Genomic DNA, 57,671 nt, shown 5'->3' with positions numbered 1-57,671 from the left:
GTCGGGCGGTGCCTATGTGGGTGGCCTGGCGGCTGTCACTTACACCATTAGCGGCGCCACACCCGCTTCCCTGATCAGCAACAGTTATTCCACCGGAACAGTCACCGCGCTGGGCCTGGCCGCCAGCAGTTCCAGCACCACGGCCACCGGTGGCCTGGTCGGCATGCACAAGGGGCAGCTCAGCGACAGTTACGTGACCGGCGCAGTCAATGGCGCCAGCGGGTCTACGGTCGGCACCCCCAGCGGCACAGGCGGCGTGGTTGGCACGATCGGTGTCGGGGGTAGTGTCACCAGGGTGTATTCGTCGGGCACGGTTGGCCTGATCAACGGCGCCACCGGCACGGTGGGCGGCGTGGTTGGCATCATCAGCGCCGCCACGGGTTCGATCGCTAACGGTTATTACAATACAACCTTGAATCCGGCCCCGATTGTGGCGGTTGGCAACAATTCCGGCGGTGGAACGGTCACGACGGTCGCGGGCTTGACCGCGACGGAAATGCAAACCGGATCGAATTTCGGCGGCTTCAATTTCACCAACACGCCTGGTGCCACCGGCAACAACTGGGTCATCGTCGATATCGATGGCTCGCTCAACAACGCCGGCACCGTGCTGGGCGCCACCGGGCCGATGCTGTCGGCCGAGTACAGCACCAATATCTACTCGTCGCACCAGTTGCAGCTGATGGCCATGAACCTGGCCGGCAACTACACGCTGAAGCAGGATATCAACGCCGCCAGCACCGGCACCGGCGGCGATGTCTGGAATGGCGCCACCTTCGTGCCGGTCGGTACCAGCACCGGCGCCAGGTTCACCGGTACCTTCGACGGCGCCGGCCATGTCATTTCCGGCCTGGTCGTCAACCGTCCCGGCACGGATTACGCTGGTCTGTTCGGCGCGACGTCTGGCACCGCGATCGTGCGCAATGTCGGCCTGGAAGGCGGCAGCATCACCGGCAGGGATAACACCGGCGCGCTGGTCGGCAACAATGCCGGCATTGTCAGCGGCAATTACAGCACCGCGAGCGTGACCGGCTCGACCGACGTCGGCGGCCTGGTCGGCAGCAATAGCGGCACGGTCAGCAACAGCTATGCCTCCGGCACGGTGAGCGGCGTGACCAATGTAGGCGGCCTGGTCGGCCTGAACTCCGGCACCTTGACCAATAACTACGCCACCGGCGCCGTCTCCGGCACCGCCAGCGTGGGCGGCCTGGTCGGCGCAAATAGTGGCGGCACCGCCACCGGCAATTTCTGGGATACCACCACCACGGGCCAGTTCACCAGCGCCACCGGCACCGGCTTGACCACCGCGCAAATGAAAGCGCTGTCCACCTACAGCGGCGCAGCGTGGGACCTGGCCAGCACGTGGATCGTCTACGACACGAATACCTACCCATTGCTGCGCGCCTTCATGACGCCGCTGCAGGTGACGTTTGCCTCGAACGCCAGCAAGACCTATGACGGCACCAGCAGCTGGACGGCGCCAAGCTTCACGTATTCGAATCCGAACGCCTCGTTGTCCGGTTCGATGAACTATGGCGCGGCGGGCAGTGCCGTCAACGCCGGCACCTACGCCATCACGGCCGGCGGCCTGTATTCCGGCCAGCGTGGTTACGCCATCACTTCCAACACGGCGACCTTCACCATCGACAAAAAGGCCGTGACCCTGACCGGTGCCACGGTGACCGCCCGCGACTATGACGGCACCACCGCCGCCACGGTTTCCGGCGGTGCGCTGAGCGGCGTGCTGTCGCAGGACATCTTCAATATCAACGTCAATACGGGCACCTTCGATACCAAGGACGCGGGCACCGGCAAGGCCGTGACCGCGCTCACCACCGGCAGCGCCGGTGGCAACTATATCGTCACTGCCACCGGTATGACCGGCACCATCACGCCGAAAGCGCTGACCTTGTCCGGCCTGGCCGCGACCACCAAGCAATACGACAAGCTGGCGTCGGCAACCGTGACCGGCGGCACCTTGAATGGCCTGGTGACTGGTGAAACCCTGAGCCTCGGCGCCTCGAGTGGCACTTATCAGAACGCCAACGCAGGCACCGACAAGACGCTGACGGTGACGCTGGGCACGCTATCCGATGGCACCGGCCTGGCCAGCAACTACACGCTCGATGCGCCGACCAGCGTTACCGGCACCATCACGGCCAAGACGCTGACCTGGACCAACCTGGCGGTGGAGAACAAAGAGTACGACGGCAATGAGACGGCCGCCATCAACAAGGGCAGCATCACCGGCTATGTGAGCGGCGAAGGACTGGTATCAGGCTCTACTGCCGCGTTTGCTGACCAGAACGCCGGCAATAACAAGGTAGTCACCGTCCACACCACCCTGGGCAATGGCAGCGGCGGCGGCCTGGCGTCCAACTACACGCTGGCCGATACCACCGTGCTGGCCAGCATCACGCCCAAAACCCTGACGTTGACCGGCGTGACGGCAGGCAACAAGACTTACGACGGCACCAAGGCGGCCGCGATTACGGGCGGCACCCTGGGCGGCATGATCAACGGCGAAACGGTCGGCCTGGGCACGCTGTCGGGCAGCTTTGCCGACCAGAACGCCGGCAATGGCAAGGCGGTGACGGTCACCGGTGGCAGCTTGAGCGACGGCAGCAACGGTGGCCTGGCCAGCAACTACACGCTCGCCAGCGTGACGGGCCTGAAGGCTGATATCGCGCAACAAGGATTGACGGTCAGCGGCGTGACCGTTGCCAGCAAGGATTACGACGGCACGAAAGCGGCGACAGTCACCGGCGGGACCCTGAATGGCCTGGTTAACGGCGAAACCCTGAGCCTGTCTGGCCAGAGCGGTGAATTCAACGACCAGAACGCGGGCAACGGCAAGGCCGTGACGGTGACCGGCGCCACCCTGGGCAATGGCTCTGGCCTTGCCAGCAACTATACGGTGACCAATGCCACTGACGCGACCGGTAATATCACGCCGAAGGCGCTGACGGTCACCGGTGCCAGCGCCGTAACCCGCGTCTATGATGGCACCAAGGCCGCGACCCTGGCGGGCGGTGTGCTCGATGGTCTGGTCAGCGGCGAAACATTGACGCTGTCCGGCTTGAGCGGCGCCTATGCCACCAAGAATGCCGGCAGCGGCAAGGCTGTCACCGTCACCGGCGCCACGCTGGCCGACAATACCGGCGGCCTGGCCAGCAATTACACGGTCAGCAATCCGACCAGTGTGACCGGCAACGTCACCAAGGCAAGCATTTCCAGCGTCAGCGGCTTGAGCGCCAGCGACAAGACCTACGATGGCAGCACTGCCGCCGTGATTGGCGGCAAGGCCGTCATCACCGGTATGGTGGTTGGCGACGATCTGGCCTTTTCCAGCGCCAGCGGTGCCTTCAGCGACCAGAATGCGGGCACCGGCAAGACTGTCAATATCTCCGACGTCACGCTGACGGGCAACGACCTGGCCAACTATAACTTCACCAATACCAGCGCCATGGCCACCGCCAGCATCGCCCGGAAGGCATTGACGGTGATCGGTGCAACAGCCGTTAACCGGGTCTACGATGGCAGCACGGCGGCAACCATCAGCGGCGGCAGCCTGGACGGTCTGGTCGGCAAGGAAACCCTGACGCTGACCAGCATGACGGGCCTGTTTGCCGACAAGAATGTCGGCACCGCGAAAGCGGTGACCGTCAGCGGCGCGGTATTGACGGGCGGCGCCAATGGTGGCCTGGCGTCCAACTACACGGTCACCGATTCGACCGGTTTGACGGCCAATATCACCAAGGCCACCATCAGCACCGTCAGCAATATCGTCGCCGACAGCAAGGTCTACGACGCCAATACCAAGGCCACCGTCAGCGCCACCGGCGCCACCTTCAACGGCATGGTGGGCGGTGACAGCCTGTCGATCAGCGCCACCAGCGCCACGTTCGCCGACAAGAACGCCGGCAACGGCAAGACGGTGGCCGTCAGCGGCATCGCCCTGGGCGGCCTTGACGCGGGCAACTACAACCTGACCAGCACCATCGGCAGCGGCACCGGCGCCATCACGCCGAAGGCGCTGACGATTACCGGCATGTCGGCCGTCAGCAAGGCCTACGACGGCAACACCAAGGCCAGCGTGACGGGCGGCTCAATCAGCGGCCTGGTCGGCGATGAAACCCTGGGCGTGACGGGTTTGACGGTTACTTTTGATGACAAGAACGCCGGCACAGGCAAGGCGGTGACGGCGACCGGCACGACCCTGGTCAACGGCGGCAACGGCGGCCTGGCCAGCAACTACACGATGGCCAACCCGACCGGTTTCACGGCCAATATCACGCCGAAAGCGCTGACGGTGTCGGGCATGACGGCCGGTACGCGCGTGTATGACGGCACCACGAGCGCGACCCTGGCCGGCGGCAGCCTGAGTGGCGTAATCAGCGGCGAAACGCTGGTCTTGTCGGGCGGCACGGGTGTGTTCGTTGACAAGAACGCCGGCAACGGCAAGACAGTGACGGTATCTGGCATCAGCCTGCTTGACGGCACGGGCCTGGCCAGCAATTACAGCGTGACCAACCCAACCAATGTGACCGGTTCCATCACACAAAAAGTGTTGGGCGTCACCGGCGCGCTGGCGGCTGACAAAACCTATGATGGCGCGCTCGATGCGAGCATCACGGGCGGCAGCCTGAGCGGCTTTGTCGGTTCGGAAACGGTCGGACTGGCAAGCCTGGCCGGTGCGTTTGCGGACAAGAACGCCGGCAGCGGCAAGGCCGTCAGCATCACCGGCGGCACCTTGTCCAACGGCAGCAATGGCGGCCTGGCCAGCAATTACTCGGTCGGCCCGGCCAGCGGCCTGATCGCCAGCATCACCCAAAAAGCCTTGAGCGTCACCGGCGTGGCGGCCGCCAACAAGGTCTATGACAGCACCACCAAGGCAAGCGTGACCGGCGGCACCCTGAGCGGCCTGGTCGGCTCGGAAACCCTGGGCCTGTCCGGCCTGTCGGGTGTCTTTGTCGACAAGAACGCCGGCACCGGCAAGACCGTGACGGTCAGCGGCGCGACGCTGGCCGATGGCACCGGGCTGGCCAGCAACTATACGCTCAGCAATCCGACCGGCGTGACGGCCAATATCAGTCAGGCAACCATCAGCTCGGTGACCAATGTGGTGGCCGACAGCAAGGTCTATGACGGCGGCACCTCGGTCACGTTCGGTTCGGCCACGGCCACCTTCAATGGCATGGTGAGCGGCGACAGCCTGGCCATCGGCGCCACCAAGGCCGCGTTCAGCGACAAGAACGCCGGCGCCGGCAAGGGCGTGACGATCTCTTCCCTGACCCTGGGTGGCACGGACGCGGCCAACTACACGCTGGCGAGCAGCGCCGCGACCGGCACCGGCAGCATCACGCCGAAGGCGCTGACGATTACCGGCATGTCGGCGGTCAACAAGGTGTATGACGGCAGCACCAAGGCGACCTTGTCGGGCGGCTCGATCAGCGGCCTGGTCGGCACGGAAACCGTGGGTGTGACGGGCTTGAGCGCCACCTTCGATACCAGGGACGCCGGCACAGGCAAGACGGTGACGGCGACCGGTTCGACCCTGGTCAACGGTGGCAATGGCGGCCTGGCGGCCAACTACACGATCAGCAACCCGACCGGCCTGATCGCCAGTATCACGCCGAAAGCGCTGACGGTATCGGGCATGACGGCCGGCACGCGCGCCTATGACGGCACCACGGCCGCGACCCTGGCCGGCGGCAGTTTGACGGGCCTGGTAACGGGCGAGACGCTGGTGGTCTCGGGCGGCACGGGTGTGTTCGCCGACAAGAATGCCGGCAACGGCAAGGCCGTGACGGTATCGGGCATCAGTCTGCTTGACGGCACGGGCCGGGCCAGCAATTACACGGTCAGCAATCCGAGCAATGTGACGGGTTCGATCACGCAAAAAGTGCTGAGCGTCACCGGCGCACTGGCGGCCGACAAAACCTATGACGGCGCGCTCGATGCGACCATCACGGGCGGCACCCTGAGCGGCCTGGTGGGCTCGGAAACGGTCGGCATGGCGGCCATGGTCGGTGCGTTTGCGGACAAGAATGCCGGCAGCGGCAAGGCTGTCAGCGTCACCGGCGGCGCCTTGTCCAACGGCAGCAATGGCGGCCTGGCCAGCAACTATACGGTCAGCAACCCGAGCGGCTTGACGGCCAGCATTACGGCCAAGGCCCTGACGGTGGCGGGCCAGTTGGCTGGCAACAAGGTCTACGACGGCAATACGGCGGCGCAATTGTCCGGCGGCGTGCTGGCAGGCCTGGTAGCGGGCGAAAGCCTGGGCATTGCGGGTCAAACTGCCGTGTTCAGCGACAAGAACGCGGCCAATGGCAAAGCCGTGACGGTGACGGGAACAACCCTGGTTGACACCATCACCGGCCTGGCCAGCAACTACACGGTCAGCAACCCGAGCGGCTTGACGGCCAGCATCACGGCCAAGGCCTTGACGGTAGACGGTCAACTGGCTGGCAACAAGGTCTACGACGGCAATGCAGAAGCCAGCCTGTCCGGTGGCGCCTTGAGCGGCCTGGTGGCGGGCGAAAGCCTGGGCATTGCGGGTCAAACAGCCTTGTTCAGCGACAAGAACGCGGCCAATGGCAAAGCCGTGACGGTGACGGGAACAACCCTGGTTGACACCATCACCGGCCTGGCCAGCAACTACACGGTCAGCAACCCGACCGGCTTGACGGCCAGCATCACGGCCAAGGCCTTGACGGTAAGCGGTCAACTGGCTGGCAACAAGGTCTACGACGGCAATACAGTCGCCAGCCTGTCCGGTGGCGCCTTGAGCGGCCTGGTGGCGGGTGAAAGCCTGGGCATTGCGGGTCAGACAGCCTTGTTCAGCGACAAGAACGCGGCCAATGGCAAAGCCGTGACGGTCAGCGGCACGACCCTGGTCGATACCGCCAGCGGCCTGGCCAGCAACTATACGGTCAGCGACCCGAGCGGCTTGACGGCCAGCATCACGGCCAAGGCCTTGACGGTGACAGGTCAACTGGCTGGCAACAAGGTCTACGATGGCAATGCAGAAGCCAGCCTGTCCGGCGGCGCCTTGAGCGGCCTGGTGGCGGGTGAAAGCCTGGGCATTGCGGGTCAAACTGCCGTGTTCAGCGACAAGAATGCGGCCAATGGCAAAGCCGTGACGGTGACGGGCACGATCCTGGTCGACACCATCACCGGCCTGGCCAGCAACTACACGGTCAGCAATCCGACCGGCTTGACGGCCAGCATTACGGCCAAGGCCTTGACGGTAAACGGCCAACTGGCTGGCAACAAGGTCTACGACGGCAATGCACAAGCGAGCCTGTCCGGCGGCGCCTTGAGCGGCCTGGTGGCGGGTGAAAGCCTGGGCATTGCGGGTCAGACTGCCGTGTTCAGCGACAAGAATGCGGCCAATGGCAAAGCCGTGACGGTCAGCGGCACGACCCTGGTCGATACCGCCAGCGGCCTGGCCAGCAACTACACGGTCAGCAACCCGAGCGGCTTGACGGCCAGTATCACACCGAAAGCCTTGACGGTGGCGGGCCAGTTGGCTGGCAACAAGGTCTACGACGGCAATACGGCGGCGCAATTGTCCGGCGGCGTGCTGGCAGGCCTGGTAGCGGGCGAAAGCCTGGGCATTGGTGGGCAGAGCGCCGTGTTCAGCGACAAGAACGCGGCCAATGGCAAAGCCGTGACGGTGACGGGAACAACCCTGGTTGACACCATCACCGGCCTGGCCAGCAACTACACGGTCAGCGACCCGAGCGGCTTGACGGCCAGCATCACGCCGAAAGCCTTGACGGTGGCGGGCCAGTTGGCTGGCAACAAGGTCTACGACGGCAATACAGTCGCCAGCCTGTCCGGTGGGGTGTTGAGCGGCCTGGTGGCGGGTGAGGCATTGGACCTTGTGGGTCAAACTGCCGTGTTCAGCGACAAGAACGCGGCCAATGGCAAAGCCGTGACGGTCAGCGGCACGACCCTGGTCGATACCGCCAGCGGCCTGGCCAGCAACTACACGGTCAGCAACCCGACCGGCTTGACGGCCAGTATCACACCGAAAGCATTGACGGTGGCGGGTCAACTGGCTGGCAACAAGGTCTACGATGGCAATGCAGAGGCCAGCCTGTCCGGCGGCGCCTTGAGCGGCCTGGTGGCGGGTGAAAGCCTGGGCATTGCGGGTCAAACTGCCGTGTTCAGCGACAAGAACGCGGCCAATGGCAAAGCCGTGACGGTGACGGGAACAACCCTGGTTGACACCATCACCGGCCTGGCCAGCAACTACACGGTCAGCAACCCGAGCGGCTTGACGGCCAGTATCACACCGAAAGCATTGACGGTGGCGGGTCAACTGGCTGGCAACAAGGTCTACGATGGCAATGCAGAGGCCAGCCTGTCCGGCGGCGCCTTGAGCGGTCTGGTGGCGGGCGAAAGCCTGGGCATTGCGGGTCAGACTGCCGTGTTCAGCGACAAGAACGCGGCCAATGGCAAAGCCGTGACGGTGACGGGAACAACCCTGGTTGACACCATCACCGGCCTGGCCAGCAACTACACGGTCAGCAACCCGAGCGGCTTGACGGCCAGTATCACACCGAAAGCATTGACGGTGGCGGGTCAACTGGCTGGCAACAAGGTCTACGATGGCAATGCAGAGGCCAGCCTGTCCGGCGGCGCCTTGAGCGGTCTGGTGGCGGGCGAAAGCCTGGGCATTGCGGGTCAGACTGCCGTGTTCAGCGACAAGAACGCGGCCAATGGCAAAGCCGTGACGGTGACGGGCACGAGCCTGGTCGACACCATCACCGGTCTGGCCAGCAACTACACGGTCAGCGACCCGACCGGCTTGACGGCCAGCATCACGCCGGCCAGCCTGCTGGTGCGCGCCACGGGCGCCGCACCGCGCGTGTATGACACCACCACCAACGCCAGCGTGACTTTGGATGACAACCGTATCGCCGGCGACGTGCTGACCATCAGTAATAGCGGCGCCAGCTTTGCCGACAAGAACGCCGGCGCCAACAAAACGGTGACGGTGAACGGCATTGCCCTCGGCGGTACGGATGCCGGCAATTACACGGTCAACGCCACGGCGACGACCACGGCCAGCATCACGCAGGCGGAACTGGGGGTGAAGGTGGGCAATGCCGAGAAAGACCAGGGCAATGTCAATCCGGCCTTTACGGCCAGCTACACGGGCTTGCTGGGCAACGACACGCTGGCGAACGAGGTCAGCGGCAATCTGGCGTTCAGCACGCCGGCCACCATCGCTACGCCATCGGGCAGCTATCTGGTGTCGGCGGCCGGCCAGACGTCGACCAACTATGCGTTGACGTACACGCCGGGCGTGCTGACCGTCAAGCCGACCGAAGCGCGGCAAAGCGCGGTGGCCAGCGTGATCGCGGCGGTCAATGTGGCGCCATCGCAGGGCAACATGGTGCAGGCCGAAGTGGTGGCGAAAGGCGAAACCGTGACCAGCAAGGAAGACGTGGTGCAGGTGGTGGCGGAGCGCGGCCAGCCGCAGCAGGGCGGCACGCCGGTGGTGCTGACGACGGCATCGGTGAACAGCAATGTCTTGCCGGGCTTGCGCCTGAGTGTGGTCGATACGGGCCTGCGACTGCCTGTGGCTGCTGGCAACACCAGCATCGACAGCCAGTAAGCATGCGCTAACCGGGCTTACCAGTGGAAGTGCCGCTTCGTGATGTAGGCGAAGCGGCATTTTTTTGGTTCATCGCATTTTGCCGGGGAGGGCACTGAAAGCCGCTTGCTGCGCATTATCAAATCCTCTACACTGCGCGCTTCCCTAGCCGCAGTGTAGAAAAGGCATCATGCGCAGCGCCAGCCAGTATTTCCCGTTTTTATCTCCGCTTTTTTTCCTGCTTTTGCCCGATTCCGCCTGCGCCGCGGATGCGCCGCTGCAGCAAGTTGCCATTTCGGCCGCCAGCGGCGTGCAGCAGCGGCGCGACGACACGGCCGCGAAGATCATCGTCAGCCGCGGCGAGCTGGCCCAATATGGCGACAGCAGCCTGGCGGCGGTCCTGAAACGCCAACCCGGCGTCTCCGTCGTCGGCGGCGAGGTGCGCATGCGCGGCCTGGGCGCCGGCTACACGCAAATGCTGATCAACGGCGACCCCGCGCCACCGGGATTTTCCATCGAATCGATCGCGCCCGAGATGATCGAGCGTATCGAGATTTTACGCGGTGCGACGGCCGAATACAGCATGCAAGCCGTCGCCGGCAGCATCAACGTCGTCTTGCGCAAGGGCGCCAGCGGCGCCGAGCGCGAATGGAAACTGGGCGCGGGCCGGGGCGATGGCCGCTGGCAGCCTGTCGCGTCCTTGCGCGTGGCGGACAAGCTGCCCGGTTTCGCCTATGCGCTGACGGGCGCGCTGGAGCGCACGGCCGATGACGTGGCGGGAAGGACGACTGAGACAATCTCCGATCCGGCCGGCACGCTGCTGGCGCGGCGCGAAACACGCACGCGCAACGCCTCGTCCGTCAACAAGGCCAGCCTGACGCCGCGCCTGCAATGGACCCTGGACAATGGCGATACCATCATCTGGCAAAGCCTGCTGGACTGGTATCGCACGGGTTTTGACGGCGTGGCCAGCGAGATGGCCTTGCTGGGCATGCCCACGGCGTATCCGCACAATGGCGCCACGTCGCAGGCCAGCGTGTTTTCGGCGCGCAACGACGTGAATTGGACGCACGCGCTGGGGGCGGCGGGCAAGCTGACGGCCAGACTGGGCGTCAACCACAACCGGCGCGATACGGATTACGCGTTTCAGGGCGCGGCGGCCAGTGGCGCGCTTTTGCTGCGGCGCGGCGTGGTGTCCGACGCCATCGACGACAGTGTCAGCAGCAGCGGCAAATACCTGGGCCGGCTGGGTGGCGGGCATGCGCTGAGCGTGGGCTGGGATGGCAGCCTGATACGCCGCAGCGAATCGCGCCGCCAGCGCGACACGTATCTTGCCGGTGGCGCGCCGTATGCGCTCGATGAAGACTACACGGCCGACGTGCGGCGCCTGGCCCTGTATGCGCAGGATGAATGGGACGTGACGCCGCGCCTGCAAATGTATGCGGGCGTGCGCTGGGAAGGCTTGCAGACGGCCACCGAGGGCCGCACCTTGAGCGAAGTGCGCACGCGGGCCAGCGTCTGGAGTCCCGTGGCACAACTGCTGTGGAAACCGCCGCAGCAGGAACGCGACCAGCTGCGGCTGGCGCTGGCGCGCACCTACAAGGCGCCCAGCACGCGCAACCTGGTGCCGCGCCGCTACACCATCAACAATGGCAACAGCGCCAACAATCCCGATTTTCAGGGCAATCCCGAGCTGCTCCCGGAACTGGCCTGGGGGCTCGATGCGGCCTGGGAGAGCTATTTTGGCAAGAGCGGCGTGGCCAGCGTGTCGGCATACACGCGGCGCATCAGCGACGTCACCGTGCAGCGCCTGTTTCAGCGCGATGGCATCTGGACGGCCAGCCCGTTCAATAACGGTACGGCCACGCTGCGCGGCGTCGAACTGGATGTGAAATTGTCCGTGCGGACCTGGTGGGTGCAGGCGCCCGATATCGACGTGCGTGCCAATGCGGGGCGCAACTGGTCCAGCGTCGCCGCCGTGCCGGGTCCCGGCAACCGCCTGGCCAGCCAGGTGCCGGCCACGTTCAACCTGGGACTCGATTACCGGCTCTCGCCGAGGATGAGCATGGGCGGCAATCTGCACGTGCAGACGGGCGGCCTGGCGCGGCTCGATGCGCACGCCAGCAGCCAGGCGGGCGTGCGGCGCACCCTGGACGCGTATGCGCTGTGGCAGCCGGACGTCAAAACGCGGGTGCGCCTGTCGGCGGCCAATTTGCTGCGCCAGCGACAGCTGCAAGGGCAATCGTATGTCGAGGATGCGGGCCGCAGCGACAGCGTGACGCGCCTGGACGGCAGCGCTGCGCTGCGCCTGCTGTTCGAGCGCAGTCTTTAGTGTTGCGTCGGCTTTTCCTGCTGCACTAAGATGAACGGGCTGACGACGACGGCCCACAGGGCCGCATCGGCCGCTTGCCAGTCCAGCGCCTGCTGGTCCGACACCTTGGCCACTTTGCCATCGACCATCCATTGCGTGATGGTGGACTTGTCGTCGTGCGAGATGCGCACGGCCACTTCGACCAGGTCCAGCTCATTGGCGACCCAGACGACGTTGCCCTGGGCGAAGTGCTTTTCCAGTTCGCTCCAGGCCAGGCGGGCCGTTTCGCTGTTCACTTTGAGGCGCAGTTCGGTGTCTTTTTCAGGATTGGTTTGCATGCGAAATATCAATGTTCGGTGAGTCGGGTGCCGTTGCGCGCGCTTGGCTGGCCTGCAGGGCTTCCACGCGCGGCGTCGGCGTACCCTGCCATGTTAACCGATAGGCGCCACCTTTGCGAACATTGCCTACCAGGGCAGGGCGGAAGCAGGCCAGGTTGGTGCCGCTGGCGTGCCGCACGCTGGGGAAGATCACGCCCATGGAACCGGCTTCGAGCAGGATGGCGGCCAGGTCTTGCGAGGCGATGTAGCTGGCCGGATCGAGGCAATCCTGGTAGCGCTGCTGGCCGCGCAAGTCGTGGAAGCTGGCGGAAAAATCGGCCAGCAGCGACTGGTAGCTGACGCTGTCGTCGAAATAGTCGATTTCCTGGTATTCCACGGTTTTATGGAAAATGATCTCGGCCAGCGCCGTTTCCATGTCGAAGGCGCAATACCAGGCGCCCCGCTCGCCATCGTTGAAACGCGCCCCTTCCGGGCGGGCGTAGGTGTAGGCGGCGTTGATGATGCGAAAGTTTGGTACGCCAAAAACCAGCTCGTCCACGCCAATTCCTGGCGCGCCGCCATACTCGGCCACCAGGCGCGCGTTGGTCGCGTTATCGAGTTCGAACAATTCGCGCAGGTGATCGTCGTCCTCGGCCAGGGGCGCCAGCACCGAGTCTTCCATGTCGGCGAAGCGCGACGGAATCAGGCGGCAAGTGTCGATCTGGCGCAAGGCGGCCAGCGGCGGCAGGTGGTCATGGGCGGTGGCGGGCAAGATTACAGTCCTCCGCGGCGCGCGTCGAGCAGCTTGCGCACCGTCTGCATGGCCAGCAAGCCGCCGGCCAGCATCTGTGACAGCGGTGTGCGGCCACCGAAGATGGGATTCTTGTTGGGCAAACTCACCCATTCGTCGGCCAGCTTGTCGCCGTACAGGATGTGCAAGGCCTTGTAGATGCCCAGCAAATAGGAAATGCGCGTGATGCGGTCCACTTCCAGCACGCGGTCCGGGTGCTTTTTCCACTCGTACCAGGCGCTGCTGGACAGACCGCCCAGCAGTTCGCGCGCATCGTCGTCGCGCAGTTTCCAGGCGGCGGCCAGCTTGAAAAACCCTTTCAATGCGGCTTGCGACAATCGCTCGCGCTCGGCTTTGGCATTCAGGTCGACGAGCACGGCCGGCTCGAAGCGGCTCTTGGGGTAGGCGTAGGCGAGATTCATGGCACTCCTTCAACAAAGCTCTGTTTATGGACTATTTATACTCCTTTTCAGGATTCGTTGCAAGGCCCACGCACATGAAAAAGGGCGCAGCATGACAGGTGTCCCGCTGCGCCCCGTCGGCAAGCCGTGCTGGCTTATTTTGCCGTGACGTTGACCGGCACGTTCAGTTGCGCCGTCAAGCCGTTATTGTCCAGCGCCACCACCTTCAGCGTATAGCTGCCGGCCACCGGTTGCGGCCAGGTGGCCGTGATGGTCAGGCCGCTCATGGAAAACTGCATGCCCAGCGGCGCGCCGTCGATCGAGATCCGCAGCGAGGTCGCCCCTGGCGCCGTCAGCACGATGCTGCCGCTCATGGCCTTGCCGGCCACGCCCTTCATGGCGGCGGCCGTGATGGTGGGGCCGGCGGCGGCGATTTTCACCGTCGTCACGGCCTGGCCCGACAGGCCGGTCTTGCTGTCTTTGGCGATGATGGTCACGCTATACGTGCCCAGCACGGGTTTGGCCCAGCTGACGACGCCGGCCGCACTGATGGCCATGCCGGCTGGCGCGCCCGACAGCGTGTACGTGACGGGGTTGGGCGCCACCACCGTGCTGGCGAACGACAGCGCCACGCCGGGCTTGCCAGTCACGCTGGCCGCCGTGACCACGGGCGGCAGCGGGGCGGCGATGGCCACCGTGTAGATGCCTTTGCCGCTCAAGCCGGTCTTGCTGTCCTTGGCCGTGACGGTGACGGCATACTTGCCCGCCAGCGGCGCCGCCCAGCTCACCAGGCCCGCGCTGCTGATGCTCATGCCGGCTGGCGCGCCGGCGAGCGTATAGCTGACGGGGTTCGGCGCGGTGACGCTGACAGTGAAGGCCAGTGCCGTGCCGACCTTGCCCGTGACGGCGCCGGCGGCGACGACAGGCGCCGGTTGCGGCGCGATGACGATCTTGTACCCGGCTTGGCCGGTCAGGCCGCTGACGGTATTGCGCGCCACCATGGTCACGGCATAGCTGCCGGCCACGGGCGCGGTCCAGTTGACGACGCCCGTGGCGGCGATGCTCATGCCGGCCGGCGCGCCCAGCATGGTGTAGCTGAGGGGATTGGCGGCGCTGGCCGATACCGTAAACGAGAGCGGCGTGCCGACCATGCCGCTGATGCTGACCCCCGTCACCACGGGCGCGACCGGGGCGGCGGGCATGCCCGACAGGCTGGCCAGCAGGCTTTTCACGTTGGGCGTGCCCAGGCCGGCCAGCGGGTCATAGCCGACCCTGGCGGTGCAGACGCTGCAGGTGCCGTTGCTGCCGCGCGTGATGTCGGCAAAGCTGCTGGCAAAGGTGCCGGGCACGGTGGCGATCTGGCCGTACAGCGTAGTATGCGCCAAGCCCAGCGCCGTCTTCGCTTGCAGCGCGCGGCTGGCGTTGGCGATGGCGATCAGGCCGGCCCACTGTGGCGTGGACAGGCTGGTGCCGCCGATGCTGAGCCAGCTGGCGGTGCTGCTGCCCTGTGCCATCACGGCCGTGTACTGGCCAGTGGCGGGATCGGCATTGAAGGCCACGTCGGCTACATTGCGGCGCAGCAAGCCCGTCATGCCCGGTACGTTGCTGGCGCTCTGGTAGGAGGGCAGTGCCGTATAGGCGCTGATGCCGCCGCCAGTGCCCGACCAGGCCGCTTCGCTGCGCGTGCCCGTGCCACTGTAGCTGAGCGTGGTGCCGCCTACGGCCAGCACGTTCGGTGACACGGACGGCCAGGACACGCTGCTGCCCGAGTCGCCCGTGGCGGCCAGATACGTCATGTTCTTGCCCGTGAAGGCGCTGTCGACGGACGCCGTCCAGTTGCCTTCGACGGCGCCAAAGCTCATCGATACGACGCCAGGCCCCATCAGGTTGGCCAGGCGCACGGCGCCCAGCAGGCTGTTGACCGAGGCGTCGGGCGCCTCGATCAGCACGATGCGCGCCAGCGGCGCCGTGGCATGCGCCCACTGCACGTCGAGCGCGATTTCCATGGCCCAGCCCGAGTTATAGGCGGGCGCGGTGGCCGTCATGGTGCTCGATGGCGTGTTGTAGACAACAGAAAATTCACAGCCGCTGGTCGAGGCGGGCGGCAAGGGCAGGGTGGCATTCGTGGCGATGGCCTTGGTGGTGCAGGCGGGCAAGCCGAATTTCTGGTTGAAGATGGCCAGTTCGGCGGCCGCGTTCGGGTTGTGCATGGCGTCGACGATATAGATCGTTTGCCCCGCGCCCAGCTGGGCCGCCTGGGCCGGCGTCAGCGCCGTGCCCGCTGCCGGCAGCGCGGGCAGGTCGTAGGCGGCGCGGATTTGCGCGGGCGAGTAGGTCGCCATCACGCTGCTGCCGGCCATCGGCGCGGCGATGTCCGCCGCGCCGCCGTCCAGCAGCGGTGCGATGTTTTGCGCCGTTTGTTCCGCGGCGGCGATCTTTTGTGCCGTCAGGCGGCGCGTGGACATCTCCGCCATGGTGCCGGGTACCCGCTGCATGTGCGGGCGCCAGTGGGCCGAGCCGCTGCTGTTGCCGCTGTCGCGCCCGTCAGGTGCATCGAGCAGCATCGGGGCCGCATGGAACATCGGTTGCGCCACCAGCGCACCGACGGCGGCGGGGATGACGGGCACTTCGACAGTGAATTGGGTTGCCGCTGTGGCAATGGCGGCGGGCGGCGCCGAGGTCTCCTGTCCCGGGCCGCAAGCGCCCAGCAGGAGGGCGGCAGTGGCGCCCAGCAGCAAACGCCCTTGACGGGGATGCAGGGGGTTGAATTTTTTCATGGCGAAACTCTCCGAGTTGGCGAGGGCCACATCTCGACAATGCATCCTGGCATGGTGCCGCGCGCTGGCGGTCCCGGCCCTGCATTGGCAGCCCCGCTGCCGTGGCGCTTGCGCGCGGTAGGCCGGTGGCTTTGCGTCCCCGCCTTTCGACGGGTTTGCCCTCAGAATTGATCATGCATCGCGACAAACCTCCTGATGCGTTATCAATTCTAGCGAATTTGCCAAATAAGTGTTAACTATTTTCAATGAATATTTGTATTATTGAAATGAAGTGTGGCGAATTTACCTATTGCTGGAGACAATCTTGCCAGCCTGATTAAGCCTTATAGGCAAGGTTATCAGAGGGGTATCGATGCGTGACAGTGTTTTTTCACAGCAACGGCGCTTGTCTTTCTGCTGGTTTAATGAATTCCATGAATTTATCGAATATGCTGTTTCAAACATCCGTCTCGAACACCATGCCTGGATACGGCGCTGCGCGGCAGGCCGCGCACGGACAGCGTAAGGTGGTTCAGGCCGGTCAGCATGGTGCTGCTCTCAGGTGGGGTGGAGGCCGGTTCCAGCTTCCGCAGTGGTTTGATGCGACATTGTTCCAGGAAAGCATGAGACACAGCAATAAGACCACAAACGTCGCAACACCTGACAGTACCGTAGCGAGCGGAAGGGAGAGGCGGTCGAGAAGCGCAACCGTACTTCTAGTACGGTGAGCATCGCAGGCGGCCTATACCGACGCGCAGTAGGTACTGTCAGGTGTCACTACACAGGTTCGGCGTGCTCCACCATGAGTTGAACTTTGGTCGTGCCATTGTATTCATTCGCATCAAGCCGGAACGCCACCCGCGTGCGTTCGCCCAGCGCATCCGTATGGCCGAACCAGATGGCGTCGAAGTGCACGCCGTTCTTTTCCAGCAGCAGTTTCAAGTGGCGCTCTTTCAATATGCGCTGGCTGACGACGCGAAATTCATCGCAGAAGACGGGCGGGGCGAAGCCCTGGCCCCACACTTGCCCATCCATCAGCTCGATGAAGGCCGTCGTGTAGTAGGCGTCTTCCAGCGGGCCGTCCGTTTCCACGACTCTTTCCAGCTGTTGCTGGCTGAGCCAGGCCTGGCCCACGGCTTCGAAGGCCTGGGAAAACGCCTCGAAAGCGTCGGCGCGGATGGTCAGCCCCGCCGCCATGGCGTGGCCGCCGAACTTGTCGATCAGGCTGGGTGCCCGTTTCGACACCAGGTCGAGCGCGTCGCGCAAGTGGAAGCCGGGAATCGAGCGGCCCGAGCCCTTGATCCAGCCGTCGGCACCGGGTGCGAACGTGATGGTCGGCCGATAAAACTTTTCCTTCAGGCGCGAGGCGACGATGCCGATCACGCCTTGGTGCCAGGATGCATCGAAGACGCTGATGGTGCTGCTGTTGGCCGGCTCGAAAGCGTCGAGGTGCAGCAGGGCCGTATCTTGCATGTCCGCCTCGATTTCGCGGCGCTTCAGATTGATGTCGTTGAGTTGCTGCGCCAGCGCCCAGGCGCGGCCTTCGTCGTCCGTGATCAGGCATTCGATGCCCAGCGACATGTCTTGCAGGCGCCCGGCCGCATTCAGGCGCGGGCCCAGGGCAAAGCCCAGGTCGAATGGCGTGGCGCTGCGCGCTTCGCGGCCCGCGACGCGGAACAGGGCGGCCACGCCCGCGTGCATATTGCCCTTGCGCATGCGTTTGAGGCCTTGCGCGACGAGGATGCGGTTGTTGCTATCGAGGCGCACCACGTCGGCCACCGTGCCCAGCGCCACCAGGTCGAGCAGGTTGTCGAGCTTGGGCTGCGTTTGCGCATCGAATACACCGCGCCGGCGCAGTTCGGCCCGCAGGGCCAGCAGCACGTAGAACACCACGCCCACGCCGGCCAGGTTCTTGCTGGGAAAACCGCAGGCGGGCTGGTTCGGGTTGACGATCACGGCCGCGTCGGGCAGGGTGTCGGCCGGCAAATGGTGGTCCGTGACGACCACCTGGATGCCGCGCCGGTTCGCTTCGGCCACGCCGTCGATGCTGGCGATGCCGTTGTCGACGGTGATGATGATGTCGGGCGACTTTTCGCGGGCCGTCAGTTCGACGATTTCCGGCGTCAGGCCGTAGCCGTATTCAAAACGGTTGGGCACGATGAAATCGACGTCGGCACCCATGGCGCGCAAGCCGCGGATGGCCACGGCGCAGGCGGTGGCGCCGTCGCAATCGTAGTCGGCCACGATGACCATGCGTTTCTTTGCGGCAATCGCGTCGGCCAGGAAGACGCCGGCCGCGCCGATGTGCAGCAAGCCGGATGGCGGCATCAGGGCTGCCAGTTCGCTCGACAGTTCTGCCGCGTCCGTCAAGCCGCGCGAAGCGTATAAACGGGCCAGCACGGGGTGGATGCCGCCCTGGCGCAGCAATTCGGATTCGCGGTATGGGCAGGGACGGGTGGCGATACGGGTACGGGTCATGATGCTTTCAACTTGTTCAGGGTAATTGCGCGCCAGAATTTGCGCTGCGCATGCTTGCTGGTGGTGCAGCTTAGCCAGGCGTCGCGGTGACTCAGCACCAGGCGCAACTGGCCCAGCCGGCCATCTTTGAGGGCCGCCAGCACGGGGGCGAACCAGTCTGCTTCCAGCGCTTGCAACTGTTGCAGCCACATGCCCCATTCCTGGGCCTGCGCCGCTTCGATCAGGCCGCCCAGCACGATGATCGCATCTTGTTGGCTTGCCAGCACACTGTTTGGACTGGCATCGCGCTGCGCCGGTTCCGCCAGTGCGGCCAGCCAGCCCGGTGCGTCGCTGGCATGCAGGCTGGCGGCGCAGCGCGCAGCTTCAGCGTTGGCCAGGCTGGCGCCCCAGATCCAGAAAGAATTGATGGCTTTCAAGCCCCGTTCCTCGCGCGCCGCGTTGACAGGGTGTTCATGCCACAGCATCTGCACTTCGTTTTGCAGGCGGCGCGCGGCGCGCGCGTGCTCGCCTTCCGGCATCCAGACGGACAGGTCTTGCGTGGTGGCGGCGTCCGGCGAGGCGCACTGCAAGTCGCTCCAGCCATCGGCGCGCATGAACCAGGTGCCCGCATCGCCATACGCCAGCGGTTGGCCGATCTCGTCGAAATACGGGGACGCAATGTCGAACAGGGCGCGGCCATCGGCCTCGCTCAGCTTGAGCTGGCGCAAGTCTTCCAGGCTGATATGGCTGCGGGCAATGGCCAGGTGGGCCGGGTGCAGCAGGAAGTAGCGCGCGCCCGGTTCCGGCACGAGGCCGTAGCCGCGCATGGCCTGGGCTGCAAAGGCTGCCTGCGCCGCCTCGCCGTTGGGCGCGGGCGCCAGGCCCAGCGCATGCGCCAGCCATGCTTCATGCGGCAGCAGGCGCTTGGCATTGTCAAAAGTTTCCAAATCGCAAGCGGAGGTGCGCGACAGCAGGGCCGCCAGCGCGGGCGCTTGCAAGACCTTGAGCAGGTCGGCAGCCAGTTCGGCATTGGGCAAGGCGAAGGGCAGGACGAGGGTAAGTTGATTCATCCCGAGATTGTAGGCGATTGTAGCCATGCCAGAGTAGGGGCAGATAATTTTCTCTGGGTAGTTTAAGTATCAAAAAAACATCAAGATTATATAAATTTAATTCTTTTTGATGGAAAACAATTTGCTTTTGAAAATATGGACGATATAATTGCGTCAACTTAAATATCAGAAAGATAATCACACCCCAGCTGTGTGGTTGCGTCGTTTGGCTCCTGTATCCCTCGAAACCGTATACAAGATGCTGCCGGCTTCATTTTTTAAACAAGTTTCTTTCTTGGAAGCCCACTCATGTATACATTCGCCGCTTTGCGCAGCCAGGCTGATCGCGCCCTGGCCTCTCACGTTGCCACTCCTGCCGCCACCGCTGCGCGTCGCCAGGAGGCCGCATGACTACCTACAATCTGTCGACCACGGTTCACGTGTGCGAAGACATCAACAAGAACTTTGATATCCGCGACTTGCTGATACAGGCCGGCTATACGGTGCAAGGCGAGCTGAACATCAAGAATTTCACCGTCCTGTTGCCGGATGATACGGAATCGACCAGCAACACGCCCCTGTTCGGCATGCTCGACGCGGACACCGTGTATGTGCGTCCCGGCGACTGGGCAGCCAACTACCATGGCAATTTCTCGACCATCCAGGTGACGATCGACAAGGGCAATGGCGATATCGTCCAGCTGGAACTGCAAGTGATCATCGATCCCGTCAACGACGCGCCTGATGCGGCCGACAAGACCTTCAACCTGGTCGATGGCGCCAGCGTCGTGCTCAGCGAAAGCGATTTCGGCTTCCACGACGACGTCGAGCACGACGGCTTCAAGTCCATCGTCATCACCAATACCACCACGGCAGGGCAAGTCTTGCTCAACGGCGTGGCCGTCGCGGTCGGCACGGAAGTCTCCATCGACGATATCCGCGCGGGCCACCTGGTCTTTGTGCCGAGCCAGACCGTGGCTGGCAATTTCGACCTGGGCTTCAAGGTGCGCGATGACGGCGGCACTGCCGGTTGCAACGCGCAAGACCTGAGCCTGGTGCCGCATTACCTGACCTTCAACGTACCGATGGCCCACCTGGGCGACTTCGTCTGGGAAGACAAGAACGCCAACGGCGTGCAGGATGCGGGCGAGGCGGGCATCGCCAATGTCGTGGTGCAATTGAAAGACGGCGCCGGCACGGTGGTGGCATCGGCCACCACCGATGCGAATGGTGGTTACCACTTCGATGTCAATCCCGGCACGTATTCCGTCACGGTTGTGACGCCGAATGGCTACACGGCGACAGCGGCCAACCAGGGTGGCGACGCGGCCAAGGATAGCAATATCGATGCGGCCGGTAACATGGCGCCCGTCACTCTGGCGCCGGGCGAGACCAATTCGAGCCTGGACGCGGGCCTGTACCGCGCCGCCGAGCTGGGCGACCGCGTCTGGTTCGATGCCAACAAGAACGGCGTGCAAGATGCGGGCGAAGCGGGCGTAGCCGGCGTGAAAGTGACCTTGCTCGATGCGTCGGGCAACGCCGTCGGCAGCCCGCTCGTCACGGATGCGAATGGCAATTATCTGTTCACGAATCTGAAGCCGGGCGCCTACAGCGTCCAGTTCGACAAGACCAGCTTGCCTGCCGGTTATGCCTTGACGGGCCAGGACCAGGGCGGCGATGAGCAGCGCGATTCCGACGCCAGCGCCATCGACGGCAAGACGGCGCAAGTGCTGCTCGCTTCCGGCGACAGCAACCATAGCCTGGATGCGGGCATCGTGGCCCTGCCGGCCTCGCTGGGCGACCGCGTCTGGCATGACGCCAACTTGAACGGCGTGCAGGATGCGGGCGAAGCGGGCATCAGCGGCGTCACGGTGCAGCTGAAAAATGCAGCCGGCAGCGTGATCGGCTCGACCGTCACGGATGCCACCGGCTATTACAATTTCAGCGTCGATGCCGGTACCTATTCCGTCGCCGTCGTCGCGCCGCCAGGCTATTTGAGCACGGTCAAGGATGCGGGCGGCAACGATGCGCTCGACAGCGACATCAACGCGGCGGGCCAGAGCGCCCTGGTGACCGTTGCTGCCGGCCAGAACTACAAGGACCTCGATGCGGGCCTGTATAAAACCGCCAGCATTGGCGACCGCGTGTGGCTTGACGCCAACGGCAACGGTACGCAAGATGCAGGCGAAGCGGGTATGGGTGGCGTGAAAGTCAATCTGTACAACGCCGCGGGCGCCGTGGTGGCCAGCGCCACCACGGATGCCAGCGGTAATTATCTGTTCAGCAACCTGGTACCTGGTAACTACTTCCTGGGTTTCGTGCCACCCGCCGGCTACAATTTCACCAAGGCCGACGTGGGCGGCTACGCCACCGATTCGGATGTCAATCCGGCTACCGGCCTCACCACCACCTGGATCGCGCTGAAATCAGGTGATGTCCAGCTCGATTGGGATGCGGGCCTGGTCAAATGCGCGCCTGTTACCGGCAGCATCGGCAATCGCGTGTGGGAAGACAATAATTACAACGGCGTGCAGGAGGCGGGCGAACTGGGCGTGGCGGGGGTGAAAGTCAACCTGCTCAATGCCAGCAACCAGATCATTGCCACGACAACGACAAATGCCAGCGGCAATTATCTGTTCGACAATCTCGTCGCCGGCAGCTACAAGGTGGCAGTCGTGCGTCCATCGGGTTTCTATTACACCAAGGCGAATGTCGGCAATGACACCAGCGATTCCGACGTCGATACGAGCACGGGCCGTTCCGGCCTGATCAACCTGGCCGCCGGCCAGAACGACATGAGCTGGGATGCGGGCATCTACCGCAAGGCCAGCCTGGGCGACAAGGTGTGGCGCGACGCCGACCATGACGGCGTGCAGGATAGCAATGAGGCGGGCATCGCCAACATCAAGGTGCAACTGTTTTCGGGCAGTGGCGCATTGCTCGCTACCACCTACACCAACTCGAATGGCAACTACAAGTTTGCCGACCTCGATCCGGGCAGCTACTCGCTCAAGTTCGATAAGTCGGGCGTGTATCACGCCGGCTACGCCATGAACAGCTGGAAGTGGGGCGCGAAGAACGTGGGCACGAACGACAACATCGATTCCGACGTCAACAGCAATGGCTCGTATGCCAATGTGATCTACACGGATATCCTGAAACTGGCCTCGGGCCAGAACGACATGAGCTGGGATGCCGCCATCACGCCGATCGTGATCGACCTGAACGGCGACGGCGTGCATACCATCGCCCGCGCCGATTTCCACGGCAGCTTCGACTTGCTGGGCACGGGCAGCGCCATCCAGTCGGGCTGGGTCTCGGCCCATGACGGCTTGCTGGCCATCGACAGCAACGGAAATGGCAAGATCGATAATATCTCCGAACTGTTTGGCGGCAACGAGAAGGGCACGGGCTTTGCCAAGCTGTCCAGCTATGACTCGAACGGCGACGGCGTGGTCGACGCGAAAGATGACAAGTTTGCCGAACTGCGCATCTGGCGCGACGCCAACAGCAATGGCGTGACGGACGATGGCGAACTGATGTCGTTGCACGACGCCGGCGTCGCCAGCCTGACGGTGTCCTACACGGCACTGCCTTTCCTCGACGCCAACGACAACCTGCACCTCGAGCGCAGCAGCGCCACCCTGGCCAACGGCAAGACGGTCGACATGACGGACGTGTATTTCAATGTCGATGCCAAGGATGCGGCCAAGGCCGGCGTATCGCTGCCAAGCATGGCCGATCTGCTGCGCGACGACCATGCGCTCGACACGGCGCTGGGGCAGGATGCGAGCGTCGCCACGGTGGCTGCAGCCCCGGCTGCTCCCGCTGTCGACGCCCAGGCCCAGTGCGAGATGGCGGAAGTGTTGCGCCGCGCCATGGCACACACCACTGCACAGCCCCAGGAAATGGCTGCCTGATGTCTCTTGCCGGGCCGTCATCCTGCCCGGCGCTCTCTACATTGAATAAATTATAGGGAATACACCATGAAACAATCCATGCACCTGATCGTCCGCGCCGCCATCGCAGCCGCTGTTTTCACCCTCGCCAGCGGCAGCGCCCTGGCCGCGTCCAATCTGCAAGTCGTCGACTCGCATAGCGTCAGTGTGTTTACGGCCAGCGGCGGCGCTTTCGGCGCCGGCAGCAGCATTTCGCCGACCTTGTGGCAAGTCAAGTACGACAGCAATACCTTCCTGGCCTTTTGCCTCGATCCCCATGTCGGGCTGAGCAACGTCTCGAACAACTACAGCAGTGGCGTATTTGCTGCCAGCGACGCCGTCAAGCGCCTGTACGAGGGCTATTACGCCTCGTCCATCGCGAATGTGTCGACCAGCGCCAACAGTGCCGCCGCCTTCCAGCTGGCCCTGTGGGAATTGAATAATGACAACAGCAATCTGTCGACGGGCGAGCTGCGCTTCAGGAGCTTGAGCAATGTCGTCGTCAGCGAAGCGAACGCCATGCTGGTCACGGCGACGGGCACTGGCACCGTCAAGAACCTGTACAGCTACACCAGCCTGAGCAGCGTCAACCCCGCTTCGCAAACCCTGCTGAGCGTGTCGCCCGTGCCGGAAGCGCAAACCTGGGCCATGCTGGTAGCGGGCCTGGGCTTGCTGGGCTTCATGGCGCGCCGCCGCAAAGCCGGTCAATTCTGAAGCAGTAGTCGTTAGCCAGATGTAACTGCTGCGGCGCGTCTGTCACGACGCGCCGCAGTTTTTTATTTTTACAACACCTATCTGAATAGCCGATATTACTATGGCACAATGTTTTTGCAGGCCATCGCCGCGCGACCTTGATAATAGTTTCTCACTGTTCATTGCAACTGCCTGAGATCGGACTTGAGTTCATCATGACGCCACCTTCTGCCGCGCACGCCGCCGACGCTACTCCCTCCATCGCCTCCGCCGACAGCATTGCCGAGGCGGTGGTGTTCCTGGCGCGCTTTTTCGGCACGGCCGTGCAGGCCGAACGCCTGCGCGCCAGCGTGCTCGCGCATGGCGACCCGGCCGCCGCCGACTTCCTCGACCAGGCGCTGGCGCATGGCAGCCTGGCCGGCACGCCGCTACCGGTGGATAAATCGCGCCGCCCCACGGAAATGCCGGCCCTGCTGTTGAATGGCGCGGGACAGGCGCTGGTGGTGCTGACGATCGCCGACGGCAAGTATGAATGCCATGTGCCCGGCATCGAAGGCAGTTCCTGGCTGGATGCGGCCATGCTGGCGCAGGAAGTGCCCGCTGGACGCTGGGTGGCCGTGCGTCCGGTGATGTTCTTCGATCAGCGCAGCCTGCTCTACAGCATGCCGGCGGCGGGGCGCTGGTTCTGGGATGTATTCAACCGCAACCGCTGGGTCTTTCGCTGGGCCTTGCTGGGCACTTTGGTGCTCAATATCATCAGCGCGCTGGTGCCGTTCTACGCGATGGCCGTGTATGACCGCGTGATCCCGAACAACGCCACCTCCAGCCTGTGGGTGCTGACGATCGCCGTGGTGGCGCTGACCGGTTTTGAACTGGCCATGCGCTTGCTGCGCGGCGAACTGGTGGAAACGGCGTCGCGGCGCATGGATGTGGCCCTCTCGTCGAGCATCTTCGCCCAGTGCCTGCGCCTGCGCGCGGCCAGCCGCCCCGCCTCGGGCGGCACGCTGGCCAATACCGTGCGCGATTTCGAATCGGTGCGCGAATTCTTCGCCTCGACCACGCTGACCACCCTGGGCGACTTGCCCTTCCTGCTGCTGTTCCTGCTGGTCATTGCCTTGGTCGGCGGTTGGCTGGTGCTGGTGCCGCTGGCGGCCATTCCCATCCTGCTGCTGGTCGCCTTCGCCTCGCGCGCGGCGCTGGCGCGCCATGTGGCCGCCTCGATGCAGGAAAGTGGCCAGCGCACGGCGCACCTGTTTGAAACCATGAATGGCCTCGACACCATCAAGGCGCTGGGCGCCGAGGCGTGGAGCCGCCGCAAATGGGAAAGCCTGACCGTGGCGATCGCCGCCAACAGCGTCGAGACGCGCGAAATCGTCAGCCGCGTCAATTACATCAACACGGCCGTGCTGGCCCTGTCCGGCACGGCCGTGGTGGCCGTCGGCGCCTTGCTGATGGGCGAACGCCTGCTGACCCTGGGCCAGATCATCGCCGTGAGCATGCTGACGGGCCGCGCACTGGCGCCCGTCAGCCAGATCGCCGGCCTGATCATGCGCTGGGAGCAGACCAAGCTGTCGTATCACGCACTCAATAAAATCATGGAAGCGCCCACCGACGACGATGCGGCCAGCCTGCAGGCGCCGCCCCTGAGCGGACGGATCGAATTTCGCGACGTGGGGTTTGCGTATCCGCACTCGCCGCCGCTGCTCGATAAACTCAACCTGCAAATCCGCGCCGGCGAAAGAGTGGGCGTGATCGGCAAGCTCGGTTCCGGCAAGAGCACCTTGCTGCGCCTGCTGCTCAACCAGTACGGTCCGCAAAGCGGCAGCGTGCTGTTCGACGACCTGGCCAGCACCCAGCTTGAACCCTTGAGCCTGCGCCGCCAGATCGGCTATGTGCCGCAGGACGTGACGCTGTTCCATGGCACGCTGCGCGAAAACATCGAATTGGGCCGCAGCCAGCCCGATGACGCCAGGCTGCTCGACGCCATCCGCCTGGCCTGCCTGGACGACATCATCACGCAGCTGCCCAACGGCGTGGCGACGGAAGTGGGCGAGCGGGGCGAGCGCCTGTCCGGCGGCCAGCGGCAAGCCGTGGCCATGGCGCGCGCGCTGCTGGTCAAGCCGCCCATCCTGCTGCTCGATGAACCGAGCAGCATGTTCGATCCGGCCACGGAACAGCGCCTGATCGCGCGCCTGCGCACCTTGCAAGACACCACCATCGTGCTCGTCACGCACCGCATGGCCATGCTGGCGCTGGTGGACCGGCTGATCGTGTTTGACCGTGGCCGCATCGTGGCCGACGGCCCGCGCGACGAGGTGCTGCGCGTCTTGAACGGACAGGGCGCCAAGCCCGCCGCCGCCGTTGAAAATACGACGGGAGCGCCGGCATGAGCGCCCTGCATGCCCGTCCCTTGCCGCAGGCGCACCCGGACCCGGAGCGCGAGCCGCGGCGCCTCGTCATCCGCATGCTGGCGCTGATCGCCGTGCTGGTGGTGCTGACGCTGGCCTGGGCCACGTTCGCCCAGCTCGACGTGTCAGTGAATGGCCGCGGCGCCATCACGCCGCCATCGCATCTGCAGGAAGTGCAAAGCCTGGAAGGCGGCATCGTGCGCGAGATGCTGGTGCAGCCTGGCCAGCAGGTGCATCGCGGCGATTTGCTGCTGCGCCTGGACACCGCCCAGTATGAAGCCAACCTGGGCGCCAGCGTGCAGAACCGCCTGGCCGCGCTGGCGGGCAGGGCGCGCCTGGACGCGCTGCTGACGGGCGGCACGCCCCGCTTCGAGCCGGCATGGCAGCAAGAAGCGCCCGAACTGATCGCCAAGGAAACGCAGTTGTGGCACGACGGCCAGCGCGAGTTCGCCTCTGCCACGGCGGCCGCGCGCGAAGGCGTGACGCGCCGGCGCGGCGAGCTGGCCGAGGCGCACGGCCGCATCGCCCAGCTCGAGACGGGTCTCAAGATCGGCATGGAAAGCCTGGCGATCGAGGAGCGGCTGTTCAAAGAGGGCGCCGGTTCGCGCGGCGACTACCTGAATGCGCAGCAGCGCGTGCAGCAGCAGCGCACGGAACTCGACGGCATGCGCAGCTCCGTGCCGCGTTTGCTGGCCACCCTGGCCGAAGCGCAGGCGCAGGCCGGCGAAGTCGAAGCGCGCATGCGCGGCCAGTGGGGTGCGCAGCGCAGCGAATACGAAACCAAGGCGGCCGCGCTGGCCAGCACGGTCAAGGGCCAGCAGGATCAAGTGAGCCGGCGCGACATCACGGCGCCCGTCGACGGTGTCGTCAACCGCGTGCTGGTGGCCACCGTCGGCGGCGTGGCGCAGCCCGGCAAGCCTATTTTGGAAATCGTGCCGGCCGACTCCGAGGTGCTCATCTCCGTACGTGTGAAACCGTCCGATATCGGCTTTATCCATGTGGGGCAGAGCGCCTCGGCCAATGTGCTGGCGTATGACGCCACCACCTATGGCCGCATGAAGGCGCAGGTGGTGCGCGTGGGCGCCGACGCCATCCCCGACGAGCGCAACGAGCCGTATTTCGAGGTGCAGCTCAGCACCGACCGCCGCCAGTTGACGGCGCATGGCAAGGTGCTGCCGGTCACGCCCGGCATGCCGGTCGACGTGGGCATCCTGACGGGACGCCGCTCGGTGATGCAATATGTGTTCAAGCCCGTGTTGCGCGGCTTGCAGTCTTCCCTGCAGGAGCGTTGATGCGTGCCTTTTTATTCTGCATGGCATTCGCCTGCGCGAACGCGGCGGCGCAATCCGCGCCGCCGGCCACTTTCCAGGCGCAGTCCATGCGCGGTTTGCCGGCCTTGCTGGCGCGCGCCGTGCCGCGCGATCCGCAAGTAGTCGCCGCGCAGGCGGCGCTGGCCACCACCGAGGCGCGCTACAAACAGGCCCGTTCGCGCCTGTTTCCGAATGCGGCGCTGCAGGCCACGCGCGGGCGCAGCAACGACCTCGATGGCACGCTGGACGTGCAGCGGCGCACGCACCAGGTGGAGGCCAGCCTGCGCTGGAATGTGTACAACGGCGGCGCCGACGGCGCCGAAATGGATGCGGCCGGGCGCGAGGTGGCGGGCGCCGCCTTCGACGTGCAGAGGGCCAGGGCGGACAGCGCGGAAAAGCTGGCAGAAGCCTATTTCGACATGCAGCGCCTGGAACGCAGCCTGCTGCAGTCGCAGGAGCGCTTGCGCGACGTGACGCAGCTGGTGCAGCAGGTGGTGCGCCAGGCGGAGCTGGGCAAGGCATCGGAAGTGGACCGCGAGCTGGCGCAAAGCTCGCAGCTCGATGCGGAACTGGTGCACGACGGCTTGCTGACGGACCGTCTGGCCGCGCAGATCAAGCTCGAAGCGCTGGCTTTCGAGCCGGTGGCACAGTTTGCCGACTTCACGTTTGCGCCGCTGCCGGCGCAGGCATTGGAAAACGCCGACACGCAGCAGGCGCAATTGCGCGCCGTGCGCGAACGCGCCGCCGCCGCCCGGCTGCGCGTGCGCAGCGTGGCGGCCACCCTGGCGCCGAAAGTGGACCTCGACGTCAGCCATCTGTTGAATAACAAGACCACGCCGCCGCCATCGACCATCCAGCAGCGCGGCTGGTCGGTGGGCGTGAGCTGGGAGTTTCCGTTGGGCGGCGGCAGCCTGGCGCAGCGCGACGAGAGCATCAGCCGCGCCCAGGCGGCCGACGCGGATGTGGTCCGCGCCGAGCAGGGCACGCGCGCCGACCTGGCCAGCATGCTGCCCCGTATCGCCAATGCGCAGCGCACCCTGGCCTTGCTGGAAGAGCAGGAAAAGAAGATGGCCTTTGTCGTGCGCGGCGGGACCATCCAGTACGAGGCGGGCCGGCGCAACCTGCAGCAGATCATCCAGACGCGCGACAGCTACTTCACGATACAGCAGCGGCGCATCGACCAGATGCACCGTTTGACCCTGGCGCAGATGCGTCAGTACGCCCTGTCCGGGCAGCTGTTGCAGGTATTCGGCCTGGCACAATAGGAAAATTGCTGCGGGGGTGCGGCGCTGCACACATAGTTTCATGCATAAAAAGCCCATTGTGTGGCACACTGCGCGCTCGCATATTATCGTTGTCGCGGGAGCGCATGAGCATCATCAAACAATTTCCTTTTGAGTGGCAGGTCGGCGTGCGCTATACGCGTGCCGGGAAGCGCAGTGGCCGCAACAGCTTCATTTCCTTCATTTCCCTCATTTCCGTGGCCGGCATCGGCCTGGGCGTGGCCGCCCTGATCGTCGTCCTCTCCGTCATGAACGGCTTCCAGAAGGAAGTCACCGACCGTTTGATGTCGGTGCTGGCCCATGTCGAGGTGTTCGACACCAGCGGTTCCATGCCGAACTGGCAGGCGCAGGAGCGCGCCGCCTACGCCAACCCGCAAGTCAAGGCAGTGTCGCCGTTCGTGGAAACGCAGGGCATGCTGCTGAACGACGAAACCATGCGCCCGTCCATCGTGCGCGGCGTGCTGCCGCAGCAGGAAGCCACCGTCTCCAGCGTGGCGAGTCAGATGAAGCAGGGCAGTTTCAAGGACCTCACGCCAGGCTCGTACAACATCGTGCTGGGCATCGACCTGGCCAAGGCGCTCGATGTGAAAGTGGGGCAGAACGTCACCCTGATGCTGGAGCGTGAGCCGAGGGCGGGCGACCCGGCCACTGGTATCGTCATGCCGCGCATGCGCGCGCTCAAGGTGGCGGGCATCTTCGAGGCAGGCCACAATGAACTTGACGGCAGCCTGGCCTTCGTCAACATGGCTGATGCGCAGCAGCTGCTGCAGCTCGACGGCCCATCCGGCCTGCGATTGCGCCTGCATGACATGAACCAGGCGCCGCAGGTGGCGCGCGAACTCAAAGCGTCGATGCCGGGCCAGCTGTGGATGCGCGACTGGTCGCGCGCCAGTGCCAGCTGGTATGCGCTGGTGCAAAGCCAGAAGAACATGATGTTCATCATCCTCAGCATGATCATCGCCGTGGCCGCGTTCAACCTGGTCTCGACCCTGGTGATGTCGGTCACCGACAAGCAGGCCGACATCGCGATTTTGCGCACGCTGGGCGCCTCGCCGTTCTCCATCATGAAGATCTTCATGATTCAGGGCGCGCTGGTGGGTTTGCTGGGCAGTGCGCTGGGCGTGATCGGCGGCGTCGTGCTGGCGCTGAACGTGGGCGTCATCGTGCCCTTCATCGAAGGCATTTTCGGCCTGCACTTCATCTCCAAGGAAATCTACCAGATCAGCGCCGTGCCGTCGGACGTGCACTGGCTGGACGTGGCGCAGATCGGCCTGATCGCTTTTGGCCTGGCGCTGGTGGCGACGATTTACCCGAGCTGGCGCGCCGCCAGAGTCAAGCCGGCCGAGGCGCTGCGCTATGAATAAGAAAATTACCCCTAAGGCAAAACCTGGGGTCGGACCCTCAGGGTCCGACCCCGGCACTTCGCCGTTGGGTCAGCACGGTGGCATGTCGCTTACACAAGAATCAATCACATCACAAGCATGTTAAAAAATCTTCCCTTCGAATGGCTGGTCGGCTTGCGCTACACGCGGGCCGGCAAGCGCAGTGGCCGCAACAGTTTTATCTCCTTCATTTCCCTCATTTCCATGGCCGGCATCGGCCTGGGCGTGGCGGCGCTGATCGTCGTGCTGTCCGTGATGAACGGCTTCCAGAAGGAAGTGACGGACCGCATGCTGTCCGTGCTGGCCCACGTGGAAGTGTTCGACAACAGCGGCAGCATGCCGGACTGGCGCGCCGAAGCGGCGCAGGCCTTTAAAAATCCGGCCGTGAAAGGTGCGGCGCCGTTCGTGGAAACGCAGGGCATGCTGCTGCGCGACGATGCGCTGCGCCCCGCCATCGTGCGCGGCGTGCTGCCCGAGGAAGAGCCGAACGTCTCCGACGTGGCCGGCCAGACGCGCATGGGCAGCTTCAAGGCGCTGCAGCCGGGCACCTTCAATATCGTGCTGGGCATCGAGCTGGCGCGCGCCTTGCGCGTCAACCTCGGTGAAAAAGTCACGCTGATGCTGGCACAGGGCCAGGTCACGCCGGCCGGCGTGCTGCCGCGCATGCGCAGCTTCACCGTCAGCGGCATCTTCCAGGCAGGCCACAATGAATTCGATGCCGGGCTGGCCTTCATCAATATCGAAGACGGCCAGCGTTTGCTGCGCCTCGACGGCCCGTCCGGCCTGCGTTTGCGCCTGGCCGATATGAACCAGGCGCCGCAAGTGGCAGCCGAATTGAAAAAATCCATGCCGGGCGACCTGTGGCTGCGCGACTGGTCCAAGCTGAACGCCAACTGGTTCGCCGCCGTGCAGACGGAAAAGCGCATGATGTTCATCATCCTGACCCTGATCATCGCGGTGGCCGCCTTCAACCTCGTGTCGACCCTGGTGATGACGGTGACGGACAAGCAGGCCGATATCGCCATTTTGCGCACGCTGGGCGCCTCGCCCCGCTCCATCATGAAGATCTTCATGATCCAGGGCGCGCTGGTGGGCATCCTGGGTACGCTGCTGGGTGTGGGCGGCGGTGTGCTGGTGGCGATGAATATCGACGTCATCGTGCCCTTCATCGAACATTTGCTGGGGGTGCAGTTCCTCTCCAAGGATATTTACTTCATCAGCACCGTGCCGTCCGACCTGCGCTGGCCCGACGTCAGCAAGATCGGCGTGCTGGCCGTGATCCTCGCCTTTTTGGCGACCCTGTACCCAAGCTGGTGGGCTGCCCGCGTCAAACCTGCGGAAGCCCTACGCTATGAATAAACCACTGACGACTACCATGACCGATCTGAACAAACCTGCCTCCAACGGCGCTTCCGCTGATTCCGCCGTCCTGTCCTGCCGCGGTCTGGGCAAGACTTTTACGCAGGGCAGCTACAAGGTGCAGGTGCTGGCCGGCATCGACATCGACGTCCACCGCGGCGAGCGGGTCGCCATCGTCGGCGCCTCCGGCTCCGGCAAGTCGACCCTGCTGCACCTGCTGGGCGGCCTCGATACGCCCACCAGCGGCAAGGTGACCCTGCTGGGCAAGGATTTCGCCACGCTCAGTGAAAAGGCGCGCGGCGACTTGCGCAACGCCTCGCTGGGCTTCGTCTACCAGTTCCACCACTTGCTGCCCGAGTTTTCCGCGCTCGACAACGTCGCCATGCCGCTGATGATACGGCGCATGAAGCGCGCACCGGCCACCGAACTGGCGCAGCAGATCCTCACGCGCGTGAACCTGGCCAAGCGCGTCACGCACACGCCGGGCGAATTGTCGGGCGGCGAGCGCCAGCGCGTGGCCCTGGCGCGTGCCCTCGTCACGCAGCCGGCCTGCGTGCTGGCCGATGAACCGACGGGCAACCTCGATCACGCCACGGCAGAACAGATTTTCGACCTGATGCTGGAATTGTCGCGCACCCTGGGCACGGCCTTCGTCATCGTCACGCACGATATCGAACTGGCCAAGCGCTGCGACCGCGTGCTGCGCCTGACGGACGAAGGGCTGCAGCCTTATTGATACTGAGCAATACCAGGAGTCCGCCATGTGGATCGACACGCACTGCCACCTCGACGCCCACGAATTCGGCAACGAATCGCTGCAGGTGGCGGCGCGCGCGCAGCAGCAGGGTGTGGGCATGATCGTCATTCCCGCCATCGAACGGGCCAATTTCAGCATCGTGCGCGACATGGCGGCAGCGGCGCCCAACGCCTGCTATGCGCTGGGCATCCACCCGATCTACGTGCCGCACGCCACCGAGGACGATCTGATTGCCCTGCGCGTGGCCGTACAAGCTGCCATAGCCGACCCGCGCTTCGTCGCCATCGGCGAGATCGGCCTCGATTTCTTTATCCCCATGCTGTGCGAACCGGCCATGCGCGCCAGGCAGGAGCATTTTTTGCGCGAGCAGTTGAAGATCGCCCGCGACTTCGATTTGCCCGTGCTGACCCACGTGCGCCGCTCGCAGGACATCGTCCTCAAGCACGCGCGCCAGATTCGCCCGAACGGCGGCATCGCGCATGCGTTCAACGGCAGCTTCCAGCAGGCGCAGGGTTATATCGACCTGGGTTTCAAGCTCGGTTTCGGCGGCGCCATGACGTTTACCCGCGCGCTGCAGATACGCCGCATGGCCACGGACTTGCCGCTCGACGCCATCGTGCTGGAGACGGATGCGCCCGATATTTCCCCCAGCTGGGTCCATCCGGGCCGCAACAGTCCCGAAGAATTGCCACGCATCGGCGCCGTGCTGGCCGAATTGCGCGGCCTGGCATTGGCCGACGTGGCCGTTGCCACCAGCGCCAACGCGCGCGCCGTGCTGCCCCGATTACCCTTGATGGAAATACCCTCATGAACAAGAAGATCATCCTGGCCGCCTGCCTGTCCGGTGCCTTCGGTCCCGCCCTGGCGGCGCCCGGCGCCCAGTGCGACGGCATGCCGCGTCTCGACGTCACTACGCCGGCCGGCTTTTGCGTGGCCGTGCTGGCCGACGGTTTGAAATTCCCGCGTGGCGTGCTGCCGCTGACGAATGGCGACATCCTCGTCACGGACATGGCGGGATGGGCGCCGAAGCAGGGTAAATTGTGGTTGTTGCAGCGCAAGGGGGCTGGTGCCGGTTACGAGCGCAAGCTGCTGCTCGACAAGCTGGATCGCCCGAACGGCATCGTGCAGGGACCGGACGGCATGGTCTACGTGGGCGAAGTGGGGCGCATTTTCCGCTTCGATCTGCGCGATCCCGCCCGCGCCCTCACCGATATCATCGGCGGCACGGCAAAGACGCCGCGCCTGCCGGGCCTCGGTTTGCACCTGCTGACGACCATGCGTTTCAGCCCCAAGGGCGACCTGTATGTGAACGTGGGCTCGAGCACCGACCACTGCGAGAACGATGGCAAGGCGCCCGATGCGAGCAAACCATGCGCCTCGGCGGAGGGACCGGAAGCGCTGGGCGCCATCCGCGAATACAAGATGGCCTGGCCAGCCGGCACGGTGACGGGCTGGCGCACGCATGCGCGCGGCTTGCGTAACTCGATGGCGCTGGCCTTCCACCCGGCCACGGGCGAGCTGTGGCAGGCGGAAAATGCGCGCGACGCCATCCAGGCCGCCATGCCGAAGTTGAAAAGCGACGAGAACCTGCCGCACGAAGAGCTGAACCTGATCAAGGCCGACCGGCATTACGGCTGGCCGTACTGCTACGACGACAACGTCGCCAGTCCCGAATATCCGAAGACGGCTTGCGCCGCGCAATACGCGGCGCCGCAGCGCCTGCTGCCCGGCCACGCCGCGCCGCTGGGCATGACGTTCTACACGGCCAGCCGTTTCCCCGAGCTGTACAAGAATAGCCTGATCATCGGCTACCACGGCTACCGCAGCAACGGCCACCGCCTGGTGGCGCTGCTGCCCGACAAGGCCGGTGCGCCGCTGGGCAAGTCCGTCGAGCTGATCGGCAACTGGGAACGCAAGGGCAAGCAGGGCAGGGGCGCGCCCGTCGATGTGAAGCAGGGTCAGGATGGCGATATCTATATGGCCGACGACCATAATGGGCTGGTGCTGAAGCTGTATTATGCGGCGCCGGGCAAACCGTAACTTTCACGGGTTTTGTACGTGTAGGTCGGATTTGCGGGGCAACGCCGCGCGTAATCCGACATCATTGTTGGCTTTATTGGTGTTGTCGGGTTACGGCCTTTGGCCTAACCCGACCTACCCGACCTACGCTTGACCTCGCTCAGTGCGGGGCTGGCGCATTGTTCTACAATCAGCCAGACCTCCCTCACTGACCATGGCTGGCCATGCATGTCCCCTTCCTTTTCATTGTATTGAGTTTGTGCCTGCCCAGCGTACAAGGGCAGGGCGCCGCCTATGCTCCGGCGCCGCGCCTGAGCGCCGACCGGCTGATCGCGTATTACCAGCAAGGGCCGGCCAAGGGAGCGATGGCCGATGCTGTCTTCCTGCTCGATCAGCGCTACGCCAAAGGCTACCTGGCCGGTGTGGCCGATGCTGCGCAGGGCCGTTTGTGGTGCGATACGGGTCGGCTGAAAACGGTGGAAATCGACGCGCACATCGTCGCCGAACTGAAAAAGCTGCCCGCGCGCGCCCGTCTGGGCGATGCATCCCTCCTGATCATCGCCATCCTGGCGCGGCGTTTTCCCTGTTCCACCCCACCACCAGGAGGCTGACGTGAAACCTGCATTCATCAAGCTGCGTGAAAATTACTCGAGCGTGGCGGCCGTCGACCAGGCGGCCCTGTTTGGCGAAATCGGCTGGGAAGACTTGATCGGCAAGGACAGCTTTGCCAATACCTGCGCCATCCGCGTCAGCCTGGCGCTGATCAAGGCCGGCGTCAAGGTCAAGGGCCGCATGGCGATTCGCAAGGGGCCGTTCAAGGGGGCGCTGATCGAGCCGGGACAGGCCAAGCTGGCGCATATGCTGGCCAGCCCCTCGATGTTTGGCCAGCCCGAAAAATTCAGCCGCGATGCGGCGATTACCGGCATCGGCCAGCGCAAGGGCCTGGTCGCCTTCTTCCGCATTCCCGGCTACCTGGGTGGCGCGGGCGGGCATATCGACATCCTGTTGCCATCCATCGGCGTGAAGGTGTGCGGTTCCGAGTGCTACTGGGATTGCGCGGAAGTGTGGTTCTGGGAAATCCGTTGACGCCTATTTGAACTTTTTGCTGGCGCGTCCGCGCGAAGCCGCATTGTGCGCGCGCAGGATGGAGTCGACCCGCTCCGACGCATCGCGCGACAGGTTTTGCGCCACGGCGATATCGGGGAAGAATTCTGGCAGGCGGTAGCTGAGCCAGGCATACGCCGAGTAGTAGCGGCAAGTGTCTTCCACCTGCTGCAGATTTTGCGTGCCACCGCCATACGCATGCTGGCGCAAGGTGCTGGTTTTTCCCTGCGACAGATTCTTCGACCAGTGTTCCCACGCCGTTTGCAAGGACGGCACCTTGCTCGATATCGGCACCAGCGACAGGGTGAACTTGTCGGCCACGGACAGGGGTAATGTGTCGAGCCAGATGGCACGATCTTGCTGGTCTTGCGTGATGCGCGGGAAGAAGAAGCCGTCCGGTACGTCGATGTTGTGGATGAAGCGGCGCAGCAGCTTTGACAGCGACAGCTCGCCCGTCACCGACGAAATGCGGTGCAGGTGTTCGAGCGAGGGCGCCACGGCAAAGCCGCTGGTGTTCAGCGGGTGCAGTTTTTCCTTGAGCAGGGCGCGCATCACTTCATGCGTCTCGTTGTCGTAGCCGGCCACGAGTCCCTCTTCATGCACGCCATAGCGGCCAGCGCGCCCGGCGATCTGGCGCGCCAGCGCGGCCGAAATCTCTTCCTCTTCGCGGCCATTGTATTTGACGCAGGTGGTCATGACGATGCGCGCGATCGGCATGTTCAGGCCCATCGCCAGCGCATCCGTACCGACGACGATATCGGCCGTGCCGTCGCGGAAGCGCTGCGCCTGCGCGCGCCGCACTTCGGGCGACAGGTTGCCGTACACAGTCGCCACCGACAATCCCGTTTCCGTGATCATGTCGCGCCACATCAGCACTTCGCGGCGCGAAAAGGCGATGACGGCGTCGCCGCGGCGCAGGTTGCGCACCTTGCGCACGGCGCTCGGCTCCATCGACAGGGGCGCCATGCGTTTTAATACATGCACTTCCAGCGGGCAGTCCAGGCGCTCGGCCAGCGCTTCGATGGCGCGCCGCGCTTCCGGCGCGCCCACCAGGTACACGGTGTGGGCCGGTGCGCCGCAGACGGCCGCCGTCCATGCGGCACCCCGGTCCGGGTCGGCCAGCATCTGAATTTCATCGATGACAGCCACTTCGACGACGGTTTTCGTGTCCAGCATTTCCACCGTGCTGGCCACGTGCGTGGCGCCGTCGACGACCCTGCGCTCCTCGCCCGTGATCAGGCTCACGGCCAAGGGTTTGCCGTGCGGCGCGGCTTCCTGCAGCCGCTCGTAGTTTTCCAGGGCCAGCAAGCGCAATGGCGCCAGGTAGATGCCGCTCTTGGCCTTGACCAGCGCTTCCATGGCGCGGTGCGTCTTGCCGGAGTTCGTCGGTCCCAGCAGGGCGATGAAGCGGCGCGGCAGGCGGCGCGCCATCTCGAACGAGGCCGGATACTCGGCCAGGTTGATGCTCTGGCGCGTGCGCGCCGCGTGCTGTTCTTCCTGCTGGCGCTCGATGGCGTGATTAAAACGCTGGCGGATGCGGTCGAAGACCATGCCGGCCGGCTCCGACGTTTGCATGTCGGCCAGCGTGTGCAGGAAGACCATCGGATCCGTGTCGACGTCCTCGCTCAGGCCCGCGATATCGGCGACGAAATCGATTACGTGCTGGCGCAGCTCCTCGAAGACGGCCGCACTGGCCCGTTCGCGCACCAGGGCCAGCTTGGCCTCGCGGTCCATCTTGCGCCACTTGGCGGGTCGCGCCAGCACGCCTTGGCTTGGTACCAGCGCATACGGCACCAGCAGATGCCCGGCCTTGACCACCCCGGAAAAGCGCACGAAGACGCGGCCTTCCATTTTGACGAGGCGGATATGCTCGGCCAGTTCCCCCAGTTCCGCGACCAGGGTGGCGTCGTTATTGTCTTCGGTGCTGTCGGAAATGTCGCTGGAAGTGTCGGGAGGAAGTGCGGAGGAAGTCATGTCGTGCCCGGGTATTGAAGTAAGCGAGGCCGATTATACCGCGTGGCAATTGCGCTGACTGTGGCGCCTTGCGGCCAAGCCGTGGCGTCGCACGGTCGGGTCGCAAGGAAGACATGGAGGACGATGAAAAAGTGGCGATCAAGGCGTGCCGCGTGGTTGGGCGGGAGGCGCGGCGCGCGGCGGAATGTTCGCGCCCAGGGTGTTGAATGCCGAGTGCAGCCTGGCGATGAGCTGTGGCACGGTGCCCCGGAAGTAAATGAAGGCGCCATTGCCGGGGTGTGTCACGCCCAGCAGTATGGCGCCGTCGTCGTCCACGACCTGCTCCAGGTGCTGGTACATGCAGGCGATATACTCTTCGAACTTTTTCCGCGGCAGGCCGATGCCGTCGCCGTAGTAGTCAGGGTGCATCTGGCTGGGGGTATTGTCTTGCGCATTCAGTAAATCGTAGAAAGCATCGAAGGAGATGGGACTGCGGGAATAATCCAGCGCATGCCAGGGCCTGTCCTGGAGCATGATGCCGTCGACGATGTCCTTGCGTGACTGCCGGGGCGCGACGGCATGCGCGTAAGGTTCAAATGCCAGCACGGCATCTTCAGGATAGGCGGCGAAATGGCCCACGTTGGCCATTTGCTGACAGCTGCTGTCATTGCGCAGATGTTGATACAGCGCGTGCCGGTGCGGTTTGCCGGTCACGCTTGCTTCCTGCGCGATGCCGGCGCGCTCGAGCTTGAATTCCACCAGAAAGTAGCGAAGCCCGACTTTTCCCGCTAGATCACCGAGTTTGGCATCGAAGTCATTCTGGCTATTGCCCAGCAACACAGTGTCCGGACGGAGACCATCGGCGCCTTCCCTGGCACCCCACAGACGGAAAAAGTGATGCGTATAGTGGCTTTCGTACATGGTGATTTTCCTTGTAAATGGTAAGGGGCGGCACCGATCATCGTACGCGGAAGACTCCTGCATGCAATAAAATTGAGGCTGATTGTCAGAGTAAATCGCTTGAGATTGATGGATATCAAACAAGTGAGTTTCTGTTCCTGGGCAATGGGTGGACAGTCTATTCTTCCACAGGCAGCGCCCACTTCTTCCTGTCAGTATTTGAACGCAAGGCCGCATCATGCGTATGGGCATCCTTGGTTTTGCAAGCGGTGCGGCCCTGCTGCAAATGCAGGCGGAACTACCCGCCGCTGCAGGTAGGGTACTGTTGTGCATGTTGGTTGTCGCGCTGGCGTATGCGTTGTTGATGTACCTGCGGCGGTGGGCCTTGGGTGGCGTCGCCAGCTTATGCTATGGCGCCGCCCTGGGCTTCTTCTGGGCCGCCTGGCTGGCCCAGGCCGCCATGGCACCGCGGCTGGCGCTGGCCGATGAAGGGCAGGACATCATCGTTACGGGGACCATCGCCAGCCTGCCGTACCGTTTCGAGCAGGGCGTGCGCTTCAATTTTGCCGTGGAAAAGGCGGTTGGCGCGCAGGTGCCGCCGCTGATCGCCCTGTCCTGGTACGCGGGTTTTCGCGATGCCGTGACGAACGAGGTGGGCGACGTGCAGCCGGGCGAGCGCTGGCGTTTGACGGTGCGGCTGCAGCGTCCACATGGCAACGCGAATCCCATGGGTTTCGATTACGAGGCGTGGCTGCTGGAGCAGGGCGTGCGCGCCACGGGCTACGTGCGGCCGCAGCCGCGCGCCGATACGCCGAACGTGCGCCTGGCAGCCTTTGTGCCCGGCTTCGGCAACGTGGTGGAGGCCAGCCGCGCGGCGTTGCGCGCGCGCATCTTGCGCAGCCTGGACGGAAAACAGTATGCGGGCGTGATCGTGGCGCTGGTGGTGGGCGACCAGCGCGCCATCCCCCAGTCGGACTGGCAAGTGTTCAACCGCACGGGCGTGAGCCATTTGATCTCCATCTCGGGTTTACACATTACGATGATCGCGGGCCTGTTCGCCCTGGGCGCGGGTGCGCTGTGGCGGCGCTCGTTTTTTACGGAGCGGCAACTGCCTTTGCTGCTGCCGGCGCAAAAAGTGGCGGCCCTGGCCGGCGCGCTGGCGGCATTTGCGTATGTGCTGCTGGCCGGTTTTGGCGTGCCCGCGCAGCGCACCTTGTATATGTTGCTGGTAGTGGCGCTGGCCCTGTGGCTGGGACGCATCACCAGCGTAGTCCACGTGCTGTGCCTGGCGCTGGGCGTGGTGGTGCTGCTCGACCCGTGGGCCGTGCTGTGGCCCGGCTTCTGGCTGTCGTTCGGCGCCGTCGCCAGCATGCTGTACGCGACGGCGGGCCGTACCACGGCGCCCTTGCCGCAGAGCGCCGGCCGCTGGCGCCGCTTGCGCGCGGCCGTGGCGCTGGGCGCCCACACGCAGTATGTGGTGACGGTGGGACTGGTACCCTTGACGATGCTGCTGTTCTCGCAAGTCTCGCTGGTCAGCCCCGTGGCCAATGCGCTGGCCATCCCCATCATCAGCCTGCTCGTCACGCCCTTGTCGCTGGCGGGCAGCCTGCTGCCGGCGCCCCTGTGTGACTGGCTATTGCTGCTGGCACACGCCATCGTGCAGATGCTGGCGCAGGTGCTGGAATGGCTGGGGGCGCGCCGCTTTGCCGTGTGGACGGCGCCCGCGCCGCCAATCTGGAGTTTTTGCTGGGCATTGTTTGGCACGGCATGGCTGCTGGCGCCACGCGGCTGGCCGCATCGCTGGGCGGGCATGCTGGGCTGGCTGCCGCTGCTGACGGCCTTGCCGTCCAGCCCGCCACCTGGCCAGATGTGGGTCACGGCCTTTGACGTGGGCCAAGGCATGGCCGTGCTGGTGGAAACGCACGCTCACCGCCTGCTGTACGACACGGGACCCGCCTACAGCCTCGACTCCGATGGCGCCAGCCGGGTCATCGTGCCGTATTTGCGTGCGCGCGGCATCGCCAAACTCGACGGCGTGATCATTTCCCACAGCGACCTCGATCACGCTGGCGGCGCCATGTCTCTGCTGGATAACGTGCAAGTGGGCTGGCTGGCTTCGTCGCTGTTCGATGGCCACCCGGCCGTCGAGGCCCGGCGGCAAGCCCGGCGTCCGTATCTGCATTGCATGGCGGGCCAGCGCTGGAGCTGGGAAGGCGTGCACTTCGCCATGCTGCACCCGTTGCCCGCCAGCCACACGGATATTTCCCTGAAACCGAACGCCCGCAGCTGCACCGTGAAAATCACGGCAGGCAAGCATGCGATCTTGCTGGCCGGCGATATTGAAGCGGCGCAGGAAGCGCAATTGCTGGCGCGCTCGGCGGACGGCGATCTGGCCGCCGACGTGCTGCTGGCACCGCACCACGGCAGCGGCACCTCGTCGACACAGGCATTCTTGAACGCCGTCCAACCCGGTCTGGCGATCTTCCAGGTCGGGCACCGCAATCGCTATAAACATCCGAAGGCGCAGGTGTATGCGCGCTATGGCGAGATGGGGATTACGCGGCTGCGCACGGATGTGGAAGGGGCGGTGGTGCTGGAGTTTGGGGGCAATATTGATGTAACGCATTATCGCGCCAGCCGGCCGCGTTACTGGCACGGTATGTGAGGTGGGGCAGGATTGAAGTTATAGCCTGCAAGACCTTCAATCGTTTATAAGTCAGCCCTGTGCCCGATCTGGTGTACACAGGGTTGTTGTACTTATCCTTGTCAAAAGGTGGGGTTTTTTCCTAAAAGTAAATTGTCTATTTGTCGCATGCTCAATTTTTTCTGATGGTTTTTCATCAGTGAATTTTTTAATAAAAGACATCTGATAAAAAACCTGGCATAACTTTCGTCGCAATTCTCATATTTAAGTTTATTGCCTATGCCTGAGGTGAATTTGCTTATATTTTTTCGTGAATATTTATCGTATATAGGGTAAAGGTCGGGTAGGTGGAAGTGCAGGTATTTTGATGAAAGCGAGACTTTTCCTATCTCTGCGGCTTGGCTGAGTACGCGAGAAAGATAGGCGTGTGGAGCCAATATTTTCGAAATGGCCTCCAGATCGGCGTTGGAGAATTCCAGCGAGGTTGGTAGTTTTACCATCCTGGCCTTATTTATGAGAGCGTCAAGTTCGCCATCTTTAATTATTTTCGAAATGGCCATCGAGAATATTGCATTGCTTTTCTTTTCTTTTTTTGACGTTCTTTCCAGTGCCGCGGCATAGGTACGTCCAATAATGGATAGTTTTGCATAGATAACGCCGATATCAGTATGCTCTGGTGATTTCTTGCACATTCCATATAAAATACTGTTCAGGTAGTCATCTTTTTGAGGTGATGTGGCCTGAGATATCATTGCGTCGATAACGTCCGGTATTTGTGTTTTCATTGATGATGTAATATCCAATATTTTTTTGACGTTTTATCCTAACAAATTACTGAATTTCATACAAGCGTTTTTCGGCGCCTTGGCCGCTGCGTATGTCGTGCATGCATTTCATGACGCATCAAGGATTGCCCTAAGGTGAAAGTGGCGCAAGGAGACTATTTCTATCCGCAGGCGAACATGGGGAAATAAAATATGGGACAGGAAAGGTATTTCACACACATGTTTTAAAACTGAATATCAATTCATCCGTTCATCCGGTATCTCCAGCCCCATTTTCTTTACATATTCCAGAAACAGCCTTGCCCCCTTGGCCATCCTCGACGTCCCATACACGGCATGGATGCTGGGATCGAGCTCCTTCGATGAGGTGAGCCGGTACGCCGTGCAGACGCGGCGTAGCGTTCCTGCCGCCACGGCCGGTTCCGCCAGCCAGCTGGCCAGGCGCACGATGCCGGCGCCTTCCAGGGCCGCTTGAAAAGTGGCGATGCCGGAAGTGAAGCGGAAGCGTGGCTGCACCTGGTAGCGCACATTGCGCTCGGTGGAAACAAAATGCCAGTCGCGCAGGATGCGCGGGGCCGAGTGCATGATGATGTCGTGGCCGGCCAGCTCTTCCGGTTCGTCCGGCGCGCCCATGCGGGCTATATAGTCGGGCGAGGCGTACATGTGGCGGCGGTAATTCCACAGGGGGTAGCCGATCAGTTCGCTGGACTGGGGGAAGGCGCCGCGGATGGCGAAGTCGAGCTTTTCCTGGATGGGGTCGATCGATTTATCGGAGAAATGGATGTCCACGGACACATTCGGGTAGTCGCGCGAAAATTGCGCCACCACCTTCGGCAAGAAACCCAGCGACAGGATTTCCGGCGCCGAGAGGCGCACCCAGCCTTGCGGCGAGTTGCTCAATTCCGCCAATTGGTCTTCCGCTTCGGCCTGCGTTTCCAGCAAGTGCTTGGCCGATGCGTAATACGTCTCGCCGGCCGTCGTCAGCGTGAACTGCTTTTGCGTGCGCAGGATCAGTTCGGCGCCGATGGCGTCTTCGAGGAACTGGATGGCGCGCGTGACGGCCGACGGCGAGCGTCCCAGCATGCGCGCCGCGTGGATGAAGCTGCGCTTTTCGACCACGGTGCAGAAGGCGCGGATCTCCCACATCAGTTTCATCGACATCGGTGACTCCCGGCAAAAGAGGCCAGTAGACCGCACGGGGCGCATTCCGTCAAGCGTTACGCCTGATTGCGTTTTCCGCAATATGAAGTTGCATCCGGAAAAATCCACGGCGCCTATACTGCCGCTGTCGCCCATTCCTCATTGCCTATCATGCTGACCATCTCACTGCTGTGTTTATTTGCCTTCTTTGCCGGTCTGATCGATGCCGCCGTGGGCGGGGGGGGGCTGATACAGCTGCCGGCCCTGTTCAACCTGATGCCGAACATGGCCTCGACCTCCTTGCTGGGCACGAATAAACTGGCATCGGCCTGCGGCACCACGTTTGCCGCCCGTTCGTTCGTCGGCAAGGTGCACATTCCCTGGCTGCTGGTGCTGCCCGCCGTGGCCAGCGCCTTTGTCATGTCCTTCATCGGCGCGGCTGCCGTATCGTATGTGCCGCAGCAGGTGGTGCGCCCGATGGTGCTGGTGTTGATCATCATCATGGCCATCTACACCTTCATCAAGAAGGATTTCGGCACGACGCGCGAAGCGCGCCCCATCGGCCCGCGTGAACGCATCCTGGCCATCGTCATCGGCGGCGCCATCGGCTTTTATGACGGCCTGTTCGGGCCGGGCACAGGCAGCTTTTTGATTTTCCTGTTCATCCGCGTCTTCGGCTTCGATTTCATCCTCGCCTCGGCCTGCTCGAAACTGGTGAATATCGCCACCAACGTGGCCGCGTTGGCCTTTTTCATTCCCGCCGGCCACGTGGTGTACGCAGTGGCCGCACCGATGGCCGTGTGCAATATCCTGGGCGCCCTGACGGGTACCTGGATCGCCGTGCGCCGCGGCGCCGCCTTCGTGCGCATCCTCTTCCTCGTGCTGCTGGTGCTGCTGATCGTCAAATTGTCCTACGACATTTTCTTCAAGTAAGTTCTTAAACGACGACAAGCCATGAAAACCATCCAGGGCGTGCTGTGGGATAACGATGGCGTGCTGGTCAACACCGAGCAGCTGTTTTATGAGGCCAACCGCGACTTGCTCTTGCCCTACGGCATAGATCTGACGCCCAAGCAATTCTTTGACTGGTTCCTGGACAATAACTACGGCGCCTGGCATGTGCTGCTGGGGCAGGGCCACGCCATCGAGCTGGTCGAGCGCCTGCGCGCCGAGCGCACCGTGCTGTTTGCGCAACGCTTGCGCCAGGCGCGCCAGCTGGCCATGCCCGGCATCGGGCACGTGCTGGCGGCGCTGCGCCCGCACGTGGCCATGGGCGTGGTGACGAGTGCCTACGCACAGCATTTCCAGATCAGCCATGCGGCCACGGGCATGTTGCCACACTTCGACTTCGTGCTGACGCGTGAAATGTATGGCGAAAGCAAGCCGGCGCCCGATGGCTACCAGCTGGGCTTGCAGCGCCTGGGCCTGGCCGCGGCCCAGTGCGTGGCGGTGGAAGATTCGCCGCGCGGCTTGCGCGCCGCCAATGCGGCCGGGTTGGAATGCATCATCGTGCGCAACCACATGAACCGCGAGCATGCGTTCGACGACGCCTTTTGCGTGGTGGATTCAAACGCCGAGCTGGGTGCGGTGCTGGCCTCGTTCGTGCCCGGCATGGCCCAGGCGCGGGGACAATTAGAGGCCTTCCTCTGATACGGCTTGCCGGCATGCCATTACAATTGCCTATCGCATTCACCGGCACCATCCCACGATGACACTCCCGCAACTGCACTTTGCCCATGCCAACAGCTATCCTGCAGGCACTTACCGCAAGCTGTTCGGCCTGCTGGGCCAGCACTACAGCGTGCAGGCGCTCGACATGCATGCGCACGACCCGGATTATCCCGTCAGCACGGGCTGGCCCGAGCTGGTGCGCGAGTATATCGATGACCTGGAACGCCGCTACAGCGCGCCCGTGATCCTCGTCGGTCATTCGCTGGGCGGCATGCTCAGCGTGATGGTGGCCAAGCAGCGGCCCGACCTGGTGCGCTGCGTGGTCTTGCTCGATTCGCCCGTGGTGGCGGGCTGGCGCGCCTTGCTGGTGCGCCTGGCGCGCAATACGGCGCTGGGCGAGCGGTTTTCGCCGTCGCGCTTTTCCGCCAAGCGGCGCAAGCAGTGGCCCGATGCGCAAGCCGCGTATGCCCACTTTGCCGCCAAGGACATGTTCGCCATCTGGGCGCCGCAGGTCTTGCGCGACTACATCGACAGCGGCCTGGTTCCCCATCCGGACGGAGTGCAGCTGCGCTTTACGCGCGAAGTGGAAACGGATGTCTACCGCAGCTTGCCGCATCATATCGGCGGCCTCGTCAAGGATGGTTTACAGGTACCCATCGGCTTTATCGGCGGCACGGAATCGGTGGAATGCCGCCAGGCGGGCTTGAAGGCCACGCGCAAGCTGGTCGGCAAGTTTTTCCGCCAGGTGCCGGGCGGCCATCTGTTTCCCATGGAAAACCCGGAACTGACGGCGCAAGTCGTGCGCGAGATGATCACTTCCTTGCTGGCGAAACAGTAGCCTGAGACCAACGATTTTCATCTTGCAAGGGCCAACAGTGGCGGATTTTCGCGTAAAATCCTGCCATTCGGGCCGTGCCTGCAGCTGGCGTGCGGCCCCCGCCATTCCGATATTCTAGAAAGATACCCCTGCGATGACGATTAAAAGCGATAAATGGATACGCCGCATGGCCGAATCAACGGGCATGATCGAGCCGTTCGAACCGGGCCAGGTCAAGGAACGCGACGGCAACCGCATCGTTTCCTATGGCACCTCCAGCTATGGCTATGACATCCGCTGCGCCGACGAGTTCAAGCTGTTTACTAACATCAACACCACCATCGTTGACCCGAAGGATTTTGACGCAAACAACTTCGTCGATGTGTCGGGCAAGGGCTATTGCATCATCCCGCCGAACTCGTTCGCGCTGGCCCGTACGGTCGAGTATTTCCGCATTCCCCGCAATGTATTGACGATTTGCCTGGGCAAGAGCACCTATGCGCGCTGCGGCATCATCGTCAACGTCACCCCGTTCGAACCGGAATGGGAAGGTTTCGTGACGCTGGAGTTTTCGAATACGACACCGTTGCCGGCGAAAATCTACGCCAATGAAGGCGTGGCGCAAGTGCTGTTCTTCGAATCCGATGAAGTGTGCGAAACGTCGTACAAGGATCGCGGCGGCAAATACCAGGGCCAGGTCGGCGTGACGTTGCCGAAGACCTGATTATTCTGAAGGGTGGGGCGCCAGCTGTCTTTACCTGCCTTTACACCTGCCGCCCTACATCCACGCTCCATGCCTGCCGTTAACCTTGGTATTGAAACACTCAGGAGGCACCATGGTAGCGGCAATCGGTTCAGGCGGCGCAGTCAGCGCGGCCAGTAGTGCCAGTTCGGGCAGCAGTTCGCAGATCGCGGCGCTGCAAAAGCAGATCACGGCGGCGCAAAAAGAATTGACGGAATCGCAAAAGGGCGAGCAGACGGAGGCGTCGCAAAAGCTGCAACAGCAGCTGGCACAGCAAATCCAGGCCTTGCAGGCGCAAATTGCGCAACTGCAAGCAGCGGCGGCGCAACAGGCGGCGCAGCAAGCTTCTCAGACGGCCAGTAGCGCCGATACGGCGACGAGTCCGGCCAAATCCGTCTCGTCGACCCTGGGCAGCATCATCGATACGCAGGCGTAGCAGCACATCCGCGCGTCAACACGCCAGGCTCGCCGGAAGGTCAGCCTGGCGTTTTGACGGGCAGCAGCATTTCCACGCACAGCCCGCCACCACTGCGCAAGCTGGCCGCTATGCGGCCCCCATGGGCGCTGATGACGTGCTGGGCGATGGCCAGGCCCAGGCCATGGCCGTCCGTGCTGTGCTGGGTATGGCTGGCGCGAAAGAACGGTTCAAAAATGCGGGTCAGGTCGGCGCTGGCCACGCCGGGGCCGCGGTCCAGCACGGCAATGCGCAGCAGATCCTGCTTGCCGTCATGCAGGCGCGACAAATTCACTTCCACCGTGCCGCCGTCGGGGCTGTGCTTGATGGCATTGCGCACCACGTTTTCCACGGCGCGCGCCAGCAGTTCCGGCCGGCCCGTGACAGCGGCGTCGGCAATGGCCGCGTCGCCCGCCAGGACGATGCCCACCTGGCGCGCCTTCGCTTCGTAGCGGGCATCTTCCATCATGTCGTGCAACAGGTCGGCGATGCCGACGTCTTCGCTGAGGGGAGACCCGGCGCCCGCTTCCAGCCGCGACAGGGTCAGCAGCTCGCCGATCAGCTTATCCATGCGTTCGCTTTCGCGTTCGATGCGCTGCAGCGAGGCGTCCATCTTGTCCGGCTGCTGGTGCGCCAGGCCGATGGCCGCTTGCAAGCGCGCCAGCGGCGAGCGCAGTTCGTGCGACACATCGTGCAGCAAACGCGTCTGGCTATCCATGAGGCTGCGCAAGCGGCCCGTCATGCGGTCGAAATCGCGGCCCAGGTCCGTCAATTCATCACTGCGCTTGCCGCTGGCGTGAAAACGCGGCGCCAGGTCGCCTTGCGAGGCAGCCTCGAATGCTTGCCGCAGGTCGCGGATGGGACGCGCAAAATACCAGGCCAGCAAGAACGAGAACAGCAGGCTGGCGGCGATGGCGGCGGCCAGCGGAATGAAGGTGCGGTAGGGGCTGTCCATGCGCGGGCCGGGTGGCATGCTGCGGCCGAAGTCGCCGCGTGGCGGCGGGGCGCCCGCTGCGTTGGGCCGTGGATCGGCTCCCATGCCGCGCGGGCCGCTCAGAATAACGGCGTTGAGCGTGTCGCGCGCGGCGCCCGCCTCGCCAGTGCGAAAGCGCTCGGACGAGGGCAGGAACAGCAGGTAGCGCACGCCGTCGCTGCCGATGACCTCGCGCACGACGGGATGCTGCTGGCTTTGTCCCAGCATGGCGCGGGCCTTGTTCAGCATGGCGGGATGCACTGTGCGGCCCATCAGTTCTTGCCCTTTGGCATCGACGGCAAATACGCGCATGCGTTCGAGCTTGCCCAGGAATTGCTGCAAGGCCTGGCTGCCGCCCGCTTCCACGGTGGCGCTGGCGGCCTCGATGATCATTTGCGCCGGCGGACTGGTGTCGATGTCGAGGGCCCGCTCCTGCTGCGCCGCCCGGTTTTTCAGCCAGAAGGTACCGCCGATGCCGATGGTGGCCGTCACTTGCGCCAGCATAATGCACAGAAAAAACTTCCAGAACAGACGGCCCACGCTTACTCCTTGATCAGCTGGTAACCGAGACGGTAGACGGTCTGCAGGCAGGAGCGGCCATCGGCCAGGCTGCCCAGCTTGCGGCGCAGGCTGCTCAAGTGCACGTCGATATTGCGGTCGAAGCGCGCCATGGGCCGGCCCAGGCCCAGTTCCGACAATTGATTCTTGCTCACGGGCTTGCCCGCATGGCGCACCAGCACTTCCAGCAGATTGAATTCCGTGCTCGTCAGCTCCAGATGCGCGCCGGCCCAGGCAACGCGGCGCTGTTCCGGCCACATCGTCAGTTGCCCAACGGCCAGCGGCGCCAGGCCCGAGCTGTCGTGCGGCGCCGCTTGCGAACGGCGCAGGATGGCGCGGATGCGCGCCGTCAGCTCGCGCGGCGTGCACGGCTTGGTCACGTAATCGTCGGCACCCAGCTCCAGGCCGACGATGCGGTCCGTGTCATCGCCGCGCGCCGTCAGCATCAGGATGGGCAGGTTGCTGCCGGCGCGGATGCGGCGCAGGGTTTCCAGGCCATTCATGCGCGGCATCATGACGTCGAGGACGGCGATGGCGTACAGGCCCGTCAGCGCCTCGGCCGCGCCGCTTTCGCCGTCATGCACGGCGCGGGCGTCAAAACCTTCCTGCGTCAGGTATTCCTGGAACATGCCGACCAGTTCCACGTCGTCATCGATTAACAAAACCTTGCTCATGCCTGTGCTTTTTTCGGGTGAATATCGCCCGATGATAGCAGTCAGCAGGGGCGGATCAGGTCCCTTTTACCCGCTTTTACATACGCCTGCTGACATTTGCGCAGCTGCCTTTACCCGCTTTTACGCGGCCCTAACGTTGCTTTACATGCCAGACGCCGACAATCAGGGCTGATCGCCACGAAAGGAAAGCCCGATGAAACACCTGAGTATTGCCGTATCCCTGGTGCTGCTGTCCGCTTGCAGCATGCCGCTGCTGGCGCTGGCCCAGCAAGAATCTGCGCCGGACGGCCCGCTAGCGCGCGCCATGCCGGGGCCGCCGCCCGGCTTGCCGCCGTTCCTGCACGGTATCGACTTGAGCGAGGCGCAGCAGGACAAGGTTTTCGCCGCCACCTACGCCCAGGCGCCCTTGCTGCGGGAACAGGAAAAGATCGTTTTCAAGGCCCATGCGCAGCTGCGCGAGCTGGCCGGGTCCAGCGCCTACGACGATGCGAAGGCTGGCGCGCTGGCGAACACGGCGGCGCAAGCCATGGCAAAGATCAGCTTGCTGCATGCGCGGCTGGAGCAGCAATTGCTGGCCGTGCTGACGCCGGAACAGCGCAAGCAAGCGCAGCAGCGGCGCGACAGCCGCCCCGGCCCGCGCCGTCCTCAATCAGCCACAGGAGAGTAACCGTGAGCATCAGTGCCTTGAGTTCCAGCAGCGCCGCTGCCCAGCTGAGCGCGCTCAGCCGCCTGAACGGCAGTAGCAGCAGCGGCAGTATTAGTAGTGCCGGCAGCGTTGGCGGCACGCGGCCGCAAAAGCCCGACGATGGCGCGTTTCTCGACGCCGTTACCAGTGCCCTGTCATCGATCGGCGTGTCAGTGGACGCCAGCGATGGCGACAGCGCTACGGACAGCGCCGGCAGCAGCGCCACCAGCAGCGAAGTGGGCCAGGCGCTGGGCGCCTTCCTGCACCAGCTGATGGGCAGCCTGCATGCGCAGAGCGGTGGGAGTGCTGGCGGCCCCGGCAATATCGAGTCGGACTTGCAAAGCCTGCTGCAAAAACTGTCCGCGTCCGGCAGCGACAGTGACGCCAGCACGGACAGCAGCGTGACGGACTTGCAGTCCAGCTTTGCCAGCCTGCTCAGTGCGCTGGGCGGCGATGAGGGCAGCACCAGCAGTAGTAGCAAACTGGGCAGTTTCTTGCAGGCGCTGTCGGGCAGCCTGGGCGAGGCGAATGCGGGCGCCAGCCTGTCCGCCAGCGGCAACCTGGTCAATACAACGGCCTGAAGCGTGGAACGCAAGCTCGCTCCGGCTGCCAGGAAGGCGCTTTCGCCACGGGCCACGCACGTCCTGTTTCTGTGCGCCAGCCTGAACCCCGCCTTGGCGGGCTTGCCCCATTTGTTGGAGTATGTATGGAATTACATGATCACGGTCTGGCATCCGACCTCGAAATGATGCGGCAGGCGACTGAGCGGCGGCAAGTCCTGCGCTGGCTGCTGGCCGGGGCCGCCACCTTGCCTTTGATGAGCTGCGGCGGCGGTTCGGACGCCGGCAGTGCCGCCGCGAGTAGCGGCACTGGCACTGGCACGGTGATGACGCCCACCACGGGCGCCTGCACGGTGATGCCCGACGAAACGGGCGGGCCGTATCCGGCCGACGGCACGAACACGCATGGCGGCAGCATCATCAACGTGCTGAAGCAGTCGGGCGTGGTGCGCAGCGATATCCGTGCCAGTTTTAATGGCGCCACGGGCGTGGCGGCGGGCGTGCCGCTCACTATCAAGTTGCAGTTGCTCAACGCCAGCGGCAGCTGCGCCAGCCTGGCCGGCTACGCCGTGTATTTATGGCACTGCGACCGCGAAGGCTTGTATTCGCTGTATTCGAGCGGCGTGACGGCGCAAAATTACCTGCGCGGGGTGCAGGAAACGGACAGCGCCGGCAACCTGGTCTTCACGACCATCTTTCCCGGCTGCTACGCGGGGCGCATGCCGCACGTGCATATCGAGGTCTATCCCAGCCTGGCCAAGGCGGCCTCTGCCTCGAACCGCCTCAAGACGTCGCAGTTCACCTTCCCGATGGCAACCTTGAACGACGCCTACGCGGCCAGCGGTTACACGGCCAGCGTGCGCAACCTGGCGCAGATCAGCTATGCCACCGACAACGTTTTCAGCGACGGCAGCAACCTGCAGATGGCCACGGTGACGGGCAATGCCACGCAGGGCTACGTCGTCACCCTGAGCATCGCCGTGAACGCTTAAGTGACTGTCATGAAACCCAGGTCGCGCTGGCTGAAGTTGCCGATGTTCGGGAACACCTCGGCCAGTTGGCTGTCGGCCACGCCGAACCACTTGGCCAGGGTGGCGCCGTACTGGTCGACGGAGGTGGTCGGCAGCAGGGCGCCGGAACCGACGTCCAGCGCATGGCCCAAGCCCGTGGTGGGGAAGGCGCCGTAGATGTCGCGACCCTTCACGGCGGCGCCCACGACAAAGTGGTGCGCGCCCCAGCCGTGATCCGTGCCGTCGCCGTTGCTGCTGAAGGTGCGGCCGAAGTCCGAGGCCGTGAAGGTCGTCACCTGGCGCCGCACATCCGCGCCCTGCAGGGCCGCCAGGCTGGCGTCGAAATACGCCAGCGCGTGCGCCAGGCGCGCCATCAGGTCGCCATGCAGCTCCTTCTGGCGGTCATGCGTGTCGAAACTGCCCAGGGTCACATAAAACACTTGCCGTTTCGCCGCCAGGGCGCCGCGCCCGCCGATGATGCGCGCCACGGTTTGCAATTGCACGGCCAGTTGGTTGACGCCGGACGCGCCCGTGTTCGGGTTGACATAGGGCGGTGGATTGGGCACGCCGCCCGCGCCGGCCGCCAGCATGGCGCCGCTCAGCACGCCCTGGCTGGAAATGGCGCGCTGCACCGTCGCCACGTGTTCCTGCTCCATCAGGTCGTCGCCCGCCGTGCTGATGATGTCGCGCAAGGCGGTCTCGCCCTGGGTGGTGCCGAACAGATAGCCGCTGCCGATATTGCGGATGGGTACGGCGCCCGCCTTGCCCACCTGGAACTGGCGCACCTGGCGCCCGCTGAGGAACAGCGCGTTCGACGCGGCCGAGATGGCCGTAAACGTGGCATAGCCGTTGCCCGTGCCGAGCAGGTCGCCCAGGCGTCCGCCCCAGCCCACGCTGGCGCCTTCCGGCAAGCCCGATTGCCAGGTCGATTGCTGGTCGTTATGCGAAAACAGTTTCGGCGGCAGCGCCACATTGCCCGCCTTGTATTGCGCCAGAGTCACAGGTTGGATCAGGGTGCCCACATTGGCAACGATGGCGGCGCGGCCGCCGTCGAACAGGTCTTTCACGGGGGCGAGGGCGGGATGCAGGGCAAAGCTGCGGCCTGCCTGCGCCGTGGCGGGCATGATCGGCAGCACGCCGCCCGTTTCGCCCACGCCGGGCAGGTGGATCGATTCGTTGCCGCCTGTGTTGCGTAACCGCAAGTATTCACTCCAGGATGGCGTGTCGGTGGCAAGCACCGTGTTGAAGGTATCGTTGCCGCCGGCCATGAACAGGCACACGAGAGCCTTGTAGTCGTCGGCCGACTGGGCCGCTGCCTGGCCCATGGCGGCCAGGTTGAGGGCGAATGGCGCAGCCGTGCTGCCGGCCAGGCCCAGCATGGAACCGAGGAAGCGCCGGCGCGAGAAGTGGGAGGGGTAGGAGGGGATCGTCATGCAGCTTCCTTATTTTTGAACCAGGTATTCAGGCGAGGCCATGGCCAGGAAAATGGCCAGGTGCACGCGGTTGGTTTTCGCTGTCGTCACTTGCGCGGCATTGCTGCCGCTGGCGGCGGGAATCGCGATGCTGGTGATGGCCGAGAGGATCTTGCTGCGCAGCCGGGACGACATTTGGCCCGACATCAGCAGCAAGTTGACCCGCTCCAGCAAGGCGGCAGGCTGTTCGGCCAGGGCCAGTTCGGCCGAGTAGTCGGCCCGCACGGCACGGCTTTCCGCCACGCCGCCGCTGATGGCATCCTGCATGAAATTCAGGTAACCGGTGACGGACGGCTCGGACGTGATCTGCATTTCCGGCGCCATCAGGCCCGCCGTCGCCAGCGCGGAATTGGGTGGCACGTAGGAGGGACGGAAGTAGTTGAAGACGGACGGCGCGTTCATGGGGTTCTGGCCCAGTCCCGACAGCGGATCGCTGAGGTAATAGATGCGGTATTGCAAAGCAGCATCCTTGGCGTTAAACGCGCGCATCCAGTTGCCCAAACGCACCAGCGGTTCGCGCAGTTTTCCCGTGCGCAGGGTGCTGCCGGCTGGCGCCAGCGCTTCGGGGTCCAGCAGCACGGCGCGGATCACGGCCTGCATGTCGCCGCGTACGCCCGCACCATTGTTGGCAAAGGCGGCCGCGACCCGGCCCACATAGGCCGGGCTGGGATTGCTGGTGACCAGGCGCTGGATCAGCTGGCGGCCAAAGAAAGGGCCAACGTTCGGGTGATTGAACAGGGTGTCGAGGGCCAGTGCCATGTCCGCTTCGCCGCCGCCGGCACCGGCCGCACTCACGCCGAGAAAGCGTTTTTCGCTGGTGGAGTGAAACGCCGCATAGTTCTGCATCGGTTTCCAGTCGCGGTCCGGATCGGCCAGGCTGCCAAAAAAACGCTTCGAGCCCTGGTCCGGGCCGGCCCAGCTCCAGCCCGTAAACACTTTCGCCAGGCCGCTCACATCGTCGCGCGTGTAGGTGTCGATGGGTTTGCCGCCGGACAGTTTCAATGAACCATCCGCGTTCAGCTGGTACAGGCCGATGGTAAATAACTGCATGACTTCGCGCGCGAAATTTTCGTCGGGTGTGCGCGTGGCCGATTCCTTCTGGTTGCGTAGGTGCGACAGGTACAGTCCCATCATCGGGTGGGTGGCCACACCCTGCAGCAGGGTGCGGAAGTTGCCGAACGCCTGTTGTCCCAGCATATCGTAGTAACTGGCGAGGCCCCGGGTTTGCGGCCCTACGGCCGCGTTTTGCGTGGAGACGACGAAGATTTCAGACAGGGCAAAGGCCACGCGCTGGCGCAACTGGTCGTCGCCGCGCACGGCTTGCTGCCAGAACGACTCATAAAAGTCGTTTGACCTGGCCTGGGTGATCGCCGCGCCTGCAGCCGGGTACTTGGCGTCGATATATTTGCGGTGCAAGGTTTGCGGCTTGGAAAACTGCGCGCGGAACCAGGCATCGCTATCGCTGGCAGCCAGGGCCTCGATGGCCGCCATGTCGGGGCCGAACGTGGCGCGGCCCAGGAAGCGCGACGCTTCCTGGCGCGTGAAGGTGGCCGTCTGTTTGGCCGGCGGCGTGGTCAGGGGCGGCGGTGGAATGGTGTCGCCCGGCGTGGTGCCGGGGCCGGTGGTCGCCGGCGGCACGACCGAAACGTCCGGGGTCTGCGGCGCGCCGGTCTTGCTGTCGCTGCCACCGCCACCGCCGCAGGCGGATAGCAGACTGAGCAATGTGATGAGCAGCAAGCGGCGCAAAGTAGGGTCAGTCATTTAGTTTCTTTCTGGCAATCAAAATATGGCCCGTTAATTGTAGGGCTTGCTTACCAAAATCCTCTTTCCAATTAACTATTTGCGTGTTGACTACGTTTATTTTTGATGGGCGTTAGCGTGTCATTGAGGATTTTTTAGTCGAAATAGCGCGAAGTTTGTTTTTTGAAAATGAAAAATATTTTTTGCTGATGACGCGCACTGTGGCGCATAGGCGACGTAATCATTCCTGCCAATTAAGCTTGTTTGAAAGCTTATCTTGACAACGAAACTCGCTTCGCCGGAAACGATGGTTTTTACGCTATCGGCGAAACACCGTTCGCCGTGGCGTCCCGTTCTTCCCTCGCATATGGCTGGCATGGCCCTTGCGTCAGGGAGGCATGGGCCACCCGCCCGTCTCTCACCGGAGCCTGTCATGACCAGCCGCCTGCTCGCCTATCGTCCCGAAATGGAATTGCCTGATGCGCCGGCCATGCCGCCCCTGCAGCAGGAGGATGAGCTGGCCCTGGCGGCGCGCTTGCTGGAATTGCAGGGGCCGGCCCAGTTCGACGCTTTCCTGGCACGCCAGCTGGGCGCCACCGTGGCGGGCCGGCAAGTGCGCGGCACGCCGCTGGAAGCGCCGCTGCGTCAACTGCTGGGCAAGGTGGTGGCGCCCCTGCTGCCCCTGCATGGCGGCTCGCCGCAGGCGCTCAAGCGGCGCGCCGCCGGCATCTTCGGCATGGAACTGGAAGGATTGAGTCCGGAAGACAAGGAATTCGAACTGGCGCGCCAAGTCGTGCATCTGATCGATGCCGTCAATGCGGAACTGGCGCAGGACGGCGGCATGGACGCGCGCGCGCCCGGCGCGCGGGTGGAAACGGCCCTGCTACAGGTGGCGCGCAGCGTGGCGCCAGGCTTGCTCAGGCAGGCCGCGCAAACGCCGGCACGGGACGCTGGCCGCTGGCGCCGCGAGGGCGGGCACATCATCGTGCTCGATTGTTAGCCGGATGGCCAGGCTGTCCGGCAAGGTAATCCGAACTGAGGTGTCAACCGAGGTGTTAACTTTGAGGAGCTCATCATGCATGACATGGATCGTACGACCCTGGAATACGGGCAGGAGATGTCCGGTTTTGAAGCGGAACAGTTCGAGTTTGGCCAGGGCGAGTGGAGCGGCGAGGGCGGCGCGAACGCCATGTTTTCCGAGGCCGAGGAAATGGAGCTGGCGAATGAATTGCTGTCGGTGAGCAATGAGGCCGAGCTGGAACAGTTTCTCGGCAATTTCCTGCGCAAGGCCGCGTCGGTGGCGGGCGGCATCATCAAGTCGCCCGTGGGACAAGCGATCGGCGGCGTGCTCAAGGGCGTAGCGAAGAAAGCGATTCCCCTGGCCGGCGGCGCCATCGGCGGCTATTTCGGCGGCCCGCTGGGGGCCAAGATCGGCAGCGGCCTGGCTTCGGCGGCCGGCGGTGCGCTGGGGCTGGAAGCGGAAGCATCGTCGAACGAGGACCGCGAATTCGAGGGTGCCAAGCAGTTCGTGCGCCTGGCCGCCGACACCGTCAACCGCGCCGCGCAAACGCGCGGCAATGGCGACCCGCGCGCCATCGCTCAGGCGGCGGCCAGTGCGGCGGCGCGCCAGTTCGCACCCGGTCTGCTGGGACGTCCCGGCGGCCAGGTCGCCACGCAGAATGGCAGTGGCGCCGGCGCCATGGCGCAGGGCAGCGCGCGCGGCCAGGGCGGCATGCGCCCGGCCAGCGGGCGCTGGGCGCGCCAGGGCCATAAAATCGTCCTGTACGGCGTCTGACATCATGGCCATCGGCGCTTACGCTGCCTGGATGCTGGCGCAGGAAGCGCGCTCGCTGCTGACGCGGCTGGCGCGGCTGGAACCATTCGCGCTGATCGAGCCGACGGTACTGGCGGCCGCCCTGATGCCCAGTGCCCAGTCGGCCATCGAAAGCCAACTGGTGCAGGGCCGGCGCGCATTGCGGCGCATGGTGGCCCAGTTCCAGTGGTGGCTGCGGCGCGAAGCCGCCGATGGCGCCAGCACGGCTACGGCCGCCGAGGCACAGCGCCGCTTCACCTTCCTGCGCCTGAAATTCAATGCCGCGCTGACCCAGTTCGACCTGTTCAACGAAGTCATCACGCAGCGCAGCGAGCACAAGACGGGCGTGTGGCTGGCTGGCCTGGACATCGTCGCCGCCGACGCGCTGGCGCTACCCGGCAATGTGTACCAGGCGCCACCCGTGATCTGCTACCTGGACCGGGGGCCGGGCGCCGCCATCCGCCGTGCGCGCACGCGCCTGCCGGGCGGCGGCGACAATCCCGTCGCCATCATCCGCCTGCCGCGCGAACGCATGATCGGCAGCAGCATCGCCTCGTCGCTGGTGCACGAGGTGGGGCACCAGGGTGCTGCATTGCTGGACCTGGTGGCGTCCCTGCGGCCCATGCTGCAAGCGATGCAGCACGGCGGCAGCGGTTTTGTGCACGTGTGGCAGCTGTGGGAGCGGTGGATTTCCGAGATCGTGGCCGATTTCTGGTCGCTGGCGCGCGTCGGCGTGGCCGCCACCCTGGGCCTGATCGGCGTGGTCAGCCTGCCGCGCGTGTTTGTCTTCCGACTCAATCTCGACGATCCCCACCCGGTGCCTTGGCTGCGGGTGCGCCTGAGCTGCGCCATGGGACGGGCCTTGTATCCGCATCCGCAATGGAGCCGGCTGGAGCAGCTGTGGCTGTCGTACTACCCGCTGGCGGGCCTGCCTCTGGGGCAGCAGCAGCTGCTGGAACAGTTGCAGAGCAGCATGGCGGCCCTGGTGGGCTTGCTGGTGCAGCACCGGCCACCGTCCTTGCGCGGCGGCTCGCTGGCCGAAGCCATGGCCGTGCACACGCGCCAGCCAGCCATGCTGGCGCGGCTGTTTCGCAGCTGGACCCTGGCGCCGGCGCAGATGTACCAGGCGACGC

The 57,671-nt window shown here is 64.1% G+C and carries 40 protein-coding genes and 1 riboswitch (2 of these 41 cut by a window edge); of the genes, 26 read left to right on the top strand and 14 right to left on the bottom strand.

Going from position 1 to position 57,671, the window contains the following annotated elements:
• A protein-coding gene (locus C8C92_RS17680) for a YDG domain-containing protein (protein ID WP_116744782.1) crosses the window boundary here: on the top strand, positions 1–9,634 show its 3' portion. Its footprint begins 2,204 nt before the window's first position; only the last 9,634 of its 11,838 coding nucleotides appear in the window; its start codon lies beyond the left edge, outside the window; its stop codon occupies positions 9,632–9,634.
• Positions 9,635–9,803: 169 nt separating this feature from the next.
• Positions 9,804–11,945 (top strand): TonB-dependent receptor, encoded by a 2,142-nt coding sequence (locus C8C92_RS17675; RefSeq protein WP_116744781.1) that lies wholly within the window; start codon positions 9,804–9,806, stop codon positions 11,943–11,945.
• Here C8C92_RS17675 and C8C92_RS17670 read toward each other — a convergent pair.
• The 6 genes from C8C92_RS17670 to C8C92_RS17645 all read right to left on the bottom strand — a co-directional run bounded on the left by C8C92_RS17670 (position 11,942) and on the right by C8C92_RS17645 (position 19,715).
• A complete protein-coding gene (locus C8C92_RS17670) occupies positions 11,942–12,262 on the bottom strand; it encodes a DUF2288 domain-containing protein (RefSeq protein ID WP_096235806.1) in 321 nt (106 codons plus the stop codon). The genes C8C92_RS17675 and C8C92_RS17670 overlap by 4 nt on opposite strands.
• A complete protein-coding gene (locus C8C92_RS17665) occupies positions 12,246–13,013 on the bottom strand; it encodes an RES family NAD+ phosphorylase (protein ID WP_243420267.1) in 768 nt (255 codons plus the stop codon). The genes C8C92_RS17670 and C8C92_RS17665 overlap by 17 nt, the downstream gene beginning before the upstream one ends.
• Positions 13,014–13,015: 2 nt before the next feature.
• Positions 13,016–13,453, bottom strand: a complete 438-nt coding sequence (locus C8C92_RS17660) for an MbcA/ParS/Xre antitoxin family protein (RefSeq protein ID WP_071076812.1) — start codon at positions 13,451–13,453, stop codon at positions 13,016–13,018.
• Positions 13,454–13,587: 134 nt separating this feature from the next.
• A complete protein-coding gene (locus tag C8C92_RS17655) occupies positions 13,588–16,209 on the bottom strand; it encodes a S53 family peptidase (protein WP_116746014.1) in 2,622 nt (873 codons plus the stop codon).
• 83 nt (positions 16,210–16,292) lie between these two features.
• Positions 16,293–16,379, bottom strand: a riboswitch (cyclic di-GMP riboswitch).
• A gap of 586 nt (positions 16,380–16,965) precedes the next feature.
• The gene (gene recJ / locus C8C92_RS17650) at positions 16,966–18,666 is read right to left on the bottom strand and encodes a single-stranded-DNA-specific exonuclease RecJ (RefSeq protein WP_116744780.1); all 1,701 of its coding nucleotides are present in this window, start codon (positions 18,664–18,666) and stop codon (positions 16,966–16,968) included.
• A complete protein-coding gene (locus tag C8C92_RS17645) occupies positions 18,663–19,715 on the bottom strand; it encodes a hypothetical protein (RefSeq protein WP_243420266.1) in 1,053 nt (350 codons plus the stop codon). The genes recJ and C8C92_RS17645 overlap by 4 nt, the downstream gene beginning before the upstream one ends.
• Before the next feature lie 386 nt (positions 19,716–20,101).
• On the opposite strand from C8C92_RS17645, the gene C8C92_RS17640 reads away from it, so the two are divergent.
• From C8C92_RS17640 to C8C92_RS17585, 12 genes are all read left to right on the top strand, one after another.
• Positions 20,102–23,614: an SdrD B-like domain-containing protein gene (locus C8C92_RS17640; RefSeq protein WP_116744778.1), complete on the top strand. Its 3,513-nt coding sequence runs from the start codon at positions 20,102–20,104 to the stop codon at positions 23,612–23,614.
• Positions 23,615–23,680: 66 nt separating this feature from the next.
• Complete coding sequence (locus tag C8C92_RS17635; RefSeq protein WP_116744777.1) at positions 23,681–24,346, top strand: thioester domain-containing protein; 666 nt, start codon at positions 23,681–23,683, stop codon at positions 24,344–24,346.
• A 194-nt stretch (positions 24,347–24,540) separates the two neighbouring features.
• Positions 24,541–26,715, top strand: coding sequence for a type I secretion system permease/ATPase (locus tag C8C92_RS17630; protein WP_243420265.1), 2,175 nt, complete (start codon positions 24,541–24,543; stop codon positions 26,713–26,715).
• Entirely contained in the window at positions 26,712–28,025 is a 1,314-nt protein-coding gene (locus C8C92_RS17625) for an HlyD family type I secretion periplasmic adaptor subunit (protein ID WP_116744775.1), read from the top strand. Before C8C92_RS17630 ends, C8C92_RS17625 begins: the two co-directional genes overlap by 4 nt.
• Complete coding sequence (locus C8C92_RS17620; protein WP_243420264.1) at positions 28,025–29,308, top strand: TolC family protein; 1,284 nt, start codon at positions 28,025–28,027, stop codon at positions 29,306–29,308. Before C8C92_RS17625 ends, C8C92_RS17620 begins: the two co-directional genes overlap by 1 nt.
• A gap of 104 nt (positions 29,309–29,412) precedes the next feature.
• Positions 29,413–30,690 (top strand): lipoprotein-releasing ABC transporter permease subunit, encoded by a 1,278-nt coding sequence (locus C8C92_RS17615; protein ID WP_099763460.1) that lies wholly within the window; start codon positions 29,413–29,415, stop codon positions 30,688–30,690.
• Between the two features lie 117 nt (positions 30,691–30,807).
• A complete protein-coding gene (locus C8C92_RS17610; RefSeq protein ID WP_099763461.1) occupies positions 30,808–32,067 on the top strand; it encodes a lipoprotein-releasing ABC transporter permease subunit in 1,260 nt (419 codons plus the stop codon).
• 16 nt (positions 32,068–32,083) lie between these two features.
• A complete protein-coding gene (gene lolD, locus C8C92_RS17605; RefSeq protein ID WP_099763462.1) occupies positions 32,084–32,803 on the top strand; it encodes a lipoprotein-releasing ABC transporter ATP-binding protein LolD in 720 nt (239 codons plus the stop codon).
• A 25-nt stretch (positions 32,804–32,828) separates the two neighbouring features.
• Entirely contained in the window at positions 32,829–33,635 is an 807-nt protein-coding gene (locus tag C8C92_RS17600) for a TatD family hydrolase (protein ID WP_116744774.1), read from the top strand.
• The gene (locus tag C8C92_RS17595; RefSeq protein WP_116744773.1) at positions 33,632–34,864 is read left to right on the top strand and encodes a PQQ-dependent sugar dehydrogenase; all 1,233 of its coding nucleotides are present in this window, start codon (positions 33,632–33,634) and stop codon (positions 34,862–34,864) included. Before C8C92_RS17600 ends, C8C92_RS17595 begins: the two co-directional genes overlap by 4 nt.
• A 203-nt stretch (positions 34,865–35,067) precedes the next feature.
• Positions 35,068–35,454, top strand: coding sequence for a Rap1a/Tai family immunity protein (locus C8C92_RS17590; protein WP_133250788.1), 387 nt, complete (start codon positions 35,068–35,070; stop codon positions 35,452–35,454).
• A gap of 1 nt (position 35,455) precedes the next feature.
• Complete coding sequence (locus C8C92_RS17585) at positions 35,456–35,929, top strand: T6SS effector amidase Tae4 family protein (RefSeq protein ID WP_116744771.1); 474 nt, start codon at positions 35,456–35,458, stop codon at positions 35,927–35,929.
• Between the two features lie 3 nt (positions 35,930–35,932).
• On the opposite strand, the gene C8C92_RS17580 is transcribed toward C8C92_RS17585, so the two are convergent.
• The gene (locus tag C8C92_RS17580) at positions 35,933–37,921 is read right to left on the bottom strand and encodes a helicase-related protein (RefSeq protein WP_116744770.1); all 1,989 of its coding nucleotides are present in this window, start codon (positions 37,919–37,921) and stop codon (positions 35,933–35,935) included.
• Between the two features lie 138 nt (positions 37,922–38,059).
• Positions 38,060–38,821 (bottom strand): hypothetical protein, encoded by a 762-nt coding sequence (locus C8C92_RS17575; RefSeq protein WP_099763468.1) that lies wholly within the window; start codon positions 38,819–38,821, stop codon positions 38,060–38,062.
• A gap of 217 nt (positions 38,822–39,038) precedes the next feature.
• On the opposite strand from C8C92_RS17575, the gene C8C92_RS17570 reads away from it, so the two are divergent.
• The gene (locus C8C92_RS17570) at positions 39,039–41,465 is read left to right on the top strand and encodes a DNA internalization-related competence protein ComEC/Rec2 (protein ID WP_116744769.1); all 2,427 of its coding nucleotides are present in this window, start codon (positions 39,039–39,041) and stop codon (positions 41,463–41,465) included.
• A gap of 101 nt (positions 41,466–41,566) precedes the next feature.
• Here C8C92_RS17570 and C8C92_RS27295 read toward each other — a convergent pair whose 3' ends face one another.
• Entirely contained in the window at positions 41,567–42,229 is a 663-nt protein-coding gene (locus C8C92_RS27295) for a hypothetical protein (protein ID WP_133250787.1), read from the bottom strand.
• Between the two features lie 237 nt (positions 42,230–42,466).
• Positions 42,467–43,390 (bottom strand): LysR family transcriptional regulator, encoded by a 924-nt coding sequence (locus C8C92_RS17565; protein ID WP_116744768.1) that lies wholly within the window; start codon positions 43,388–43,390, stop codon positions 42,467–42,469.
• Positions 43,391–43,540: 150 nt separating this feature from the next.
• On the opposite strand from C8C92_RS17565, the gene C8C92_RS17560 reads away from it, so the two are divergent.
• The 5 genes from C8C92_RS17560 (at position 43,541) to C8C92_RS17540 (ending at position 47,035) form a co-directional block, all read left to right on the top strand.
• Entirely contained in the window at positions 43,541–44,302 is a 762-nt protein-coding gene (locus C8C92_RS17560; protein WP_034756294.1) for a TSUP family transporter, read from the top strand.
• 21 nt (positions 44,303–44,323) lie between these two features.
• On the top strand, positions 44,324–45,019 hold the full coding sequence (locus C8C92_RS17555) for an HAD family phosphatase (RefSeq protein ID WP_116744767.1): 696 nt from the start codon (positions 44,324–44,326) through the stop codon (positions 45,017–45,019).
• Positions 45,020–45,077: 58 nt separating this feature from the next.
• The gene (locus C8C92_RS17550; protein WP_099763473.1) at positions 45,078–45,878 is read left to right on the top strand and encodes an alpha/beta hydrolase; all 801 of its coding nucleotides are present in this window, start codon (positions 45,078–45,080) and stop codon (positions 45,876–45,878) included.
• A 133-nt stretch (positions 45,879–46,011) separates the two neighbouring features.
• A complete protein-coding gene (gene dcd / locus C8C92_RS17545) occupies positions 46,012–46,581 on the top strand; it encodes a dCTP deaminase (protein ID WP_071076830.1) in 570 nt (189 codons plus the stop codon).
• Between the two features lie 112 nt (positions 46,582–46,693).
• Positions 46,694–47,035, top strand: coding sequence for a FlxA-like family protein (locus tag C8C92_RS17540; RefSeq protein ID WP_071076831.1), 342 nt, complete (start codon positions 46,694–46,696; stop codon positions 47,033–47,035).
• Between the two features lie 40 nt (positions 47,036–47,075).
• Here the strand turns inward: C8C92_RS17540 and C8C92_RS17535 are convergent, their stop codons facing one another.
• Together C8C92_RS17535 and C8C92_RS17530 are read right to left on the bottom strand one after the other, a co-directional pair.
• Positions 47,076–48,566, bottom strand: a complete 1,491-nt coding sequence (locus C8C92_RS17535) for an ATP-binding protein (RefSeq protein WP_116744766.1) — start codon at positions 48,564–48,566, stop codon at positions 47,076–47,078.
• A 2-nt stretch (positions 48,567–48,568) separates the two neighbouring features.
• On the bottom strand, positions 48,569–49,258 hold the full coding sequence (locus C8C92_RS17530) for a response regulator transcription factor (RefSeq protein ID WP_071076833.1): 690 nt from the start codon (positions 49,256–49,258) through the stop codon (positions 48,569–48,571).
• A gap of 193 nt (positions 49,259–49,451) precedes the next feature.
• Here C8C92_RS17530 and C8C92_RS17525 point away from each other — a divergent pair, with 193 nt between their 5' ends.
• The 3 genes from C8C92_RS17525 (at position 49,452) to C8C92_RS17515 (ending at position 51,495) form a co-directional block, all read left to right on the top strand.
• Positions 49,452–49,925: a Spy/CpxP family protein refolding chaperone gene (locus tag C8C92_RS17525; protein ID WP_116744765.1), complete on the top strand. Its 474-nt coding sequence runs from the start codon at positions 49,452–49,454 to the stop codon at positions 49,923–49,925.
• 2 nt (positions 49,926–49,927) lie between these two features.
• Positions 49,928–50,524: a hypothetical protein gene (locus C8C92_RS17520; RefSeq protein ID WP_099763477.1), complete on the top strand. Its 597-nt coding sequence runs from the start codon at positions 49,928–49,930 to the stop codon at positions 50,522–50,524.
• Positions 50,525–50,649: 125 nt separating this feature from the next.
• Positions 50,650–51,495, top strand: coding sequence for an intradiol ring-cleavage dioxygenase (locus C8C92_RS17515; protein ID WP_116744764.1), 846 nt, complete (start codon positions 50,650–50,652; stop codon positions 51,493–51,495).
• Here the strand turns inward: C8C92_RS17515 and C8C92_RS17510 are convergent.
• Both C8C92_RS17510 and C8C92_RS17505 read right to left on the bottom strand, forming a co-directional pair.
• On the bottom strand, positions 51,492–52,946 hold the full coding sequence (locus C8C92_RS17510; RefSeq protein WP_243420263.1) for a DUF1501 domain-containing protein: 1,455 nt from the start codon (positions 52,944–52,946) through the stop codon (positions 51,492–51,494). The two genes, C8C92_RS17515 and C8C92_RS17510, sit on opposite strands and share 4 nt — an antisense overlap.
• A gap of 9 nt (positions 52,947–52,955) precedes the next feature.
• Entirely contained in the window at positions 52,956–54,746 is a 1,791-nt protein-coding gene (locus tag C8C92_RS17505; protein ID WP_116744763.1) for a DUF1800 domain-containing protein, read from the bottom strand.
• A gap of 412 nt (positions 54,747–55,158) precedes the next feature.
• Here C8C92_RS17505 and C8C92_RS17500 point away from each other — a divergent pair, with 412 nt between their 5' ends.
• The 3 genes from C8C92_RS17500 to C8C92_RS17490 form a co-directional block, all read left to right on the top strand.
• Positions 55,159–55,725 (top strand): hypothetical protein, encoded by a 567-nt coding sequence (locus C8C92_RS17500; RefSeq protein ID WP_116744762.1) that lies wholly within the window; start codon positions 55,159–55,161, stop codon positions 55,723–55,725.
• A 75-nt stretch (positions 55,726–55,800) separates the two neighbouring features.
• Positions 55,801–56,520 carry a hypothetical protein gene (locus C8C92_RS17495; protein ID WP_099763482.1) on the top strand — a complete coding sequence of 240 codons (720 nt, stop codon included), beginning with the start codon at positions 55,801–55,803 and terminating at the stop codon, positions 56,518–56,520.
• A 4-nt stretch (positions 56,521–56,524) separates the two neighbouring features.
• Positions 56,525–57,671 carry the 5' portion of a hypothetical protein gene (locus tag C8C92_RS17490; protein ID WP_116744761.1) on the top strand. It continues 209 nt past the right edge of the window, so 1,147 of the gene's 1,356 nt are visible here — the first part of the coding sequence; the start codon lies at positions 56,525–56,527; its stop codon lies beyond the right edge, outside the window.

It is taken from the genome of Janthinobacterium sp. 78, from assembly GCF_003096775.1.
Lineage (GTDB): Bacteria > Pseudomonadota > Gammaproteobacteria > Burkholderiales > Burkholderiaceae_D > Janthinobacterium > Janthinobacterium tructae.
The sequence above is the reverse complement of the archived record's forward strand: the minus strand, read 5'-3'. Positions and strand labels throughout refer to the sequence as shown.

Excerpts from the sequence above, each read along its gene's own strand:
- C8C92_RS17675 (WP_116744781.1), top strand. The coding sequence starts at position 9,804 with ATGCGCAGCGCCAGCCAGTATTTCCCGTTTTTATCTCCGCTTTTTTTC.
- C8C92_RS17670 (WP_096235806.1), bottom strand. The coding sequence starts at position 12,262 with ATGCAAACCAATCCTGAAAAAGACACCGAACTGCGCCTCAAAGTGAAC.
- C8C92_RS17660 (WP_071076812.1), bottom strand. The coding sequence starts at position 13,453 with ATGAATCTCGCCTACGCCTACCCCAAGAGCCGCTTCGAGCCGGCCGTG.
- C8C92_RS17655 (WP_116746014.1), bottom strand. The coding sequence starts at position 16,209 with ATGAAAAAATTCAACCCCCTGCATCCCCGTCAAGGGCGTTTGCTGCTG.
- recJ (WP_116744780.1), bottom strand. The coding sequence starts at position 18,666 with ATGACCCGTACCCGTATCGCCACCCGTCCCTGCCCATACCGCGAATCC.
- C8C92_RS17645 (WP_243420266.1), bottom strand. The coding sequence starts at position 19,715 with ATGAATCAACTTACCCTCGTCCTGCCCTTCGCCTTGCCCAATGCCGAA.
- C8C92_RS17640 (WP_116744778.1), top strand. The coding sequence starts at position 20,102 with ATGACTACCTACAATCTGTCGACCACGGTTCACGTGTGCGAAGACATC.
- C8C92_RS17635 (WP_116744777.1), top strand. The coding sequence starts at position 23,681 with ATGAAACAATCCATGCACCTGATCGTCCGCGCCGCCATCGCAGCCGCT.
- C8C92_RS17630 (WP_243420265.1), top strand. The coding sequence starts at position 24,541 with ATGACGCCACCTTCTGCCGCGCACGCCGCCGACGCTACTCCCTCCATC.
- C8C92_RS17625 (WP_116744775.1), top strand. The coding sequence starts at position 26,712 with ATGAGCGCCCTGCATGCCCGTCCCTTGCCGCAGGCGCACCCGGACCCG.
- C8C92_RS17620 (WP_243420264.1), top strand. The coding sequence starts at position 28,025 with ATGCGTGCCTTTTTATTCTGCATGGCATTCGCCTGCGCGAACGCGGCG.
- C8C92_RS17615 (WP_099763460.1), top strand. The coding sequence starts at position 29,413 with ATGAGCATCATCAAACAATTTCCTTTTGAGTGGCAGGTCGGCGTGCGC.
- C8C92_RS17610 (WP_099763461.1), top strand. The coding sequence starts at position 30,808 with ATGTTAAAAAATCTTCCCTTCGAATGGCTGGTCGGCTTGCGCTACACG.
- lolD (WP_099763462.1), top strand. The coding sequence starts at position 32,084 with ATGACCGATCTGAACAAACCTGCCTCCAACGGCGCTTCCGCTGATTCC.
- C8C92_RS17600 (WP_116744774.1), top strand. The coding sequence starts at position 32,829 with ATGTGGATCGACACGCACTGCCACCTCGACGCCCACGAATTCGGCAAC.
- C8C92_RS17595 (WP_116744773.1), top strand. The coding sequence starts at position 33,632 with ATGAACAAGAAGATCATCCTGGCCGCCTGCCTGTCCGGTGCCTTCGGT.
- C8C92_RS17590 (WP_133250788.1), top strand. The coding sequence starts at position 35,068 with ATGCATGTCCCCTTCCTTTTCATTGTATTGAGTTTGTGCCTGCCCAGC.
- C8C92_RS17580 (WP_116744770.1), bottom strand. The coding sequence starts at position 37,921 with ATGACTTCCTCCGCACTTCCTCCCGACACTTCCAGCGACATTTCCGAC.
- C8C92_RS17575 (WP_099763468.1), bottom strand. The coding sequence starts at position 38,821 with ATGTACGAAAGCCACTATACGCATCACTTTTTCCGTCTGTGGGGTGCC.
- C8C92_RS17570 (WP_116744769.1), top strand. The coding sequence starts at position 39,039 with ATGCGTATGGGCATCCTTGGTTTTGCAAGCGGTGCGGCCCTGCTGCAA.
- C8C92_RS27295 (WP_133250787.1), bottom strand. The coding sequence starts at position 42,229 with ATGAAAACACAAATACCGGACGTTATCGACGCAATGATATCTCAGGCC.
- C8C92_RS17565 (WP_116744768.1), bottom strand. The coding sequence starts at position 43,390 with ATGTCGATGAAACTGATGTGGGAGATCCGCGCCTTCTGCACCGTGGTC.
- C8C92_RS17560 (WP_034756294.1), top strand. The coding sequence starts at position 43,541 with ATGCTGACCATCTCACTGCTGTGTTTATTTGCCTTCTTTGCCGGTCTG.
- C8C92_RS17555 (WP_116744767.1), top strand. The coding sequence starts at position 44,324 with ATGAAAACCATCCAGGGCGTGCTGTGGGATAACGATGGCGTGCTGGTC.
- C8C92_RS17550 (WP_099763473.1), top strand. The coding sequence starts at position 45,078 with ATGACACTCCCGCAACTGCACTTTGCCCATGCCAACAGCTATCCTGCA.
- dcd (WP_071076830.1), top strand. The coding sequence starts at position 46,012 with ATGACGATTAAAAGCGATAAATGGATACGCCGCATGGCCGAATCAACG.
- C8C92_RS17540 (WP_071076831.1), top strand. The coding sequence starts at position 46,694 with ATGGTAGCGGCAATCGGTTCAGGCGGCGCAGTCAGCGCGGCCAGTAGT.
- C8C92_RS17530 (WP_071076833.1), bottom strand. The coding sequence starts at position 49,258 with ATGAGCAAGGTTTTGTTAATCGATGACGACGTGGAACTGGTCGGCATG.
- C8C92_RS17525 (WP_116744765.1), top strand. The coding sequence starts at position 49,452 with ATGAAACACCTGAGTATTGCCGTATCCCTGGTGCTGCTGTCCGCTTGC.
- C8C92_RS17515 (WP_116744764.1), top strand. The coding sequence starts at position 50,650 with ATGGAATTACATGATCACGGTCTGGCATCCGACCTCGAAATGATGCGG.
- C8C92_RS17510 (WP_243420263.1), bottom strand. The coding sequence starts at position 52,946 with ATGACGATCCCCTCCTACCCCTCCCACTTCTCGCGCCGGCGCTTCCTC.
- C8C92_RS17505 (WP_116744763.1), bottom strand. The coding sequence starts at position 54,746 with ATGACTGACCCTACTTTGCGCCGCTTGCTGCTCATCACATTGCTCAGT.
- C8C92_RS17500 (WP_116744762.1), top strand. The coding sequence starts at position 55,159 with ATGACCAGCCGCCTGCTCGCCTATCGTCCCGAAATGGAATTGCCTGAT.
- C8C92_RS17495 (WP_099763482.1), top strand. The coding sequence starts at position 55,801 with ATGCATGACATGGATCGTACGACCCTGGAATACGGGCAGGAGATGTCC.